38 protein-coding genes are annotated in these 42,373 nt (G+C 61.3%); 17 read left to right on the top strand and 21 right to left on the bottom strand.

Going from position 1 to position 42,373, the window contains the following annotated elements; genetic code table 11:
- Positions 1 to 832 precede the first annotated feature (832 nt).
- The gene (gene gcvA / locus HCZ87_RS06580) at positions 833 to 1,828 is read left to right on the top strand and encodes a transcriptional regulator GcvA (protein WP_254868545.1); all 996 of its coding nucleotides are present in this window, start codon (positions 833 to 835) and stop codon (positions 1,826 to 1,828) included.
- Here gcvA (HCZ87_RS06580) and gcvA (HCZ87_RS06585) read toward each other — a convergent pair.
- From gcvA (HCZ87_RS06585) to HCZ87_RS06625, 10 genes are all read right to left on the bottom strand, one after another.
- Entirely contained in the window at positions 1,786 to 2,703 is a 918-nt protein-coding gene (gcvA, locus tag HCZ87_RS06585; protein ID WP_167642973.1) for a transcriptional regulator GcvA, read from the bottom strand. The two genes, gcvA (HCZ87_RS06580) and gcvA (HCZ87_RS06585), sit on opposite strands and share 43 nt — an antisense overlap.
- Before the next feature lie 134 nt (positions 2,704 to 2,837).
- Complete coding sequence (pcaF, locus tag HCZ87_RS06590) at positions 2,838 to 4,037, bottom strand: 3-oxoadipyl-CoA thiolase (RefSeq protein WP_167642974.1); 1,200 nt, start codon at positions 4,035 to 4,037, stop codon at positions 2,838 to 2,840.
- Positions 4,038 to 4,110: 73 nt separating this feature from the next.
- A complete protein-coding gene (locus HCZ87_RS06595; RefSeq protein WP_167642975.1) occupies positions 4,111 to 6,177 on the bottom strand; it encodes an acetate--CoA ligase family protein in 2,067 nt (688 codons plus the stop codon).
- A gap of 11 nt (positions 6,178 to 6,188) precedes the next feature.
- Positions 6,189 to 6,989, bottom strand: a complete 801-nt coding sequence (locus tag HCZ87_RS06600; protein ID WP_167642976.1) for an enoyl-CoA hydratase/isomerase family protein — start codon at positions 6,987 to 6,989, stop codon at positions 6,189 to 6,191.
- Positions 6,990 to 7,039: 50 nt separating this feature from the next.
- Positions 7,040 to 8,383 carry an MmgE/PrpD family protein gene (locus tag HCZ87_RS06605; protein WP_167642977.1) on the bottom strand — a complete coding sequence of 448 codons (1,344 nt, stop codon included), beginning with the start codon at positions 8,381 to 8,383 and terminating at the stop codon, positions 7,040 to 7,042.
- Entirely contained in the window at positions 8,380 to 9,609 is a 1,230-nt protein-coding gene (locus tag HCZ87_RS06610; protein ID WP_167642978.1) for a CaiB/BaiF CoA-transferase family protein, read from the bottom strand. The genes HCZ87_RS06605 and HCZ87_RS06610 overlap by 4 nt, the downstream gene beginning before the upstream one ends.
- Positions 9,610 to 9,672: 63 nt before the next feature.
- Positions 9,673 to 9,798 (bottom strand): hypothetical protein, encoded by a 126-nt coding sequence (locus HCZ87_RS21195; RefSeq protein ID WP_303048835.1) that lies wholly within the window; start codon positions 9,796 to 9,798, stop codon positions 9,673 to 9,675.
- 114 nt (positions 9,799 to 9,912) lie between these two features.
- On the bottom strand, positions 9,913 to 11,409 hold the full coding sequence (locus HCZ87_RS06615; protein ID WP_167642979.1) for a tripartite tricarboxylate transporter permease: 1,497 nt from the start codon (positions 11,407 to 11,409) through the stop codon (positions 9,913 to 9,915).
- A gap of 9 nt (positions 11,410 to 11,418) precedes the next feature.
- Positions 11,419 to 11,919: a tripartite tricarboxylate transporter TctB family protein gene (locus tag HCZ87_RS06620; RefSeq protein ID WP_167642980.1), complete on the bottom strand. Its 501-nt coding sequence runs from the start codon at positions 11,917 to 11,919 to the stop codon at positions 11,419 to 11,421.
- Between the two features lie 210 nt (positions 11,920 to 12,129).
- Positions 12,130 to 14,082: a 3-hydroxyacyl-CoA dehydrogenase NAD-binding domain-containing protein gene (locus tag HCZ87_RS06625; RefSeq protein ID WP_167642981.1), complete on the bottom strand. Its 1,953-nt coding sequence runs from the start codon at positions 14,080 to 14,082 to the stop codon at positions 12,130 to 12,132.
- 187 nt (positions 14,083 to 14,269) lie between these two features.
- Between HCZ87_RS06625 and HCZ87_RS06630 the strand changes: the two genes are divergently transcribed.
- Together HCZ87_RS06630 and HCZ87_RS06635 are read left to right on the top strand one after the other, a co-directional pair.
- Positions 14,270 to 14,671: an acyl-CoA thioesterase gene (locus HCZ87_RS06630; protein ID WP_167642982.1), complete on the top strand. Its 402-nt coding sequence runs from the start codon at positions 14,270 to 14,272 to the stop codon at positions 14,669 to 14,671.
- A gap of 98 nt (positions 14,672 to 14,769) precedes the next feature.
- Positions 14,770 to 15,834 carry an AbrB family transcriptional regulator gene (locus tag HCZ87_RS06635; protein WP_167642983.1) on the top strand — a complete coding sequence of 355 codons (1,065 nt, stop codon included), beginning with the start codon at positions 14,770 to 14,772 and terminating at the stop codon, positions 15,832 to 15,834.
- A 115-nt stretch (positions 15,835 to 15,949) separates the two neighbouring features.
- Here the strand turns inward: HCZ87_RS06635 and HCZ87_RS06640 are convergent, their stop codons facing one another.
- The 5 genes from HCZ87_RS06640 to HCZ87_RS06660 all read right to left on the bottom strand — a co-directional run bounded on the left by HCZ87_RS06640 (position 15,950) and on the right by HCZ87_RS06660 (position 21,481).
- Positions 15,950 to 17,632 (bottom strand): amidohydrolase, encoded by a 1,683-nt coding sequence (locus HCZ87_RS06640; protein WP_167642984.1) that lies wholly within the window; start codon positions 17,630 to 17,632, stop codon positions 15,950 to 15,952.
- A gap of 61 nt (positions 17,633 to 17,693) precedes the next feature.
- Positions 17,694 to 18,716, bottom strand: a complete 1,023-nt coding sequence (locus HCZ87_RS06645) for an extracellular solute-binding protein (RefSeq protein ID WP_167642985.1) — start codon at positions 18,714 to 18,716, stop codon at positions 17,694 to 17,696.
- A 28-nt stretch (positions 18,717 to 18,744) separates the two neighbouring features.
- Positions 18,745 to 19,533 carry an ABC transporter permease gene (locus HCZ87_RS06650; RefSeq protein WP_167642986.1) on the bottom strand — a complete coding sequence of 263 codons (789 nt, stop codon included), beginning with the start codon at positions 19,531 to 19,533 and terminating at the stop codon, positions 18,745 to 18,747.
- Positions 19,530 to 20,423 (bottom strand): ABC transporter permease, encoded by an 894-nt coding sequence (locus tag HCZ87_RS06655; protein WP_167642987.1) that lies wholly within the window; start codon positions 20,421 to 20,423, stop codon positions 19,530 to 19,532. The genes HCZ87_RS06650 and HCZ87_RS06655 overlap by 4 nt, the downstream gene beginning before the upstream one ends.
- Positions 20,420 to 21,481, bottom strand: a complete 1,062-nt coding sequence (locus HCZ87_RS06660; RefSeq protein WP_167642988.1) for an ABC transporter ATP-binding protein — start codon at positions 21,479 to 21,481, stop codon at positions 20,420 to 20,422. Before HCZ87_RS06660 ends, HCZ87_RS06655 begins: the two co-directional genes overlap by 4 nt.
- Before the next feature lie 149 nt (positions 21,482 to 21,630).
- Here HCZ87_RS06660 and HCZ87_RS21275 point away from each other — a divergent pair, with 149 nt between their 5' ends.
- The 4 genes from HCZ87_RS21275 (at position 21,631) to HCZ87_RS21280 (ending at position 24,967) form a co-directional block, all read left to right on the top strand.
- Positions 21,631 to 22,407, top strand: a complete 777-nt coding sequence (locus HCZ87_RS21275) for a helix-turn-helix transcriptional regulator (protein ID WP_167642989.1) — start codon at positions 21,631 to 21,633, stop codon at positions 22,405 to 22,407.
- Positions 22,408 to 22,577: 170 nt separating this feature from the next.
- Positions 22,578 to 23,840, top strand: coding sequence for an NAD(P)/FAD-dependent oxidoreductase (locus HCZ87_RS06670; protein WP_167642990.1), 1,263 nt, complete (start codon positions 22,578 to 22,580; stop codon positions 23,838 to 23,840).
- Entirely contained in the window at positions 23,827 to 24,738 is a 912-nt protein-coding gene (argE, locus tag HCZ87_RS06675) for an acetylornithine deacetylase (RefSeq protein WP_368484088.1), read from the top strand. Before HCZ87_RS06670 ends, argE begins: the two co-directional genes overlap by 14 nt.
- Complete coding sequence (locus HCZ87_RS21280; RefSeq protein ID WP_368484089.1) at positions 24,716 to 24,967, top strand: hypothetical protein; 252 nt, start codon at positions 24,716 to 24,718, stop codon at positions 24,965 to 24,967. Before argE ends, HCZ87_RS21280 begins: the two co-directional genes overlap by 23 nt.
- 24 nt (positions 24,968 to 24,991) lie before the next feature.
- Here the strand turns inward: HCZ87_RS21280 and HCZ87_RS06680 are convergent, their stop codons facing one another.
- The 3 genes from HCZ87_RS06680 to HCZ87_RS06690 are packed head-to-tail and all read right to left on the bottom strand — an operon-like array spanning position 24,992 to position 27,073.
- Positions 24,992 to 25,945: a LysR family transcriptional regulator gene (locus tag HCZ87_RS06680; protein WP_167642991.1), complete on the bottom strand. Its 954-nt coding sequence runs from the start codon at positions 25,943 to 25,945 to the stop codon at positions 24,992 to 24,994.
- A 40-nt stretch (positions 25,946 to 25,985) separates the two neighbouring features.
- A complete protein-coding gene (locus HCZ87_RS06685; RefSeq protein WP_167642992.1) occupies positions 25,986 to 26,660 on the bottom strand; it encodes a DUF1028 domain-containing protein in 675 nt (224 codons plus the stop codon).
- A complete protein-coding gene (locus HCZ87_RS06690) occupies positions 26,657 to 27,073 on the bottom strand; it encodes a RidA family protein (protein WP_167642993.1) in 417 nt (138 codons plus the stop codon). Before HCZ87_RS06690 ends, HCZ87_RS06685 begins: the two co-directional genes overlap by 4 nt.
- 644 nt (positions 27,074 to 27,717) lie before the next feature.
- Between HCZ87_RS06690 and HCZ87_RS06695 the strand changes: the two genes are divergently transcribed.
- The 8 genes from HCZ87_RS06695 to HCZ87_RS06730 all read left to right on the top strand — a co-directional run bounded on the left by HCZ87_RS06695 (position 27,718) and on the right by HCZ87_RS06730 (position 38,823).
- On the top strand, positions 27,718 to 30,306 hold the full coding sequence (locus HCZ87_RS06695) for a methyl-accepting chemotaxis protein (protein WP_254868546.1): 2,589 nt from the start codon (positions 27,718 to 27,720) through the stop codon (positions 30,304 to 30,306).
- 432 nt (positions 30,307 to 30,738) lie between these two features.
- Positions 30,739 to 31,800, top strand: coding sequence for a LacI family DNA-binding transcriptional regulator (locus tag HCZ87_RS06700; RefSeq protein WP_167642994.1), 1,062 nt, complete (start codon positions 30,739 to 30,741; stop codon positions 31,798 to 31,800).
- Complete coding sequence (gene xylA, locus HCZ87_RS06705; protein WP_167642995.1) at positions 31,797 to 33,092, top strand: xylose isomerase; 1,296 nt, start codon at positions 31,797 to 31,799, stop codon at positions 33,090 to 33,092. Before HCZ87_RS06700 ends, xylA begins: the two co-directional genes overlap by 4 nt.
- Positions 33,093 to 33,111: 19 nt before the next feature.
- Positions 33,112 to 34,167, top strand: a complete 1,056-nt coding sequence (locus HCZ87_RS06710) for a sugar phosphate isomerase/epimerase (protein WP_167642996.1) — start codon at positions 33,112 to 33,114, stop codon at positions 34,165 to 34,167.
- Positions 34,167 to 35,318 (top strand): Gfo/Idh/MocA family protein, encoded by a 1,152-nt coding sequence (locus HCZ87_RS06715; RefSeq protein ID WP_254868547.1) that lies wholly within the window; start codon positions 34,167 to 34,169, stop codon positions 35,316 to 35,318. The genes HCZ87_RS06710 and HCZ87_RS06715 overlap by 1 nt, the downstream gene beginning before the upstream one ends.
- The gene (locus HCZ87_RS06720) at positions 35,315 to 36,832 is read left to right on the top strand and encodes a sugar ABC transporter ATP-binding protein (protein WP_167642997.1); all 1,518 of its coding nucleotides are present in this window, start codon (positions 35,315 to 35,317) and stop codon (positions 36,830 to 36,832) included. The genes HCZ87_RS06715 and HCZ87_RS06720 overlap by 4 nt, the downstream gene beginning before the upstream one ends.
- 10 nt (positions 36,833 to 36,842) lie before the next feature.
- Positions 36,843 to 37,841 carry an ABC transporter permease gene (locus tag HCZ87_RS06725; RefSeq protein WP_167642998.1) on the top strand — a complete coding sequence of 333 codons (999 nt, stop codon included), beginning with the start codon at positions 36,843 to 36,845 and terminating at the stop codon, positions 37,839 to 37,841.
- Positions 37,842 to 37,896: 55 nt separating this feature from the next.
- Positions 37,897 to 38,823, top strand: coding sequence for an ABC transporter substrate-binding protein (locus HCZ87_RS06730; RefSeq protein WP_368484090.1), 927 nt, complete (start codon positions 37,897 to 37,899; stop codon positions 38,821 to 38,823).
- A gap of 72 nt (positions 38,824 to 38,895) precedes the next feature.
- Here the strand turns inward: HCZ87_RS06730 and HCZ87_RS06735 are convergent, their stop codons facing one another.
- A complete protein-coding gene (locus tag HCZ87_RS06735) occupies positions 38,896 to 39,342 on the bottom strand; it encodes an Lrp/AsnC family transcriptional regulator (RefSeq protein WP_167643000.1) in 447 nt (148 codons plus the stop codon).
- A 170-nt stretch (positions 39,343 to 39,512) separates the two neighbouring features.
- Here HCZ87_RS06735 and HCZ87_RS06740 point away from each other — a divergent pair, with 170 nt between their 5' ends.
- Both HCZ87_RS06740 and HCZ87_RS06745 read left to right on the top strand, forming a co-directional pair.
- A complete protein-coding gene (locus HCZ87_RS06740; protein ID WP_167643001.1) occupies positions 39,513 to 39,950 on the top strand; it encodes a universal stress protein in 438 nt (145 codons plus the stop codon).
- A 10-nt stretch (positions 39,951 to 39,960) separates the two neighbouring features.
- A complete protein-coding gene (locus HCZ87_RS06745; protein ID WP_167643002.1) occupies positions 39,961 to 41,505 on the top strand; it encodes a sodium:alanine symporter family protein in 1,545 nt (514 codons plus the stop codon).
- A 219-nt stretch (positions 41,506 to 41,724) separates the two neighbouring features.
- On the opposite strand, the gene HCZ87_RS06750 is transcribed toward HCZ87_RS06745, so the two are convergent.
- Both HCZ87_RS06750 and HCZ87_RS06755 read right to left on the bottom strand, forming a co-directional pair.
- Entirely contained in the window at positions 41,725 to 41,862 is a 138-nt protein-coding gene (locus HCZ87_RS06750) for a hypothetical protein (protein WP_167643003.1), read from the bottom strand.
- Positions 41,863 to 42,051: 189 nt separating this feature from the next.
- The coding region (locus tag HCZ87_RS06755; RefSeq protein ID WP_217701945.1) for a hypothetical protein at positions 42,052 to 42,373 on the bottom strand (322 nt) is incomplete at its 5' end.

The raw sequence follows: 42,373 nt of genomic DNA on the forward strand, positions 1-42,373 counted from the left end.
ACGGAGCCTTCAAATGCAACTGTATGGAAGGTCACCAGCGCCTTCTCGCCTTCGTCGGCTTTTACGTCTTCAAAGACCTTTTCTTCGTAATCTACGAAGAAATCACCATCTTTATGCGCTTCTTTGGTAACTTTGGGCATCCTGTGTCTCCTGTTCCTTGGATGGACCCACTCTGTTCCCCGCGGCGATACCTGAGCAATACTGCAATCAGTTACGAATCAATTATACATACAATAATAAAGTCATTTGTCGCTTCTTTAAGCAATCATATACGAAGCTGACGTTTTCTGCGGCGCAATTCGAACCCCATGCCGCCAAGCGGACCGCGCACTCGGAGGGACGCGCGTTCAGATCCATACAATATCAATCAATCAAACGAATCGTTCATCCGAGAAACGGACGGCAACACGACGGGGCCCGATGGCCGACATCCCGGCTTCGCCTTGTGCGAGCGCGCAAATAGATAACGATACCCGGGCATCCTGGCGAGGCGACTTACTAAAGCGAAGGATTGTCGACGCCCTTCGCGGCTTCACATCTCGAGAAATTTACAGATGCGACGACCGGGCATGAAGACACATACAAATCAGACATTGTATTGAGGGTGAAACACCCACCGCCGCAGCGCCGGGATGCACGGTCAAACCGCCGGATCCTGCGTGCCATCTCATCAGATGCACCGTTTCTTTTGCGATTGCCCGACATTGACCGCACCTGCCGTCTCCGCCATAGTGGTCCATACATAAACTTGTTGCTTATGTATGGCGATTGTCTGCCTCAGTCTTGCAGGCAATAGCGCCGTTGCTTACCTCGCACCACATGGGATGCTGAAATGTCATCTATTCCCAACCGCACCCTTCCGCCCCTCAACCCGCTCAAGGCGTTCGAGGCCGCCGCGCGGCACAATAGTCTGACCCTCGCCGCGGAAGAGCTGAACGTCAGCCAGGTCGCGGTGAGCCGACAGGTGCGCGTGCTCGAAGATTACATGGGGGTGACCCTGTTCCGCCGCCTCAATCGGGGAATAGAGCTGACGCGGGAGGGGATCTTGTTGTTCAAAGGGGTCGGCAGCGCCTTTCAGGACATCGAGGACGCGACAAGAGCCGTGTCCCGCCGTGGCCAGCGCAACATTCTTGCGATCCAATCCTATGTCACCTTTTCACGCGGCTGGCTGATGCCAAGGCTCGGTGAATTTCACAAGGCACATCCCCGCATCGAGGTCCGCCTGTCCTCATCGCCCGAAGCGGCAGATTTTGATACCGACAATCTGGACGCGGCGATCCGTGGCGGCGATGGCAACTGGCCCGGCCTGCATGCCGAAAAACTCGCGGATATGGAGCTCATCCCGGTTTGCTCGCCCGCGTTCCTCTCTGAAAACCCGCTGGATCGCGTCGAAGATCTGGCGACGGTCAAACTGCTGCACTCGATGGCGCGGCCAAAGGACTGGTCGTCCTGGCTGGACGCGGTCGGTGCGCGGTTCACGCCAAAGAACCGGCTGCTGTTCGAAAACAGCTCGCTGGCCTATGAAGGCGCGCTGATGAATCTGGGCGTTGCGATCGCAAACCGCCAATTCGTCCAGACGCAGCTGCGCGCCGGAACATTGGTTGCCCCTTTTGCGCAGAGCTGCCGGACCGGCGAAAGCTATTACCTCACATGGCCGAAGGACGAACCGCCCTCCTCACCCTTGCTGAAATTCCTGGACTGGATTCGCATTCACTTTGCCCCTGACGACACAGCGACGCCTAGGCAAGAGCAGCCCCCCTGTGAGGAGGCCCCCTGTGAGGTGGATCAAGCCCCCTCCCCTCCGGCGCGCTCCGGGTTCTCGGCCTGAATGCGATCCCGCATCCAGTCGAGGAACTTGATCAGAGTGCGCGAGGGGGCGGTGCTCTTGGGCCAGGTCAGGAAATACCCCTCGCCGCTATAGCAGGTCAGATCGCCAAACGGCGCGACGAGATTGCCATTCTGGAGCTGACGCTTGACAAAAATCTTGACGGCCAGCGCCACCCCGCCGTCCAATGACGCCGCCTCATATGCCAGCGCGGAGCTTTCAAAACGGATGCCCGGCTCGGGATCGACATCCGCACCGACGCGCTTGATCCAGGCCGGCCAATCCGTTGGTCGCGCCATGGAATGCAGCAGACGCACCCTGGCCAGGTCGTTGGGCGCGTGCAGGGCATGCTGTTCCTGATAGTCTGGCGTGCAGATCGGGATCAACTCCACATCCACAAGTTTTTCCGAATGCAGATCGGGCCAATCCCCCTTCCCGGCGCGGATCGCGGCGTCGAGGTTCTGACTCTCGAAATCGACCGGCGCGGTCGAAGAGCTCAGCCGGACCTCGATCCGAGGATGGCGATCATGAAAATTCGTCAAACGCGGGATCAGCCAGCGCTGGGAAAAGGTGGTGTAGGATTGAATGGCCAGAATATCGCGCCGACCACGCCGCGAAACCCGTCGCGACGCGGTGGCGATATCCTGAAACGCATGAGCAATGCCATCGTGCAATTGCCGCCCCTCATCCGTCAGCTCGACACCGCGATGCAATCGGCGAAACAGCGTCACGCCGAGGTAATCCTCCAGGGTCTTGACCTGACGGCTGACGGCAACTTGGCTGACATTCAACTCTTCAGCCGCCAATGTCAGGCTGCACAGCCGCGCCGCGACCTCGAAGGTTCGCAGTGGATTGAGGGGTGGAATAGGGCTCGTCATGTTCCGTTTTGCCGATCCTGGTGCGGTGCACAGACATATGGCCGGATAGATGGGCAGAGCCCCAAATGGCCCTGCCACAGGCATCGCAGTCCGGTCTCCTGATCACATTTGTACACCGGAGTGCGGCTGAAAAGCTATAGCCGTTCCAGCGCGATGGCGATCCCCTGACCGACGCCGATACACATGGTCGACAGGGATTTCTCGCCCGGTTTCAGATCCAGCATCGCGGTGCCGGTGATCCGCGCGCCGGACATGCCGAGGGGATGACCAAGCGCGATCGCCCCGCCATTGCGATTCACGCGCGGGTCATCATCCGCAATGCCAAGATCGCGCAATGTCGCCAGCCCCTGCGAGGCAAAGGCCTCGTTCAGCTCGATCACGGCAAAGTCTTCTTGCCGAAGGCCAAGGCGCGCCATCAGTTTCTTCGACGCAGGCGCGGGCCCAAACCCCATGATGCGCGGCGCAACCCCGGCGGTGGCACCACCCAGAACGCGGGCAATCGGGGTCAGGCCATGGCGCTCTGCGGCCTCTTTCGTGGCAAGGATCAGCGCGGCCGCGCCATCATTGACACCCGATGCATTGCCCGCCGTGACACTGCCGTCGGCTTTGACAAAGGTCTTGAGCCGCTCAAGGTCCGCCAGCGTGGTTGCGGGCCTCGGGTGTTCGTCCCGATCGACAACGATCGGCTCGCCTTTGCGCTGCGGAAGGCTGACCGGGGTGATCTCCTGCGCCAGACGTCCGCTTCCCATGGCGGCACCCGCCTTGTGCTGCGAGCGCAGCGCAAAAGCATCCTGATCTTCGCGCGAGATACCGAAATCTTCGGCCACGTTTTCAGCCGTCTCCGGCATACTATCGACGCCATAGTGCGCCTTCATCAGCGTGTTGACAAAGCGCCAGCCGATGGTGGTGTCATGGACCTCGTTGGCGCGGGAAAAGGCGCCGGTTGCCTTGGGCATCACAAAGGGCGCGCGCGACATGCTCTCGACCCCGCCCGCAATGACCAGATCGGCCTCGCCGGCCTTTATCGCCCGCGCGGCGGTGATCACCGCATCCATACCAGACCCGCAAAGCCGGTTCATGGTTGTGCCCGGCACGCTGTCGGGAAAGCCCGCCAGCAGCAAGGACATGCGCGCCACGTTGCGGTTGTCTTCGCCCGCCTGGTTGGCGCAGCCAAAGATCACCTCGTCCACCGCCGCCAGATCCAGCCCCGGGTTGCGCTCTGCCAGCGCGCGCAGCGGGATCGCTCCCAGATCGTCGGCCCGTACCGACGACAGCGCGCCGCCGTAGCGGCCAATCGGAGTGCGGATGTAATCGCAGATGTAAACGTCGGTCATGTCTTTGGTCCTTGGCGCAACAAAGCTCGGGCGGCGGCAGACCGGCCGCCCGACCCTTTGGGGTTTCTTTCCTTCAATCGAGAACGATCAGGCTGTCGCCCGCCCGTGTCCCCTGCCCTTCGGGCAGCACGAAGACCGGATTGATCTCGGCCTCTTGCAGGCGATCTTCCAGCGTTTCCGCCATTGCCGAGAACGCGATCATCGTGTCGATCAATGCCTCAATATCCGCCTTGGGGCTGCCCCGGAACCCTTTCAGCAGCGCGCCGGCCTTGATTTCGTCGATCATGTCACGCGCGCTCGCCCGGTTCAGTGGCAACAGACGGATCGCCGCGTCTTTATAGAGCTCGGTCGTCACGCCTCCGGCGCCAAGCAGGGCATAGGCCCCAAGCTGCGGATCGCGGTTAAAGCCGAGGATCATCTCGACCCCGCCCTTGACCATCTCCTGCACCAGGAAACCATCGACCTTGGCCGATGTCGCCGCACGAACACGGGCCAGCATGGCCTCGCATTCCGCCCCGACATCGGCCGGGTCGATGTTCAGTGCGACGCCGCCGACCTCGGATTTGTGCAGGATCTCGTTCGACAGAATCTTGATCACCACCGGACCGTCGAACTCCCCCGCCTTCGCGGCGGCCTCCTCCGGGGTCTCTGCCGTGACTTCACGGGTGACGGAGACGCCGAAACGGGCAAAGAGCTTTTTCGCTTCGGCCTCGTTGAGGGAGCCGGCATTGATGTCGCTGCAATCAATGTCCGTGGCATTCGCGCCGCTGGCCTGCGCCGCACCGGTTGGTGTGGCCAGGGCTTGCAAGGCCGAGGCGCAGCTTTCGGGCGCAGCAAAGGCCGGAATGCCCTGAGAATTGAGCGTGCTCACGATATTGGGCGCATCGGGGCTGACATAGGCCAGGATCGGCTTGTCGGTCAGCGCCAGAGACTCCAGAACCGGCTGCGCCACCAGATCGGGCTGCGCAATCGAGGAGGAGCCAACCACCACGACAATCGCGTCGAAGCTTGGGCTTTCCACCAGGATCTGTAGGATCGCGCGGAACAGATCGGGGCGCAGCCCGGCCAGCGTCACGTCGATCGGGTTGCGGTCCAGCTCGGCCTCTTCCAGGTCCAGCGCTTGCAGCTTCTCGCCGGTCTCCTGATCCGGGGCGGGCATCTCCAGGCCAGACAGGCCGACGTTGTCCGCAACCACCGTGGCCGCGCCGCCGGTGGAGGTCACAATGGCCACGCGGTTTCCCTTCATCAGGCGGCCCTGCGCCAGCGCTGCGGGAATATCCAAGAGGTCGGCAAAGGTCTGGGCGCGGATGATGCCGAGCTGTTTGAACAGCGCGTCATAGACCTCGTCGGCCCCAGCCAGCGCGCCGGTATGCGACACGGCAGAGCGCGCACCGGATTCAGAGCGGCCCACCTTATAGGCGACGATGGACTTGCCCGCCGCAACCACCTTGGCCGCCGCTGCGCGAAACTTGGCGACGTTGCGGATGGTTTCGAGATAGAGCGCGACCACTTGCGTTGCGTCATCCTCCGCCAGCACCTCAAGGAAATCGGAGACTTCGAGATCGGCCTCGTTCCCCGTTGCGACCAGCTTGGAAAATCCGATGCCGCGCGCCACGGCCCGCGACAAAAGCGAGCCGAGAATGCCGCCCGATTGCGACAGAAGGGCAATCTTGCCCGCCGGGATGTCATCGACCTCCATCGCGCCCGAGGCGGTCAGCGGAATGCCGTCGGTCAGGTTCACAAGGCCGATGGTGTTCGGCCCCAGAATACGCATGTCGCCCGCCGCTTCGCGCAGCTGGTCTTGACGCTTGCGGCCCTCTTCGCCCGCCTCGCCAAAGCCCGAGGCCAGCACAACCGCCGCCTTGGTGCCGCGCGCGGCCAGATCGCGCACCGCGTCGATCACCCGGTGGGCGCCGACCAGCACAAGGCCCAGATCGGGCGCTTCGGGCAGGTCGGCAATATTGGCATAGCTTTTCAGCCCGGCAATCTCGTCATAGCGCGGGTTGATCGGGTAAATCGCACCGGCGAATCCCTGCTTTTGCAGGAAGGCAATCGGGCGCCCGGTCAGTTTGGCCGGATCGTTGGAGGCCCCCACAACCGCAACGCTGGTCGGGTTCAGAATGGCTTTCATGTTCGACATTTTGGCAGCCCTTACTTCGACAATTTGTTGAGGAAATCTTCGACCGATTTGCGGTGCTCTGCGGTGGTGTAGCAGACCGCCTGCGCCTCGCGACCAAGGGCAAAGATCTCGTCGTCCGAACGCTCAAAGGTCTTGTCCATGATTTCCTTGGTCAGCGCGATGGCGGTGGCCGACCCAACGGTCAGCTCCTTGGCCCAGGCATGCGCCTCGTCCAGCAGCGCCTCGGGGGCGGCGACCCGGTCGATCATGCCGAGCGTCAGCGCCTCGTCGGTTTCCACCACTTTGCAGGAGAAGATCAGTTCCTTGGCTTTGGACAGCCCGACACGGCGCGGCAGGAAGTACATGCCGCCGCCATCGGACACCAGGCCGCGCTTGATGAAGCTCATCGACATTTTCGCGCCCTCGGCGGCGATGATGAAATCGCAGGCCAGCGCCATGTCGAGGCCGAGCCCATAGGCACCCCCATTCATCGCCGCGATCACCGGCTTGGTCACACCGTGAATGGCAGCCACGCCGCGATGCGTGCTTTTCTGCCGCTTCCAGCCGTTGAAGGCCACTTCGCCATTCGGCGCATCGAGCCGCGCCCGCATGCCCGCGATATCGCCGCCCGAGCAAAACCCCTTGCCCGCGCCGGTCAGGATAATCGCGCGCACCTCCTTGTCGGCGTCCGCCTCGGCAAAGGCCGCAATCAGTTCAGCGCGCATCTGGTCGTTGATCGCATTGCGTTTTTCCGGGCGGTTCAGCGTGATCGTTGCGATTCCGGCATTGTGGGAAACGGTGATGAACTTTGGCAGGTAAGCTGCGGTGTCCATGGGTCTTCCTTCTCGTCTCTGCGCGGCAACTGGCGGCGCTTTCGTTGGTATCAGGTGGGTTTCTTGGTCACGGCATCGGGGAGATCGCTGCCGTCAAAAATGGTCTTTCTCAGCCGCTCCAGCTCTGGCTGCGGCAGAACCGGGCCTGCCAGCTCCTGGTATTTCGCCAGCAAATCCGCCCGCGAGATCGGGGTATCCGGGTCGCCGCGCCGTGAGGGCTGGAACTGCGTCCACACCCGCCCGTCAGTCAGCGTCACATGCAGGCGGGCCATGCGTTTGCGGGGGTATTCAGCGGCCAGATCCTCGGCCCGCTCAACAGTGACAAGCGGCAGGATCGCGCGGATGTCCGGGTTGCTCAGCGCCTCGGGGGTGAAGGCAGCCAGCCGCACGCCGCCCAGCACCAGTTGCGCCGCGAGGCAATATTGCGCGCTGAACCGGGCGTCCTGTGCGCTCTGCGGATCCGGGCGGTCGCACATGGTCTTGGTGGCGTCATAGCCTTCGATGCGGATTGCCGCGATATCTGCGGGGCCAAAGCCATGTTCGGCGCGCAGCACCGCCAGCGCATCAAGCGCGGCAAAGACGTGCCCGCAGCAGCCGTGAATTTTGACCGTCATACGGGTGATCGGTGTCCACGCCCCTGCCCCGTCAAAGGCCGCATCCCAGTTGCCAGTGCCCGCGCTGGTCGCGGCGGCAAAGCCCTTAGGGCCATCAAGGCTGCTCCATGTGCCCGTCGCGCCAGAGGCGGCGGCATAGGCCGCGAGGATGCCGGCATCGGCGGCATGGCCGGGATGCATCGCCTTGGCCATGCTTTCGCCTTGCAGGTTCTGCTGCACACCACCGGCAAAGCTGGCGGCGATGGCGATGGCATTGGCGATCCCGTCGCGGTCGCAGCCCAGCAGCATTGCCACCGCAGCAGCAGCGCCAAAAGTGCCGACCGTGCTGGTCGTGTGCCAGAATTCATAGTGGCTCGGTTGCAGCGCCAGGGCGATGCGGCAGCCGACCTCATAGCCGCCGATCACCGCCCGATCAAAGGCATCGCGGGAGGCGCCGCGATCCTGCGCCACGGCGAGCGCGGCGGCAAAAGTGGGCGAGCCGGGGTGATAGCCGCCATCGCGGAAAATATCGTCAAACTCGACCGTGTGGCTGGCCGCGGCGTTGATAAACGCGGCGCTGCGCGGGTCAATCCATCGCTCGCTGGTGTAGCACCACGCCTTGCCGTCGCGCGCAAGACCGCCCGCCGCGAGCAAAGTGGCCGGGGCCTGCAAGGTGCCCGGAAGGGTCGTGGCGAACCAGTCCAGCGTCGAGCGATGCACCGCGTCGCGCAGCTCATCGCCGATGGCCGCATCCAGCCATCCTGCGGCAAGATCAGCCAGTTTTTCGATAGCGGTTGTCATTGCGTCCCCGTTTCTGCGGTTGTCGGCGCGGGTGCCTGAAGCGCCAGCCCCGCGAGGCACAGCGCCTCGATTTCGTCATCGCCAAGCCCGATGGAGCGCAGGATCTCCGAGGTCTGCGCCCCCACCGGTTGCGGCGGCAGACTGACGCCCGTCTCGGACTGCGACATGCGGAACGCCACCGACGGCACCCGCAGCCCCGACAGCGTCCCGCTGGGGTCCGCGAGTTTCAGGAATTGCGCGCGCGCCTCCGCCTGCGGGTCTTCCAGCGCCTCCTGAAGACGGCGGATGCGCGATGCAGGCACGCGCCGGTCATTAAAGAACTCTTCCCAATAGGCGGCGGGCATGGTCTCGATAATGGAGGCCAGCACCGTGTGCTCGGTCTTGTAATCGTCGATCCGGGCCAGGTTGTCGGACTTGACCAGATCCTCGCGGCCCAGCCCGATCCACAGCCGTCGTTGCTGGCGCAGGTTCGACGCCGCGATCATCACCGGCCCGTCAGCGGCCTGATACATGCCCAATGTGGCAAAGGCGTAGGAGTTTCCCTTTGCCTTGGGGTGTTTGCCAGTCAACAGGAAATCCGTCGCCGGAGCGGTCATCAGCGTCATCGCGACCTCCAGCATCGACACCTCAATATGCTGGCCCTTGCCGGTGCGCTCGCGCTGGAACAGGGCGGCGGAAATCGCAAAGGCGGCGGTGAGGCCGGTCGCATAATCGACAACCGGCGCGCCGCATTTCAACGGGCGGTCGTCGCCGTGGCCGGTCATGTCCATGATGCCGGAAAACGCCTGAATTACGTTGTCATAGCCGGTCTGATGCTGGCGCGGTCCGGTGGCGCCAAAGGCGGAAACCGAGCAATAGATCAGCCGCGGATTGACGGCGGCAAGGTCGTCATAGCCAAGGCCAAGGTCGTTGAACGCGCCAGGGCGATAGTTTTCGACAAAGACATCCGCCGTCTCGGCCAGCTTCAGCACGGCATCGCGCCCGGCCCCAGATTTCAGATCCAGCGCCAGCGCCTTCTTACCCGCCCCCTGCGCCAGGAACGCGGTACCCATTGCTGCGCGCACGAGATCGCGGTCGGTGCCGTTGAAACGGGCCTGGTCCGGGTCCTTTGGCGCCTCAAGCTTGATCACCTCTGCCCCCAGCAGGGCCATTTGGTAGCTTGCATAGGGGCCAGCCAGAACATGTGTCGTGTCGATAACCTTAAGGCCGGAGAATGCGCCAGACATGTCGTCGTCCTGTATCATGCAAAGAGGCCCCGCCCGGCCGATCCGGGCGAGGATATGGCTGTGTCAGTTCGAAATCAGACCCGCGGCGGCGCGTTCTTTTTCGGCAGATGCGCCCTGGGTCAGCCCGCTGCCAAACGTGGCAGTGCAGGCAAGACCCAGCATCATTTTCCTGAGGTTCGAGATGGCCATTTTTCCTCCCCTGGCAGTCTTGTGAGTGTGTCGGTGATGCGTCACGTCAGTCTCCTGTGTTCCGTCGCCCGCGTGAACTGAGGGTTAGTCAGGCAATGCAGACGCGAAACTTGGTCAAAGCGTCTTTGCCTTGGCGCGACGGGCGCGCAGCTGCGACAGCCCCGGCAGGACAAAGGCAAGAACGGCGATCAGGATCAGGATCACGGTCATCGGCGAGGTGTAGAAGATATCCCACTCGCCCTTGTTCGAGATCAGCGCACGGCGGAAATTGGTCTCCATCATCTCGCCCAGAACCAGCGCGAGGATGATCGGGGCGAGCGGGATTTCCAGCTTGCGCAGGATGTAGCCCAGCACACCAAAGGCGGTCATGATATGGACGGGAAACATCGTGGTATGCGACGCGTAAGCCCCAACATAGCAGATGCCCGCCACGATAGCGGCAATCGCCGGACGCGGGATATTTGCGACCTTGGCCCAGATCCTGGCCCCGGCAAGACCGATCAACACCATCACCGGCACACCGACCCAGAGCGAGGCGAAGACGGTATAGGGGATCTCTGGCGATTTGGTGAAGAGAAGCGGCCCGGGCTGGATGCCCTGCACCATCAGCGCGCCGATCATGATCGCAGTGGTCGGCGAGCCGGGAATGCCCAGCGCCAAGAGCGGCGCAAGTGCACCTGCCACAGCCGAGTTGTTCGCCGCCTCGGAGGAAGCCACGCCTTCCAGCGCGCCCTTGCCGAATTCCTCAGGCGTTTTCGACAGACGCTTGGACACCGCGTAAGACACGAAAGAGGCAATAGAGGCCCCCGCGCCGGGGATCACACCGATGGCATAGCCCAGCACCGAACTGCGCACGATCGCGCTTTTCAAGCCCAGAATGGCTTTGACCGGCAGCGCCAGTAGACCACCGATGGGCGAGCTTTTCACCTTTTCCGACGGGCCATCCTCGATCATGAACAGCACTTCGGACAGCGCATAAAGACCAAGAAGAACCGGCACCAGCGGCAGACCTTCGAAGAATTCCGGGTTGCCCATGGTGAAACGCGGCACGCCGGTCTGCACGTCCAGCCCGATGGTGGCCAGCGCAAGGCCGATCCCCATGGCGACTGTGCCTTTCAGGGGCGAGCCTTCAGACAGGCCCGCAACAAGGCTCAGCCCGACCAGCGCCAGCGCGAAATACTCGCCAGGCCCAAAGCGCAGCGCGAATTCCGACAACGGCACCGCCGTGATGATCAGGAACAGCGTCGAGATGAAGATGCCCGCGCCGGAGGACAGGATCGAGACGGTCAGCGCCTCGCCCGTGCGCCCCTGTTGCGTCAGCGGATAGCCGTCCCAGGATGTCGCCACCGCCGCCGCCGTCCCGGGCGAGTTGATCAGGATCGCGGTGATCGCGCCGCCATATTCCGCCGCCGCATAAAGCGCGACCAGGCCAACGATGGAAACCACCGGGTCCATGCCATAGGTGAAGGGGATCAGCAGCGCCACGCCGAGGCTCGGCCCAAGACCGGGAATGGCCCCGATCAGATAGCCCGCCAGGGCACCGAACACCAACGCGAACCAGACCATGGGATCGCCGAACGCGGAAAAGCCGACTGCAAGACTCTCAAGCATGTTTGTTCCTCAGGGCAGGTTGACGTCAAGCGCCAGATTGAAAACGACATAGATGAAGCCCGCGAGCACGAGCGGCACCCCAATCACATGAAGCGGGCGGCGTTCACCGCAGGCCAGCATGGTCAGAAATGCAAAGATCAACACACTCGGCAGCGTGCCCAGGCGCTCGAAGTAGAGAGATTGCAGGATCAGCAGCCCCACGGTGCCCAGCACATAAAGAGGCCGCCGGATCGACACCCAGGTGACCGGCACCGGATCAACGATGCGCACGATGGCAGAGACGGCGACGGCGGCGGTTGCAAGAAGGGCCGCCAGGGCCAGCAGGGTCGGAAAACCGCCCGCGCCGATATCAATCTTGTTGAGCGGCGCCGGCAAGGCGGCGGCCTGCGCGAAATAGCGCCAGAACACAACCAGCAAGGCCGCGCATCCTACCAGGTCCAACACCGGCAAGGCACCGCGGATCACATCCCAACGCAGCCGCCAGCCAAGGGCTTTCTTGTAGTCTTCCATGTCATCCTCCCTCGCCAACGCCTGATCGGGCCTTGGCAGATCTCCTGGTGCCAGTGTCCCAAATCAGCCCGCCCTGCGTGAACTGAGTATTTGTTTGCCAGACCGGCACTTGGGATTGGTCTTGTTGGTCTTGGCGGTCGATCCGTGCCAGAGGCCGTCGCGGCGCCAGCCACGGAGGCAAACGCGGGCACCTGCGGCGGATTGCGCGCCTCAGTCGGTGATCCCGGCCATGTACATCGGCCCGCCCTTGTGGCGCGGAAACCCGTAGCCGGTGATCAGCACCACATCGATGTCGCCGGGTCGCTCGGCAATGCCTTCCTCCAGCACGGCCTGCCCCTCGCGTTGCATGGTCGTCAGAATGCGCTCCATGATCTCTGCCTCGGTAAAGACCTTGCGGCTTCGCCCTGCCCTGGCGCTTTCCTCTTCGATGATGCGGGTCACCTCCGGGTCCACCTCTGCCTTGCCAGTGGCATAATCATACCAGCCTTTGCCCGCCTTGCGGCCAAGCCGCCCTGCCTCGCACAGACGGTCGGCGATATGGGCATAGCGCTCCTCCGGAGCACGATGCGGCGCCCGCGCCTTGCGCTGCGCCCAGGCGATGTCGAGCCCGCTCATGTCCTGCACCGCATAGATCCCCATGGCAAAACCAAAGCCCTGCATCGCGGCGTCGATCTGCTGTGGCAAAGCGCCCTCTTCGAGCATGAATTCGCAGTCCCGCCGATAGGCCGCCATGATACGGTTGCCGATGAAGCCGTCGCAGACCCCGGCCACCACCGGGATCTTGCGCAGTCGCTTGGCCAGCGCCCCGCCCGTTGCCAGCGCCCGTGCGCCGGTCGCCTCGCCCCGCACCACTTCAAGCAGCTTCATCACATGGGCGGGCGAGAAGAAATGCAGCCCGAGGATGCGCGACGGGTCTTTCGTCGTCCGCGCCAGGACATTCACATCCAGATAGGAGGTATTGGTGGCAAGGATCGCGTCGTCGGGCATGACCGCGCCCAGTGTCTCGAACACCTGCCGCTTGACGTCCAGATCCTCGAACACTGCTTCGATCACCAGCGGGCAGTCGGCCAGCGCCGCGTAGTCCGCGCCGGTGCTCAATGCGGCCAGCGCTGCCTCGCCCTTGGCCGCCGTCACCGCACCGCGTTTGACGCTGGCGGCGATGGTGTCGGCCACGCGGCTCCGCGCGATCTCTGCCGCAGCGGTGTCGCGCTCGATCAGGTGCACCTGTGAGCCCGCAAGCAGCAGCGCCGTGGCGATCCCTGCTCCCATGGTGCCGCCGCCGATCACGCCGACGCGCGACAGATCCGCAGGGGCTGCCTCGGCCTGTTTCAGCGCCTGGCCCGCGCCGCGTTCCGCAAAGAACACATGCCGCAACGCCGCGGCCTCTGCTGAGGCCGCCAACCGCAGGAAACGCTCCCGCTCGCCGGCCAGTGTTTCCTCGACAGGTGCGCTGGCGGCGCATTTCAGCGATGCCAGCGCTTCGAGCGGGGCCGCGGCGCCCCGGCTGCGCTTGCGCAGCTGCGCCTCTTGCGCGTCCCAATCAACGCAATCCCCCGCCACCAGATCACGATCAAGCGCGGGCTTCGGGCGGCCCGCTGCCGCCAGGTCCGATGCCAGCGCGGCGGCCTCGGCCAGCAGGTCCTCTGTGCTGAGCCGATCCAGCAACCCGTTCTCCAACGCCTCCTGTGCGCTGATCGGCTTGCCGCTGGTTGCCAGCTTGATCGCCGTTGCCATCGGCACCAGACGCGGCAGGCGCACCGTACCGCCAGAGCCGGGAATGATGCCGATATTGACCTCCGGCAGGCCCAGCTTGGCCGAAGGTACGGCGATGCGGGCATGACAGGCCATCGCCAGCTCCAGCCCACCGCCCAGCGCCAGCCCCCCGATGGCGGCGACCCAGGGCAGTTTTGATGCGGCGATTGCCGCCAGCACGTCAGGCAGCATCGGCGGCACGGGCGGCTGTCCCAGCTCGCGGATATCCGCCCCGGCCACAAAGGTTGCGCCCGCCCCGGTCACCACCGCCGCCCGGATATCGGCGGCTTCCAGCTGTGTCACCGCCTCCATCAAGCCCTCGCGAACGGCACGCCCCAGGGCATTCACGGGCGTGTTGTCGATGGTGACCCAGCCGAGCCCATTCTCTATCTCGATCCTCACGTCGGCCATGCGCATCCCCTCTTTCGCGGCTACCATCAGCTTGCGGTTTGTGCCTGTATACTGTGCAGGCGGTTTGCCGTGACCAAACCATTGGTTGGGTTCAGGCCAGCCCCGGATTAAGTATGTTGGCACTATGCAAAGCACTGTCGGGACGACCCGCGCGTTGATGCCCGAATATGCGAGAGGACAAAGCACCATGAGTGGCTCGGACCAACCGCCAAGCGGCAACCCGACAATTCGCACAATCGCCATGCCGAGCGATACCAATCCCGCAGGTGACATTTTTGGCGGCTGGTTGATGAGCCAGATGGACCTGGCCGCTGGAACCGTTGCGGCCTATACCTCCGCCGGACGTAGCGCCACGATCGCGGTGGACGGCATGATCTTTCACCGGCCGGTCAAGGTCGGCGATGAGGTGTCGCTCTATGCGTCGCTGACCAAGGTCGGAAAGACCTCCATGACCATCCATGTGGATGCCTGGCGCCGCCCCCGCGAAGCGCGTTTCAGCGAAAAGGTCACCGAGGCCAATTTCGTCTTCGTCGCCCTTGATCCTGATGGCAAACCCATCCCAGTGCAAAGCCTGGCGGAGCCCTCCTAAGGCGCGCTTCTGAATTGTTCCTGTTGGCGCCACGCGTCCCGCGCAGCCCGACATCGCTCCCTGCTGCGCCCATCCCGTGACCATCCAAGGACGTTTCCGTGTCGCCACACATCAAGACTTTGCTTGCTCTTTTAGCACTTTACCTCGCGGCCTCTGGTGCCGGTTGGGCCTTTCACTCGATTGGTATTCCGTTGCCCTGGATGATTGGCCCCCTTGTGCTGTCTGCGGCGGTGTCCATCTCGGGGTTGCTGCGGGTGGCAGTTCCGGTCAAGACCCGGCCCTTTGGCCAGATGACCATCGCCGCCCAAGTCGGCCTTGCCTTCACACCGGCAGCGCTGGCGGCCTTGTTGACCCTGGCCCCGGTGATGATCGGAACCGCGCTGGCCTCGGCCACCGGTGCCGGACTGATCGCCCTTGTGCTGGCGCGCGCCACCGGAATTCGCATGTCACAAGCGTTCCTCTCGACCTTTCCGACCAGCCCGGTGGAGGCGGCGATCATGGCCGAGCGGCACGGTTGCGACCCGGCCCCGGTCATTCTGGCGCAAACCACGCGCATCGCCGCGGTTGTGATCCTTGTGCCGATCGCCGTTTTTGCACTGGATGGCTGGCCGGACCGCACCGGCATGCTGCGCGGCGGCGGCTTCGATCTGATCGGCAACGGGTTTCTGGCGTTGCTGGCGATCACCGGCGCGCTGCTTTTTAAGCGAGTCGGGCTGTCCAATCCCTATTTCCTGGGGCCGCTGACATTTTCCGCCGCGGCCAGTGCCTTGGGCCTGCATCCTGCCGCCTTTCCGGCGGAAGTGCTTTCACTGGCGCAAATCGTGCTGGGAACATGGCTTGGCGGCACCTTTCGCCACGATCTGTTCGTCAACCAAAAACGTCAGCTCGCGGCGATCATGACCAGCACGCTGGTATTGCTGAGCCTGATCTCTGGCATTGCCCTTGCAATTGCCTGGATGGCCGGGCAGCCTTGGGAGGTGCTGGTTCTGGGGGCCGCGCCGGGCGGGGTCACCGAAATGGCGCTGACGGCCAAATTCCTCGGCATCGACCTGGCGCTGGTGACCGCGTTTCAGCTGACCAGGATCTTTCTGTTCATGCCGAACATTCCCTGGATCATCCGTATGATCGACCGATATGAAAGACGAAAACGCTCGCAGGATTAGGCTCAAATCCCTTGCGCGTGCCTGGCCCAGCGCAGCGCGGATCTGCGCGGGGCGCCTTTTGGATGCAGACAGCGCTTCCCCGTCCTGAACGGACAGAGAAGCGCAAATTTTGTCGTCACAGGCCGTCGCTTGGCATGTTGTCTTGATAGGTGATGCGCCCGTCACAGACCGTCAGCGAAATGGGCAAATCGCGCAGGCGCTCCGGTGCATGCGCCTCGATGTCGCCACCCAGCATGACCAGATCCGCTGCCAGCCCAGGCTTCAGGCTGCCGTGGTGATCCTCGCGGAATGCAAGCCAGGCATTCACCGCCGTGTAGCTCTCCAGCGTGTCCATCAGCGATTGGCTTTGGTCCGGCCAGTGCGGCCCAAGGTCCAGCGGCGAGACGGCGCATTGGATATTGGTCATCACATCCACCGGCACGACGGGCCAGTCGGTTGAAAACGCCAACGGGATGCCTTTGTCCCGCAGAGTTTGCCAGGCATAGGCCCGTTCGTATTCGTCATCATAGAGAACCGTATTGGGCAAAGGCGGCTCGAAGAAGCCGGCAAAGGCGGCGTGGCGGGGCTGCATCGAGGCAACAACATTCAGCCGTTTCATCCGGTCGATATCGGCCTCGGTTATCACCTCGATATGCTCGACCCGATGGCGCGCATCGCGCGCGCCATTGTGCTTGAGGGCGTATTCATACCCATCCAGCACGCGAGAAACCGCGAGATCCCCCACCGCGTGCACGCTGATTTGCAGCCCCATCGCATCCGCGATACGGCAGGCTTCGTTAAAGTGATCGGGCTCGAAGACAGCCTCGCCCTGGGTATCTGGCCGATCAGGATAAGGGCGCGTTTTCAAACCTGTGCGGCTCTCCATCACCCCGTCCATGAACATTTTCACCCGACCGGACCAGACCTTTTCACCGCTGTATTTGGCGTGCATTTCCGCCGCTTCTTGCAGCCGGTCCAGCGAGTCATAGTTTTTCAGATGCATGGGCACCTGAACCCGGACCTTCAGCCGGCCTTCGGCCTCCAGCTCGCTGAGAAGTTCAAGCTGGTAGAAGTTGCCGTCCATATTGTGCAGCGTGGTGATGCCATGTGCGGCCACATGGTCGATCCCTTTCAGAAGCAGCTCCTTGTCCGCCTCGCGCTCTGCCTTGGTTTCCGCCGGGTCGGGGTTGTCGCCGGTGACATATCCCAACATGTCCCGCCCCCCCGTGCGTGACAGGGCCAGCACCGGGCCAAAGGCACCGGTTTCCAGCAAGACGCCATTGGCCAGCCCGTCCTCGCCCATCACGACACTGCTGCCTTCTGGCATCTCGGCGCCGTGCAAAAGCCCAGCCTTTTCAAGCGCTTTCGTGTTCGCCCAAACCGTATGAAGATCAGCGCCAAGCAGCGCAAATGGGCGATCTGGCAGGATCGCGTCCAGCAGCAGACGGGGCGCGGTTTCTTGACCCGTAAACAGCCCGTAAAAGGCCCCGACCCCCAGCACCAGCGGCTCTTCCGGACGCGCGGCGGCGTAGGACTGGACCGCCAGGCCGACCTCTTCCAGGTCGGTCAGGGTGCCCACCGGCAGGAAATCCAGCTCGGCCGAGCCCTGAAACAGATGCACATGGCTGTCGATAAAGCCCGGCAACACAGTGCGCCCCTTTGCGTCGATCATCCGGGTCTGCGCATCGGCCAGCGCTTTTATCTCCTCCGTGCGACCGATGGCACGAATTCGGTTTCCTTGAATCGCAATCGCCTCGGCGCGCGGCTGGTCCGGCACCATCGTGAGAATGCGCGCGTTGAAAATGATCAGGTCGCTCATTTACCGTCAACTTTCTGAGAATAAAGATGGCGGGGCCGCTGCCCCGCCAGTTGGAGTGGCGTTACTGCAAGAGTGCCGTCCAGACACGGTTTTGCAGCTCTACCGCCTCGGGGGAACAGGTTTTCGAGAAGACAAGCGGGGTGCCCTCCGGCGGCGAGAGTTCATGCGCCGTTTTGAGCTTCTCGCTCATAAAGGCTTCGCTGCCCGAAATACCGTTGGAGTAGCCGGCAAAGTTCGATTGGATCGCAATGTTTTCCGGCTCCATCAGGAATTCGATGAACTTGATGGCGTTGTCATAGTTGGGCGCCCCCTTGGGCACGGCGATATTGTCGGCCCATGCGATGACCCCCTCTTTGGGGAAGGCGTAGTGCATCGCCGGGTTTTCGTCCCGTGCCCGGATCGAATAGCCGTTCCAGTTCTGATGCACGGCGACATCGCCCGAAATCAGACGCTCCAGAATGCCATCGGAGTTATAGGTTTTGACATAGGGTTTCTGGGCCTTCAGAAGATCCAGAACCTTTTGCATATCCGCGGGGTTTTCGTTGCACAGCGGCAACCCGAGCGAGATCTGCGCGATCGAGATCACCTCATCGGCGGATTTGAACATGCCGATCTTGCCCTGTACTGCCTCGGAGGGGTGGAACAGGACATCATAGGTATTGATATCACCGTCAAAGACATCGGTGTTCACGGTGAACGACGTCGTGCCCCATTGCCAGGGAATGGTATAGGTGTTGTCCTTGTCCCAGCTCGGGTTGGCGAAATCCGGTTTCAGGTTTTCCGCGCCGTGCAGGGTCGAGGCGTTGATCGGTTGCAGCAGCCCTTCCGAAATGAAGATCTCGACAAAGTTGTGGCTGGGCACAACGATGTCATATCCGGTGGCGCCAGATTGCAGTTTGGCCAGCAACGTCTCGTTGGAATCATAGGTGTCGAGCGTGACCGAAATGCCCGTCTCTTCCTCGAACTTGGTGATCAGTTCGGGGGCGGTGTAATCCGTCCAATTGTAGACGAACAGCTCTTCATTGGCGAAGGCGGCGCTGGTGCCAAGCAAGAGACCCAGCACTGATGTTGTAATCTTTTTCATAGTTTCCTCACTGTTGTGAACCGCGGCCTTATTTCTTTTTTTCGACCAGGTAAGCCGCGGTGACGATGAGGACCGAAACCCCCAACAGAACGGTCGAGATGGCGTTGACCTCGGGCGTAATACCGACGCGCACAAGGCTGTAGATGTAGATGGGCAAGGTGGTGGACCCCGCTTCGGCCACCATCAATGTGATGATGAAATCATCCAGCGAGATGATGAAGGCCAGCATGGCCCCGGACAGGATCCCCGGCATCAACAGCGGCAGCGTGATCAGCCGCAGCGTGTCCCATTTGTTGGAGTAAAGATCGCGCGCCGCCGCCTCCAGGCTCTCGTCCATGCCGTCCAGCCGGGCGCGGATGGGCAGATAGGCAAAGGGGATGCAGAAGACCGAATGCGCAATGATGATATTGCCAAGGCCCAGTGACAAACCGATCGCCGAAAAGAAGGTGAGCGTGGCCACGGCGGTGACGATCTCCGGCACCATCAGGGGCAGGATCAACACTCCGCCAAACAGGCTCTTGTTTTTCACAGCCCGGTTTCTTGACAGCGCAAGCGCAGCCATCGTCGCCATGGTGGTGGCAAACACGGTCGCAAACACCGCGATGATCAGGCTGTTTTTCGTGGCGCGCTGGATGTCGTCATTGGCAAAGGCTTTGACATACCATTCCAGCGAGAACCCGCTCCAGACCGTGGCAGAGCGCGAGGCATTGAAGGAAAACACCACGAGGATGATCAGTGGCAGATACAGGAAAAGGAAGAAGAACAGCGTGACCCAGTTGAAACCGGGAAGCCAGCGAATGTCGTTTTTCTGGGTCAATGCTTGATCCCCCCACCGTTTTTCTTGGCGCTGCGGGCGTAGAAGAACAGGCACATCAGAACCATCGCCATGATGACCATCGCCAGAGCGGATCCAAAGGGCCAGTTCCGTGCAGAGGAGAATTGCAGCTGCACCAGCGATCCGAGCATCAAATTCTTGCCGCCCCCCAGAAGGTCCGGCGCGATGAAGGCGCCAAGAGCCGGAATAAACACCAGGATCGCCCCCGCGATGATCCCCGGCATCGCCAGCGGGATCACCACATAGCGCAGCGCCACCCAGCGGTTGGAATAGAGATCGCGCGCGGCCTCGATCAGGCGTCGGTCCATCCGTTCAAGCGAGGCGTAAATCGGCAGAACCATGAAGGGCACATAGGTGTAGATCAGCCCCAGGGCGACCGCCCCTTCGGTGTATAGCAGGGTCAGCGGCTCGTCGATCAGCCCCATCCGCATCAGCCCCACATTCACCAATCCGGTGTCGCGCAGGACCAGGATCCAGCAATAGGTGCGCACCAGGAGATTGGTCCAAAAAGGGATCGTGATAAGCAGCAGAAAGATATTGCGGCGCTCTTCCGGCTGGCACGCGATGTAATAGGCCACCGGGAAGCCAAGCAGCAGACAGCCCACGACCGACACCACGGCAATCCAGACAGAGCGAAAGGCGATCTTGAGATAGGCCGGATCAAAGACCATCTGATCAAACAGATCGCGCTGGAACAGAAGGCGCTGATAGGCATTGGTCGAGAATTCAGGCTTCCCCCCGCCATAATCACCCGGCGCCAGGAAGGAATAGACCAGGATAATCAGGATCGGCAGGACCATGAAGATCGTGATCGTCGCCGTGGCCGGGATCAACGCCAGATGTGATCGAAGCGTTTCGCGCAGGGATGTCATGTCGTCACCACGCGCACGGCGGCCGGATCAATCTCGACCACCACATCGGCCCCTACATCCGCAAGGGCAGTCCCGTCTTTGTGGTTTTCAGAGCGAACGGTCAGCGCCCCGCCCTGCGCCAAATCCACAACATAATCTGTGCTATTGCCCAGATATAGGATCTCTGACACCTGCCCGGGCAGGCCAGATCCGCTCTGTTTCAGTTCGGCTTTTTCGGGGCGGAAAAACAGGGTGACCTGACTGCCGATGGCCGCCTCGGTCCTGGGTCCGGTCAGGAGCGCCCCGTTGGAGAGCTTGTATTCGGTGCCGCCGAGGACTTCGGCCTCGAAAAAATCCGCATCACCGATAAATTCGGCGACAAAACGGTTTTCGGGGAATTCATAGATGGTGGCGGGATCGCCGACCTGCTGGATTTCGCCCTGCGACATCACCGCGATCCGGTCGCTCATCGCCAGCGCCTCTTCCTGGTCGTGGGTGACGAAGACAAAGGTGATCCCGGTTTCGCGCTGCAAGCGTTTCAACTCCGCCCGCATGGATTGTCGCAGCTTGAGGTCGAGCGCGGAGAGCGGCTCATCCAGCAGCAACACCCGGGGCTGCGGTGCCAGCGCGCGGGCGAGTGCAACCCGCTGTTGTTGCCCGCCTGAAAGTTGGCCGGGCTTGCGGTCGCCAAAGTCGGCAAGATGCACCAGATCCAACATCTGCTGCGCAACCTGCTTTGCCTCGGCATCTGATTTGTGCAACCGCTTCAGTCCAAAGGCGACATTTTCCAGAACGGTCATATGCGGAAACAGCGAATAGTGCTGAAACACCGTATTGATCGGCCGTTTTTCGGGGGGCAGATGGGCGATATCCTCCCCAAAGAGGGTCAGCTTCCCGCCGGTGGGCACTTCAAACCCCGCCATGAGGCGCAAGAGCGTGGTCTTGCCACAGCCCGAGGGCCCCAGAAGCGTAAAGAACTCATTGTCATTGATGGCAAGATCGGCGTTTCGCAACGCCCGCACCGGCGGCGCGCCTGGATATGTTTTTTGCAGCCCGCTCAGGCCAATCGCGGATGTCATACCATCTCTCCCAAAATCATGCGCCTTTGTTCGCGCTCTTGATTTCGAGGGTAGTTGACGCTGCGGCGCCCGACCAATACCACCAGAGTGGTAAAAATTGCGGGAAATGCACAACTTTGGTGGTGCCATCCCAATAGGGAGAGCGCTCTGTGGATGAATACAGTTTTCTGGGCAACGTCGCGGTTGCGGACAGTGTGGACAGCTATGATCGCGCGGTGACCCCGTTCCTGGCTCCGACCTTTCATTCGGAAAGCGTCCTGGCGATCCACTTTCATCGCACGCGGCGACCCAGAGTTCTGTTTCGCTGGGTGCCTGATGAAACGTTGCGCAGAATGTTTGATGAACGCTACGAAAAACTGGGTTTTATGGTCGATCCCTTTTTTCGTCGCGCATTTCTTATACAACATTGGGAGGCTGACCTCCTGAGAAACATCGCGCCGGACCGGTTTGAATCGAGCGAGTATTTCACCAGCTACTTCGGCGATACAAAAATGGTGGACGAGCTTGGCTTTGTGTCTCGCATCGATACCGATACGGCTGTTCATCTGTCGATCGGGCGCAACGAGGGGCGGCGACGGTTTCGCAGCGGCGAGGTCACCAAATTTCGGCAGCTCTCGCAAGTGCTGGCCCCCAAGCTCACGCAAATCCTGCGCAACCAGCCCGAATTGGACGTGGTCGAAGCGCAGCCGCTCGACCGCAGGTTTCACGCCATGGCCCATGCCCGGCGCACAGATATTTCCATGCGCGAGGCAGAGGTTGCGGCCTTGATCGTCCAGGGCCATTCCAGCCGCGCCATCGGACTGAAGCTCGGGATTTCCGTGCAAACCGTAAAAGTCCATCGTCGGACGCTCTACAAGAAACTGAGCATCTCGTCGCAGAACGAATTGTTTGGCTTGTTGGTCAGCTATGTCGGCACAGACCGGTAGCCCTGCCGGTTCTGGCGCAGGTCTTGCGGCGGGGGCGCGCGTTGGCGGCACCGCATAAGCCAAAGCGCAATCATTGATTAGGGGAAAGGTATTTTTGCGAGACCATTGCTTTGACTAAGCTGATGCCACCAGAGCCCGATGGCGCTCCCCTCCCGCAAAAAAGGCGCAGCATGTTACCTGAAAAAACAAACACGGTCGTTGTCGGCGGCGGTCAGGCCGGACTGGCGATGAGCGAACACCTGAGCAATTGCGGCATCGCCCATGTCGTGCTGGAACGCGCCCGCATCGCGGAGCGTTGGAGAACGGAGCGTTGGGATTCCCTGGTGGCCAATGGCCCCGCCTGGCACGACCGTTTCCCAAGCATGGAATTCAGCGACACCGCCCCCGACGCCTTTGCCACCAAAGAGAGCGTTGCATCCTATATGGAAGACTTCGCCGCCAAGATCGCCGCTCCGGTTCACTGCGGCGTGGACGTGAAGCGCGCCCGGCCGGCACAGAATGGCACCGGTTTCGTGATCGAGACATCACAAGGCACCCTCACGGCGCAGAACATCGTAGCCGCCACCGGACCGTTTCAAACCCCCGTCATCCCGCCCGTCCTGCCCAAGCTGACAGCGCTCAGCCAGATGCATTCGTCAAGCTACCGCAATCCAGGCCAGCTCGCCCAGGGTGCGGTACTCGTCGTCGGTGCCGGATCATCCGGCACGCAGATCGCAAGCGAGCTGCGGCAAGCCGGTCGCGAGGTCTACCTGTCTGTCGGGCCGCACGACCGCCCTCCCCGCAGCTACCGGGGGCGGGATTTCTGCTGGTGGCTCAGCGTTCTGGGCAAGTGGGAGGCAACAACGCCGCCGGCTGGAAAGGAGCATGTTACCATCGCCGTCAGTGGCGCGAATGGTGGCGAGACGGTAGATTTCCGCAAGCTGGCAGCAACCGGTATCACGCTCGTGGGCCGCACGGAGGGCTATGACGACGGCATATTGCGGTTTGATGCGGATCTGGCCAAGAATATTGCCGCCGGGGATGCCAATTACCTGTCTCTGCTGAAAGAGGCCGACGACTACGTCACGCGCGAGGGGCTCGACCTGCCACAAGAGCCGGAAGCCTATCATATTCCGCCCGATCCTGCCTGTCTCACCGATCCGATCCGCGCGTTGGATCTGGCGCAGGCGGGGATCACCACGGTGATCTGGGCCACCGGTTTCAAGCAGGATTTCAGCTGGCTGGAGGTCGATAGCTTTGACGCCACCGGTAAACCGCAACATGACCGTGGTATCGCAAATGTACCCGGGGTCTATTTTGTCGGCCTGCCCTGGTTGTCGATGCGTGGTTCTGCCTTCATTTGGGGCGTTTGGGTCGATGCCAAACATCTGGCATCCCATATCGCCGCACGGAATTCCGCAAAAACAGGGCAGATTGCACATGCAGACGGTTGAGATTCTGAGAACCCTTGTCGGATTTCCGACCATCAGCGCCCAGCCCAATACCGATCTGATCACCTATTGCGCCGATCTGTTGCGTGACGCCGGCGCCGAGGTCGTGATCATCCGCGACCCGGATCAAGCAAAGGCCAATCTTTACGCGACCATTGGACCAAAGGACCGCGCCGGCGTGCTGCTGTCTGGCCATACCGATGTGGTGCCTGTTGACGGCCAGAACTGGACCAAGCCGCCCTTCACGCTGACCGAGGAGGATGGCAAACTCTTTGGGCGCGGCACAACCGACATGAAGGGCTTTGTTGCAAGCGCGCTGTCCGCCGCCCTGCGGGCCTCCAAGCTGGAGCTGGAGACCCCCCTGCATCTTGCGCTTTCCTACGACGAGGAGGTCGGTTGCCTTGGGGTGCGCTCCCTCATCGACATGCTGGCGGCGGCGCCATTTCGCCCCCGGTTCTGTATCGTCGGCGAACCGACGCAAATGATGGTGGGCACCGGTCACAAGGGAAAAACCGCATGCCGTCTGCGCTGCACCGGGCGCGAGGGGCATTCGGCGCTGGCCCCCATGGCGTTGAATGCGATCCACCTGGCCTGCGACATGATTAGCGCGCTCCGTGACATCCAATCCGACATTTCCCGCACGACCTTGCCAGATGACGCCTACGACATTGCCTATTCCACGCTCCACGTCGGGCGGATCAATGGCGGCGGTGCCTTGAACATCGTCCCCAATTCCGCGGAATTCCTGTTTGAGATCCGCAACCTGCCCGCCGATGATCCGCAATTCATCCTGGACCGGCTGCACCGCGCTTGCGCCCCTGCGTCAGGATTTCCCGGAGGCCAATATCGAAATCGAGACCACCGGCAGCTACCCTCCACTGGCAACGGCGCCCGATGCTGAGGTCGTTCATTTCGTGAAATCCCTGACCGGGGCGAATGCGACGATCAAGCTCGCCTTTGGCACCGAAGGGGGATTGTTCTCCTCGCAGCTGGGTATTCCGACGGTGGTCTGCGGGCCGGGATCCATGGCGCAGGGGCATCGGCCGGACGAATTCATCAGCCGCGAACAACTTGGCAAATGCGACCATATGCTGGACATGCTGCTGGATCGACTGGTCGCCGGTCTCTAGGCGCAGCAGCCATGGGGCCTGATCCTAATCCGGGCGCCGGTCGCGCTGCGGGGCCGGCCCCAGGCGCATCAGCCCGATGTCATGCAGATGCGCCTTGGCGTGGTCAAAGAAGGCGGCGACCACACCAGAGCGACGCACCGTTCCCTTTGTCGCCAGCCCGAGATCCAGCGGCCGCAACGCCCCTGTCAGGGGCCGCGTGACAAGCGTTTCCCCATCGGGTGCCCGTTCCGAGGCGATGCGCAGGTTCACCAGGCCAAAGCCGTAGCCATTGGCCACAAGACTGCGCACCATCGACATGTCGGATGTGCGCTCGGTGATATTCGGCCGCAAGCCGCACTCCCGAAAGAGCGACAGGAAATACTCCCGACTCAACGGCAGATCGAGGAGGATCATGTTCTCGTCTTCCAGCTCGGCCAAGCTCAACGCGGTCTGTTGCGCCTTTGGATGATCTGACGCCAACATGACCTGGGGCGGCAAGGAGGCCAGAGCCTCGAACTGAATGTCCTTCGGGATTTCAAGGTCATAGGTGATGGCGAGGTCGATTTCAGCCTGTCCCAGCATCCGCAGCAGATCGGCTTGGCTGCCCTCTTTCATGGTCACCGACGCCTCTGGGTATGCGGCTTCAAACGCGCGGCGCAAGCGGGCGCTGACAATTGGGGCGATGGTGGACAAGGTTCCGATCGTGATCGGCCCCCGTGCTTTTTCGACGATATCATTGGCAAGATTGTTCAACCCATTGGCGCTGAACAGGATCTTCTTTGCCTCGTTGAACACCTGCCTGCCTCCCGGGGTCAGCGACAGACCCTGCGCATGGTGGCGCACGAACAATTGCAGGCCCAGGTCCGCCTCAAGCTGGCTGATCGCCGAGGAGATCGACGGCGAGGAGACATTGACGCGCTGCGCGGCCAGCGCAATGGTCCCGGCCTCGCCGACGGCGACCAGATATTCCAGCTGTCTGAATGAGAAACGCAAGGGCATGGGGCAGATTGACTGTGCGCGCGTGCAAAATCAAGCTGCGCTATTCATCGCCCGCGACCCCGTAAGAAGGGGCCTCACGCGGGTCGAGCGCCCGTTGCACGTAGTCCGCCAGCTGCGGCTGATAGACCGCCCAGGCCTCGGCGACCGCAGCAATCGGACAGTCCTCGCTCCAGTCGCAGCGCAAATCGGCCACCGGCCAGGGCACACTGTCACAGAGCTGAAGCCCCGCCGAGTGGATCGGCCCCGCCTCGCCGCCTGCCTTCAGCCCGGCGCGCATCGCCGCAATCAGGCGATCTCCCAGATGGCCTGTCGCGGCTTCAAACCCGGCAACCATCGCCTGCGGCACCTGCTCATTCGCCAGAAGATTGCCCGCCGCGATGACGTCTTTTCTCTGCGCATGGGTCCAGATCCCAAGCGAACGCGGCCCGGAATGGATCGCCACGCCCCCGTTTCCGTCGATCAGCAGCACCTGCCGGTACTCCATGAACCGCCCCTGCTCCTGAACGCCCACAAGCGCATCCTCTGCCGATAGTCCGCCCTGCATCAGGTCCAGTGCCAAAGGCCCCAGTATCGGATCTGTGACATTCTGGCTCGACGCGGCGCCGACGCCCGCCCTTGTGTAGGAACACCTCGCCGCAACCGCGGGCGAGGACGAGGCAATGGCGGTTCCAAACATGCCGGTTTCAGCGCAGCGCGCGACTAATGAAAACGTCATGCCGGGATCACCGCCGTGCCGTCGATTTCAACCAACCACTCCGGCCGCGCCAAGGCTTGGACAACCAGCCCGGTAGATACCGGGTGCACCCCTTGGATATATTCCCCCATGGTCCGATAGACCGCCTCGCGGTGGCGCACATCGGTGATATAGACCACGACCTTGACCAGATCCGCCATCTCGCCACCCGCTTCTTCGAGCAGCTGCTTGATGTTCTGCATCACCTTGTGGGTTTGCTCCACCGGGTCATGGCTGTCGATGTTCCGGAAATCATCAAGATCCTGCGGACACTGCCCGCGTAAATACACCGTCTTGCCACCCTGCGTCACAACCGCCTGGCACAGATCATTGTCCAACGCCTGCTCAGGATAGGTGTCCTTGGTATTAAATCTGCGAATGCGCGTATGTTTCATAGCTGCCCCTGCTCATGGCCCACGGCCCTTGCCCCCCTCTATCGACACAGACTGACCACATATAAAGCAAGCATTTTCGCAGCCTTGATTTGATAAAAACTAATCAAGTGCGGCATGACGGACCTTGGCTCAAAACTCCCAATCCCCACTTATGCGCAAACTCACGGGACTTTTTGCAGGCGATGTCGGTCACGCATCGCCATTGGATACAATTTTAGCGACTAACCTATGAGGTAATCGACAGTTACTTAAGATTTTTGCCGCACACCTATACTCAATTCCATTTGCCAGGAGAACAGAGTTGAATGGCTGCGTGACGGTGAAAATGTCCCCTGCGGCGCCTTTTTCATTCGAAACCGGTATGGCCTGTGCTGTATCGAGATTGCGCATGCCGGAGCACGGGCCAGCCATGCCACCGCCAGCCAGGGATGGGATGAACGACAGGCCCCTGCCGCAGCTGGCATCGCATGGTTCGTCCCGATCCGCACCATGGTTCTGTTCGCAATCGACACAACCGAAACCGACCTACGGTGGCAAGGCAGCAGTTGCGGCCACACGAAATTGCGGGTGATCCCATGACAGCAAAGTCCCCTTCCCTGACACCGAAATTCCGACCCTTTTCGAGCATCGGTTCGAAGATAACCATGGTTCTCGTTGTTATGGGCGGCGCATCGGCGCTGGTCGGCGTGTTGGTCTCTCTGGTCTTTGAAAAGGTCGCGACCGACATGGGGCGGCTGACCCAGGACATGCTGCCGCAACTGGAGGTCAGCGCGACCCTGACCGATGCCGCGGGCCTGACCCGCGATTCAATGGCAAACATTCTGCTGGCCGCAAACGGAACCGAACTGGACGCGGCGCAAGCGCAGACCGATCAAGCCATCCGTCAATTGAAAGCCGGCATCGAACGCCTGCCCCAAGACCTGCGTACCGATTTCGAAACGGCGGCTGCAAATGCATCGGGATCGCTGACCAACCTGCTGGACGCGCGCGAAGCCTCCTTTGACAACGCAAAGCGCATCGAAGAAGAGATCGACGCCTTGCAAAGCCACAGCCGCGCCATTCAGACCCATCTGTTCGAATCCGCGCGCGAAGCATCCGAAGAGCTTTCAGCCGGCGGTGAAAATACGATCGCACTGATCGGCAGCACCCTGGCGACTTTGGTCGACGAACAATTCGGCGCGCTTCAGTCTCTCTTGGAGGCACAGGCAGACATCAATCTCCTGGCGGGCATGTCCGTTGGTTTGGGACTGGTGCGCGAAGTGCCGATGAAGAAGAGCATGAAGCAAACCGCCGAGGACGCCAACAACCGCCTGACAGAGTTCCTGGCAAACCTCGATACGATGGGCATGAGCGCCGAAGACGGCGAGACCATCCGCAATGCCGTTGCGGTGTTCGAAAACATGCTGTCGGCCAGCCGGTCGGAGCAAAAAGCCCTGCGCAAAGAGGTGCTGGCCGCGCGGGAAGCCAGCGCACTGGCGCTGACCGGCGCGATCAAGAAGCGTATCGATGATCTGGGCACGGCCGCGGATGAGAGCGGCGCCACCAACCGGGACGCCGTTCAAAGCCTCCTGGACAATGAGGTGGGCATGCTCAATAAGCTCTTGGAAATCAACACATTGATCAACTCGCTACAATTGGCCGCCCTGCGTGTGGTGTCTGCTGACGATCTTGGTCAGGTGAATGCCGCTGTCGCGCCTCTGCAAGCCGCGGCCAAGGAATTGCAGAGCTTTGCTGGCCTACAGGGGGGCGTTCTGGATGACGACATCCAGAACATCGCCTCCCACGCGGTTCCCGAGCAGGGCCTCGTTGCCGCGCGCAAAGCTGTGATCTCAGCGCGCAACGAAACGGTAAAAGCATCCCAGGACGCGGCCGAGGCGGTTGGCGGCATTGCCCATCAGGCGGCCGCGCTCAGCGGGCAGAGCCAGGGCGCAATTGCGGGCACGGCAACCGCTGTCACAGAGGAATTGCTTGCAGCGGAACAAAAAATGTTTGCCCTGCTTGGCGCCTCCGCGGTGGTGCTGGTGCTGTCCATCTTGCTGACGCGTATTCTGGTCACACGACCGCTGGCAAAAATCAGCGGCGCAACAGAGCGGCTCGCCGCAGGGGATCTCAGCCAAATCAAGGGGTTTGACCGCGCCGGGGATGAGATCCGGCGCATCGCAGGCGCCCTCTCGGTCTTCCGCGACAGTATTGTTGAAAGAGACCGGATGACCAAGGCAAACGAGAGTGAACGGCAGAAACGACAGGCCGCGCAAACGCAAGCCGTCACCGCCATTGGCGAGGGGCTGGAGCGCCTGTCGCAAGGCGATCTGTCCGCGCGCATTGAAACACCCATGAGCGAGGGCTACGAAAAGCTGCGCCAGGATTTCAACGCGACCCTGGACACGCTGAGCGCGACTGTGCGTGAGGTGGTGGGCGCTGCCGGCAGCATCCGCAATGGTGCTGCGGAAATCACCCAGGCCTCGGATGATCTGTCGCGACGCACCGAAAGCCAGGCTGCAACGCTTGAGCAAACCGCAGCCGCTCTTGAGGCACTGACTGACAGCGTCAAATCTGCGGCGGATGGGGCAAAAAGCGTCGAGGTCATTGTAAACGAGGCGCAAAACGAAGCCGAAGTCAGCGGCCAGGTGGTTCAGAACGCCGTATCCGCAATGACCGAAATCGAGGACTCCGCCCGAAAAATCTCGCAGATCATCGGGGTCATTGACGATATTTCCTTCCAGACCAATCTGCTGGCCCTGAATGCCGGTGTCGAAGCCGCGCGCGCGGGCGAAGCAGGCCGGGGATTTGCGGTTGTCGCCTCCGAGGTTCGCGCCCTGGCGCAGCGATCTTCCGCCGCAGCCGACGAAATCAAGGTGCTGATCGGGGACAGCTCCAAACAGGTGGAAAACGGGGTGGAACTCGTCGGCAAAGCGGGCGGCGCCTTGACCAGTATCGTCAACCGGGTGAGCCATATTTCGCAGCTGGTCTCTGAAATCGCGGCGGGCGCCGGCGAACAATCCACCGGCTTGGGAGAAATCAACAGTGGCATGTCACAGCTGGATCAGGTGACGCAACAAAACGCGGCAATGGTCGAGGAAGCCACCGCAGCAAGCCATTTGCTGAACAGCGATGCGGATACCTTGTCCCGCCTGGTTGCCAATTTCACGGTGGAAAGCAGCAATCATTACGTCAGCAGCCCCTCGGATCCCTTCGATGAAGAAGACAGTGAAAGTGTTTTAAAGAGCGCTTGATCCCTGCCGGGTCAATGGAACCGGGCATCGACCACCACCGAAGCGCCGCGTTCGGGATATTGCCCGCCCGACCTCTGGACGTCACATTGCACGCCAACTAGGCACGCCGCAAAGGCCGCCACGAAGGTGGCCGCCATCTCCGGCGGAGCAGCTCCACTGCGCCGCAGCGGCCCTATTCCTATGAGATTTCAGTCGCGAGCGGCACCACCTTCGTCTGCAAGGTGGTGGTCCGCACTGCCAAGAGGAGGCGCGCGCCGATCCATACCCACATGGACCATGCGGCAGGGGACGGACCTCTATTCAGCAAGGGGCCCTCGCGCCGAAAAGCAAAATGATCGACGTATATCATAAAATGATTGACGTCCATCAAAATGACCCGATAAGGTGAGCCCATGGCAGCGAAGAGGAGGTTCGCAGCCAAAGGGGGAGACTATGGTAAGTCCGACGTTGAGCGATGTCGCGCAAGCGGCAGGCGTGAGCTACGCGACTGCTGATCGCGTCATCAACAACCGCGGCAATGTCGCGCAGAAGTCGATCGACAAGGTGCGCGAAGCTGTCGCCGCACTAGGATATGTGCGCAATGTTGCCGCCGCAAACCTGTCGCGAAACCGGGTCTATCGCCTCGCCTTCCTGATCCCGACCGGCACCAACGCGTTCTTCAACCGGATCCGCAACCATATCCGACATGCCGCCGAGCACCTGAGCGTTGACCGGATCACTGTCGAAATTATCGACGTCTCCGCCTTCTCGGTCGATGCGCTGGAAGAGAGCATAGCCGATCTGGCACAGCGCGATGTCGATGGCGTTGCCATTGTCGGGCTGCAAAACCCGCTGCTGGAAGGGCCACTGGCCAAGCTGCGCGAAAGTGGTGTCGCCGTCATCGGCCTTGTTTCTGACCTGCCGCAAAAGTTTCGCTCGGCCTATATCGGCATTGACAATATGGTCGCCGGGCGCACCGCAGCGCGGATGACGGGCATGGCCCATGCAGGCGGCCTGGGGGCAATCCAGACCTTTGTCGGGTCGATGGAGGCGCGCGACCACGCCGAGCGGTTGCAGGGGTTTTGCGATGTGATCGCGGCGGATTATCCGCATTTGACGGTGCTGGATCCGATCCTGACGAAGGATGACCCCGCTGTGCTGAAGGAAGCCGCCGGCGCCGTGCTGAGCGCACGCTCAAACGTCACCGCATTCTATAACGTCGGGGCGGGCAATAGCGGGCTGGTGGCGGCCATTGGTGCTGCCCCCGAGAACCGCCCCTTCTGCGTGGTTCATGAGCTTGTGGCCCATTCAAAGCAGGCACTGATCGACAAACACATTGATCTGGTGATCGACCAGCGCCCCGACATCGAGGTCAACCGTGCCTTTGCGATGTTGCGCGCGTTGCTTGACGAGCGCGATCTGCCGCCCATGCCCGATCTGATGCCCACAATCTACGTGCAGGACAATCTTCCTGCGGATCCTTTAATCGACATAGCGGAGGCCCAAAGCAGGTGACCGAGTTTTTCAAAGATATTTCGCCCCTGACGTTCAACCCGGATGCCAGCGAGCTGGCCTTTCGCCACTACAACCCGGATGAGGTGATCGCCGGCAAACGGATGGAGGAGCATCTGCGCTTTGCCGTGGCCTATTGGCATTCCTTTGCCTGGCCCGGCGGCGATCCCTTTGGCGGCCAGACCTTTGAGCGCCCCTGGTTCGGCGATACGATGGATTTGGCCAAGCTCAAGGCCGATGTGGCATTCGAGATGTTCGAGCTGCTGAATGTGCCCTTCTTTTGCTGGCATGACGCCGACATCCGCCCGGAAGGCGACACATTCGCCGAAAGCCTGCGCAACTTTCAGGAGATGATCGACTATCTTGGCAGCAAGATGGAAACCTCTCGGACCAAGCTGCTTTGGGGCACCGCCAATCTGTTCAGCCATCGCCGCTTCATGTCTGGCGCCGCCACCAACCCCGACCCGGAAATTTTCGCCTGGTCTGCCGCCACCGTGAAAAACTGCATGGATGCCACCCACAAGCTGGGCGGCGAGAACTATGTGCTCTGGGGCGGGCGCGAGGGCTATGAGACCCTTTTGAACACCGACCTCAAGCGCGAACGCCAGCAGGCGGGGCGCTTCCTTCAGATGGCCGTGGATTACAAACACAAGATCGGCTTCAAGGGCGCGATCCTGGTGGAGCCGAAACCCCAGGAACCGTCAAAGCACCAATATGATTTTGATGTCGCGACGGTCTACGGCTTCCTCAAGGAGTTCGGGCTGGAGAATGAAGTCCAGATGAACATCGAACAGGGCCACGCGATCCTTGCGGGCCATTCGTTTGAGCATGAACTGGCGCTTGCGGCCTCGCTGGGGATCTTTGGCTCCATCGACATGAACCGCAATGATTATCAATCGGGTTGGGACACCGATCAGTTCCCCAACAATGTGCCCGAGGTCGCGTTGGCCTATTACGAAGTCCTGAAGGCGGGCGGCTTCACCACCGGCGGCACCAATTTCGATGCCAAGCTGCGCCGCCAGTCGCTCGATCCCGTCGATCTGATTGCGGCCCATGCGGGCGCGATGGATGTCTGTGCACGCGGCTTCAAGGCCGCAGCACTGATGCTGGAGGACGGCACGCTGGAGGCAAAGCGCGCGGAGCGCTACGCCGGTTGGGACCGCCCGGAGGGCAAAGCCCTTCTGGACAGCGATTTCGCCAGCATCGCCGCCCAGGTCGAAGCAGACGGTATCAACCCGCAGCCGCGCTCCGGCCGTCAGGAAATTCTGGAAAATATTGTTAATCGATTCGTGTAAGCGAACAGGGAGGACAGCGATGAAAACCATCAAAGGACCGGCGCTTTTTCTGGCGCAATTCGCAGGCGATGAAGCCCCGTTCAATTCGTGGGACAGCATCACCAAATGGGCAGCCGATTGCGGCTACAAAGGGGTACAGGTGCCCAGTTGGGACGGCCGGCTGATCGACCTGGCCAAGGCCGCCGAAAGCAAGGACTATTGTGACGAGTTCAAAGGCCAAGCCGCCGCAAACGGCGTCGAGGTGACAGAGCTGTCGACACACCTGCAAGGTCAGCTGGTTGCGGTGCACCCGGCCTATGATACCGCCTTTGACGGCTTTGCCGCGCCCCAGGTGCAGGGCAATCCCAAGGCCCGGCAGGAATGGGCGGTGGAACAGGTCAAAATGGCGCTGACCGCCTCCAGAAACATGGGGATCAATGCCCATGCGACGTTTTCCGGCGCGCTGGCCTGGCCCTATATCTACCCCTGGCCACAACGCCCCGCGGGCTTGGTGGAAACGGCATTTGACGAACTCGCCAAACGCTGGCTGCCGATCCTGAACCATGCCGAAGACTGCGGCGTGGATGTCTGCTACGAGATCCACCCGGGCGAGGATCTGCACGACGGCATCACCTACGAGATGTTCCTGGAGCGCACAGGCAACCACGCGCGGGCGAATATGCTCTATGATCCCAGCCACTATGTGCTGCAATGCCTGGATTATCTCGACAATCTCGACATCTACAAAGACCGGATCAAGATGTTCCACGTCAAGGATGCGGAGTTCAATCCGACCGGGCGCCAGGGGGTCTATTCCGGCTTCCAATCCTGGGTGGATCGCGCCGGACGCTTCCGCTCGCTGGGCGATGGTCAGGTTGATTTCAAGGCGATCTTTGCCAAATTCGCAGCGATGGATTTCGACGGCTGGGCCGTGGTCGAATGGGAGTGCGCGCTCAAACACCCCGAGGACGGGGCCCGCGAAGGCGCGCAATTTGTCAAGGATCACATCATCCGCGTGACCGAACGGGCCTTCGACGATTTTGCCGACGGCGGCACAGATGAGGCGGCAAACCGTAAAATGCTGGGGATCGACTGATGGCCAATCCGCAAAATAAACGTATTCGATTGGGAATGGTCGGCGGTGGCAATGATGCCTTTATCGGCGGGGTGCATCGCATCGCGGCCCGCATCGACGACCGGTTTGAGCTTGTCGCAGGGGCCCTGTCCTCCACGCCGGAGAAATCCGCCGCCAGCGCCGAGGCGCTGGGCATTCCGCGCTCCTACGGCAGCTTTGCCGAGATGGCCAAAGCCGAAGCCGCCCGCGAGGATGGCATTGAGGCGGTGTCGATCGTGACGCCCAACCACGTTCACGCCGCTGCCGCAAAGGCATTTCTGGCAGAGGGCATCCACGTCATTTGCGACAAGCCGCTCACCTCCACCATGAAGGATGCAGCCGATCTGGAACAGGCCGTGGCCGACAGCAAGGCGCTGTTCATCTTGACCCACAATTACACCGGCTATCCAATGATCCGTCAGGCCCGCGATATGGTGGCCTCCGGCGCATTGGGTACGATCCGCATCGTGCAGGCGGAATATCCGCAGGACTGGCTGACCTCGCCGCTGGAAACCGAGGGGCTGAAACAGGCCGAATGGCGCACCGACCCAAGCCGCTCCGGCGCGGGGGGATCAATCGGCGACATTGGCACCCATGCGCATAACCTTGCCTGTTTTGTCTCTGGCTTGCGGGTCGAAAGCCTTGCGGCTGATTTGCAGTGTTTTGTCGCCGGCCGCACCCTGGATGACAACGCCCACATGATGCTGCGCTTTGAAGGCGGCGCGCGCGGGATGTTGTGGTCAAGCCAGGTGGCCCCCGGCAACGAGAACGCCCTAAAGCTGCGGATCTATGGCGAAAAAGGCGGGCTGGAATGGTCGCAGGAGGATCCGAACTACCTCTGGTTCACGCCGCATGGCGCGCCCAAACAGCTGCTGACGCGCAACGGCGCAGGTGCCACGGCGGTCTCGCAAGCCGTCAGCCGCATACCCGGTGGTCATCCCGAAGGTTATCTTGAGGGCTTCGCCACCATCTACAATGAGGCCGCCGATGCCATTCGCGCGGTTCAGGATGGAGCGGATCGGGCTGCGGCCATGGGGGTTCTCCCCGGGATTGCAGAGGGCATGGAGGGCATGCGCTTCATCAATGCCTGCGTCACATCCTCCGCGAATAACGCCGGGTGGACGACCCTATGACGTCCAGCCCCGTTCTCGCCCTTCGCACTGTCAGTAAAAGCTTTGGCCCGGTTGAGGTGCTGCACAATGTCAACCTCGCGCTGAGCGCTGGCAGTGTTCACGCGCTGATCGGTGAGAACGGGGCCGGGAAATCCACGACGATGAAGATCCTGGCGGGCTATCAGCCGCCAACCAAGGGCAGTGTCGTGCTCGACGGTCAGCCCGTTCAATTCGCCAATCTGCAAGAGGGCGAGGCGGCGGGGATCGTCATGATCCATCAGGAATTCAACCTCGCCGAACAGCTGACGGTGGAGCAGAACATCTTTCTGGGCCGCGAGCTGAAACGCGGCTTGCTGCTGGACAAGGCAGAGATGCGGCGCCGCACTCGCGATTATCTGGCGCGGGTGGCCTGCGAGGTCTCGCCCGATGCGCTGGTCTCTTCCTTGTCGAACTCCGAAAAACAGATGGTCGAGATCGCCAAGGCCCTGTCCCGCGATGCGCGGGTCCTGATCATGGACGAACCGACGGCGGTGCTGACCAATCGCGAAACCGAGGTTCTGTTCGAACAGGTTCAGACCCTGCGCGATGCGGGCACGGCCATTCTGTTCACCTCGCACAAGCTCGATGAAGTGGCGCAGATTTCGGATCAGGTGACGATCATGCGCGATGGCGATGTGGTCTACGCCGGCGAAACCGCCGAAATGAGCGAAGATGCCATGGCCACCGCGATGGTGGGGCGCGATGTTTCTGACCTCTACCCCAGCAAACCCGGCGTGCCCGAGGATGCGCCGGTGGTGCTTGAGGTGGAAAACCTCAGCGTGCCGGGATTTGCCAGCAATGTGTCCTTTACCCTAAATAAGGGAGAGATCTTGGGCATCGGCGGGCTGATCGGGTCGGGACGAACCGAGCTGATGGAAGGGCTGGCGGCGCTGCGCCCGGCATCTGCGGCCAGGATCACCCTGTTTGACCAGACCAAGCAATTCAAGCGGCCGGGTGATGCGCAGCAGGCCGGGCTGTGCTATCTGACCGAAGATCGCAAGATGCGTGGGTTGCTGCTGGAACGCGGCATGCGCGAAAATCTGACGCTTCAGAATTTGCACAAGTTCGGCGGCTTTCTGATTGATCGCAACGCCGAAGAGGCCGCGCTGACAGAGGCGATCCGCGAATTCGATATCCGCTCCGGCACCCGCGACGTGCGCGTCGGCAATATGTCCGGCGGCAATCAGCAAAAGCTGTTGCTGGCCAAGGTGATGCTGTCAGAGCCGCGCATCCTGATCGTCGATGAACCCACCCGGGGGATTGATATCGGCACCAAGCAGCAGATCTACGCCTTCTTGCGCAAGCTGGCCGATGCCGGGCATGCGATCATCGTGATCACCTCTGAAATGCCCGAGCTGATTGGCCTCGCGGATCGGATCATGGTGATGCGCCTCGGCGAGGTGAGCGGAACGCTGACCCAGAACGCAATCACCGAAGACGCAATCGTGCGCCTGTCCATGGGGCTGCGCGGTGAACAGACGCCGAATGTGGCGTGAGGACCTCAAGATGACTGATACAACCACCCCCCAAACCCGCGGATTTCAGATGCCGTCGATGTCCGTGCTCGGACCGATCATCGCATTGATCGTCCTGCTGGTCATCGGGACGATGCTGAACTCCAACTTCCTGAGTGCGGCCAATATTACCAATGTGGTGGCGCGCTCTGCCTTTATCGGCATCATCGCTGTCGGCATGACCTTTGTGATCACCGCAGGGGGGCTCGACCTTTCCGTGGGGTCCATGGCCGCATTCATCGCGGGGCTGATGATCCTGGTGATGAACGCCGCCCTGCCCAGCATGGGCGTCGGCATCCCCATTATTCTGCTCGGAATGGTCACCGCGATTGTCGCCGGCCTGCTGGCCGGGCTGCTGAACGGGTTTTTGATCACCACATTGGGGATCGAAGCCTTCATCGTGACGCTGGGCTCCATGGGCGTCTACCGGTCGCTGGTCACATGGCTGGCAGATGGGGGCACGCTGTCGCTCGATTTCGGGCTGCGCACCTTTTATCGGCCGGTGTATTTCGACGGCATTCTGGGCATCAGCTGGCCGATCATCGTCTTTGCGATCATCGTGATCATCGGCGAAGTCATCATGTCGCGCAGCGCCTATGGCCGCCATTGCGCCGCCACCGGATCCAACGAGCATGTCGCGCATTATTCCAACGTCAATGTCCGCCGCACACGGCTGATTTCCTATGCGGCCCTGGGCATTCTGGTTGGCATTGCCACCATCATGTATGTGCCGCGCCTTGGCTCTGCCTCTGCCTCCACCGGCGTGCTGTGGGAGCTGGAGGCGATCGCCGCCGTGATAATCGGGGGCACCGTGCTGAAAGGCGGGTTTGGCCGGGTCTGGGGCACCGTCATCGGTGTTCTGATCCTCAGCCTGATCGGCAACATTCTCAATCTGACCGACTTTGTATCGCCCTATCTGAATGGCGCGATCCAGGGGGTCATCATCATTCTCGCTGTGATCCTGCAGCGTGAACGCAAGGCTGCAAGTTAAGCCAAAAGCTATTGTTTCAAGGGAGGAGAATACAGTGAAATATACCAAAACAGTCATCGCCGCCGCTCTGGCGACAGCCGTCAGCGGGGCCGCACTCGCAGAGGACGTCAAGGTGATCGGCGTGTCCATTCCGGCCGCGACGCACGGCTGGGCCGGAGGCATGAACTTCCACGCCAAAGAAACGGTCGAGCGCCTGGAGGAGGTCTATCCCGGGCTCGATTTCGTGCTGGCCACCGCCTCTGATCCAGGCAAGCAGGTCAACGACATCGAAGACATGGTCGCCACCCGCAATATCGACGCCCTGGTGGTGCTGCCCTTTGAATCCGATCCGCTGACGCCGCCGGTGCAGGCCGTGGCCGCCAGCGGCGCATGGGTGACCGTGGTGGACCGCGGCCTGTCCGTTCCGGGCATCGAGGATCTCTATGTTGCGGGGGACAACTCCGGCTTTGGCAAAGTGTCCGGCGATTTCATGGTGTCCCAGATGCCCGAGGGCGGCGACATCGTGGTCTTCCGCGGCATCCCGACAACCATCGACAACGAGCGCGTGGATGCTTTCACCGCCGCCATTGAAGGCTCCGGCATCAATGTGCTGGACATGGAGCACGGCAACTGGAACCGCGACGACAGCTTTACCGTGATGCAGGATTTCCTGTCGAAATACCCCAAGATTGATGCTGTCTGGGCCTCCGACGACGATATGGCAATCGGTGTTCTGGCCGCAATCGAGGCCGCTGGCCGTGACGACATCCAGTTTGTCCTGGGCGGCGCCGGCATGAAGGAAATGATCAAACGCACCGCGGATGGAGATGCCATGATCCCGGCGAACGTCACCTATCCGCCGGCGATGATCGCCACCGCGATCGAACTGACCGCCGTGGGGATGACATCAAATGCACCGGTGTCCGGCACCTTCGTGATCGGCTCTGTGCTTGTAACCCAAGACAATGCGATGGACTTCTACTATCCCGACAGCCCCTTCTGATCCCATCAGGCGTGTCTGACAGAGCAAGGCCATCGGCGTTCCGCGCCGGTGGCCCTTTCTATTGCTGCGCGGCTATTTGACGACCTCCATGATCGCGAAGGAATGTGTCTGCAAGATACCAGGCAGCTTGTTGATCTGCTCGCCCAACACATCGCGAAAATGCCGCATATCGCGGGTCCGGACCGTCAAGAGATAGTCAAAGGACCCCGCCGTCATCAGACAGCTTTCGATCTCTGGAATGGTGATGACGGCCCTGTTGAACGCGTCCAGCGCATTGTCGCCAGCGGTCGCCGACAGCGACACCTGCACCAGGGTCAGATGGCCCAAACCCAGCTTTTCCATGTCCAGACACGCCCGATAGCCGGTGATATAGCCGGTTTTCTCCAGGCGTTTGACCCGCTCGGAACAGGGGGTATTTGTCAAATTCACCCTCTGCGCGAGTTCCACGATGGAAAGTCGCCCACTCGATTCGAGCGCCTCCAGGATCTTTTTGTCGATACTGTCGATTTCCTTAGTCATTAGTGATTTTACCTAGCTGAACCCTATATCGCAGGGATATTTCCAGATTATATCGGGCATTTATCGCCAATCTCTAGTGAAAATCACTTATCCTTTTTGCTATTGCTCTCGCTTTTCTCAACACCAAAGCGTCGGCAATCAAAAAAATAAACCAACAAGGAGCCCGACCAATGACCGTGAGGATTACTGTTGGACTAGATGGCACCGAGACGGGGGAACGCGCGCTCTCCTTCGCCCGAGACCTGGCGTCTCGGATCGAGGCGTGCGAGCTGATCGTCGCCTATGTCATCGAATGGTCCCCCTTTACTTTTCAGACCGCAGAAGAGAACGACAAACGCCACAAGCGGCGGGAGGAAGAGATCCAGATTGCGACCTCGCGGGTCGTGTCTCCCGCCGTCAAAGCGCTGACGGACGCTGGCTTCAACGCCAAGGGCGTCGTGCAGCATGGCGATGTCGCAGAGACGCTGAACCGGATCACGACCGAACATGGCGCCAGCCAGATCATCGTGGGGCGCGTGTCAAATGACGGGTTTACCAAACGGATCTTCGGCAGCTCGACACAAAACCTGGTGATGCACGCGGATGTGCCGGTCACGGTCGTTGGATAAGGGGATGACGATGAAAACCTTGAAAACACTCACTGCGGCGACGCTCGCAAGCCTTGTCGCCCCCGCCGCCTATGCTGAAGGCATCGACGCGAAGGTCAATGAGGCCTTTGCCGCCGCAACCGGGCCTTTCGTCAGCTTTATTTTCGCGCCGCTTCCGGGCACCACCAGCTTTCCCTGGATCGTGCTGTGGCTGGTCGTTGCTGCCAGCGTGTTCACGGTCTATTTCGGCGCGGTGCAGTTTCGTTTCTTTAGCCATGCGATCCGGCTGGTGAAAGGCGACTACTCCGACCCCAATGACGCTGGCGAGGTCAGCCATTTCCAGGCCCTCACCACGGCGCTGTCCGGCACGGTCGGTCTGGGCAATATCGCGGGTGTTGCCGTGGCCGTGGGCATCGGTGGTCCCGGCGCGACCTTCTGGATGATCCTTGCGGGGCTTCTGGGGATGGCTTCGAAATTCACCGAATGTACGCTGGGTGTGAAATACCGCAACGAATATGAAGACGGCACCGTATCCGGTGGACCGATGTATTACATCTCGAAAGGGTTCAGGGAGCTCGGCCTGCCCGGTGGCAAGGCGCTGGCGGTGCTGTTCTCGATCTTCTGCATATTGGGCGCCTTTGGCGGCGGCAACATGTTCCAGGCCAACCAGGCGCACGCGCAGATCACCGGTATCGTGGGCGATTATCCGGGCTGGATCACCGGTGTGATCTTTGCCGGCATCGTCTTTGCGGTGATCGTCGGCGGCATCAAATCCATCGCCAATGTGACCGAAAAAATCGTACCCCTGATGGGCATCCTCTATGTCGGCGCGGCCCTCATCATCCTGATTGTGAATTACGACAAGATCGGCTGGGCCTTTGGCCAGATCTTCGCCGGCGCCTTTACCGGGCTTGGCGTGGCAGGCGGCATGGTCGGAGCGCTGATCCAGGGCTTCAAACGGGCCGCATTTTCCAATGAAGCCGGTGTTGGCTCTGCGGCGATCGCGCATTCGGCGGTGAAAACCAAGGAACCGATCACCGAGGGGTTCGTCTCTCTGCTGGAGCCGCTGATTGACACTGTCGTGATCTGCACCATGACCGCGCTGGTGATCGTGATCTCGCAGCAATTGATGATAGATGAAGCAACCGGCCAATACATGCTGAACGAGGCAGGATCGGCCATTGCGACCATCGACGGCAACACCGGTGTTGCGCTGACCTCCGCCGCCTTCGGGTCGAGCATCAGCTGGTTCCCCTATGTGTTGGCCATTGCGGTGATCCTCTTTGCCTTCTCGACGATGATCTCCTGGAGCTATTACGGCCTCAAGGCCTGGACCTACCTCTTTGGCGAGGGCAAGCTCCCCGAGCTGGTCTTCAAGCTCCTGTTCTGCGTCTTCATCGTGATTGGCGCGGCCGCCTCGCTGGGGCCGGTCATCGACTTCTCGGATGCGGCGATCTTTGCCATGGCCGTGGTGAACATCTTTGCGCTCTACTTCCTCATGAAGCTGGTACGCAAGGAGCTGAACAGCTACGCCACACGGCTGGAAAGCGGCGAAATCAAGAGCTTTGCCCACTAACCCCCCGGCCCTGACGCCGCAGCGCGGTATCGGGGCCACATCTTGGGGACAGGAGCCAATCCTGCCGCGCAATACCCAAGGGGCGAGGTCGCAAAGACCTCGCCCCTTTTGCCGTCCCTCAGTGGCCTCGGATACGACAGCGCCCCAGGGCCCGACATATCGACGTTGAGCGAGGCAACTCGCGGGCGATCCGATTGCTCCGCCAATTGGTCTTTCAACCTAGATCATGCGCAGAATGGGTGTGATCGACTGGCGGATGACGGGCGGCAGCCCGGTGGTGCCGAGCGCATCGTTCACACCGCCGTTCGTGGCGGCCTTGATCTGCTCCACCACATCGTCTGCGCAGGCGTTGATCACATGAGTGGCCCACTGGACCTTGCCGCCATCAAGGCCGAAAGCCTCACCGACCCTGCACCAAAGACGACAAAGCTCTTGCCCGGCTGGGCCTGACCCGCGCCAAGCTGGACTATCGGGTGAAGAAATTCTCCCTGTCGCCGGAGCGTTGAGCGGCAGAGATGCCACGCCATAGCCAGCGGCGACCGGAGCCTAGCCCAGCCGTGCAGCTCGCGTGCGGCTCCGGTCAAACGCCTGCGTAAACTTGCGCGCACAGAACCCATAGAGACGCGTAATCATGACACCAACAATGATAGAGGTCGTCAGCGCGATCCAGGGCCTTGGCTCCCCGAACAGCTTGGTGACGATGGATATCATCTGATAGTGGCTGAGATAGATGAACATCGAGGCATTCGCGACCTCGCCAACCACCACTTTGACCGGCGCCGGCACCGCAAGGGCGCGCAGGAACAGCAGGATCAAACATCCACCGATCACGTAGAATGAGGCAGAGGTCAGCCCCCATTTGAACAGG

The organism is Phaeobacter sp. HF9A (genome assembly GCF_011806385.1).
Lineage (GTDB): Bacteria > Pseudomonadota > Alphaproteobacteria > Rhodobacterales > Rhodobacteraceae > Epibacterium.

Coding starts and splice junctions, on each gene's coding strand:
- HCZ87_RS06685 (WP_167642992.1), bottom strand. CDS start 26,660: ATGACGTTTTCATTAGTCGCGCGCTGCGCTGAAACCGGCATGTTTGGA.
- HCZ87_RS06695 (WP_254868546.1), top strand. CDS start 27,718: ATGGTTCTCGTTGTTATGGGCGGCGCATCGGCGCTGGTCGGCGTGTTG.
- HCZ87_RS06745 (WP_167643002.1), top strand. CDS start 39,961: ATGAAAACCTTGAAAACACTCACTGCGGCGACGCTCGCAAGCCTTGTC.
- gcvA (WP_254868545.1), top strand. CDS start 833: ATGTCATCTATTCCCAACCGCACCCTTCCGCCCCTCAACCCGCTCAAG.
- HCZ87_RS06660 (WP_167642988.1), bottom strand. CDS start 21,481: ATGACATCCGCGATTGGCCTGAGCGGGCTGCAAAAAACATATCCAGGC.
- HCZ87_RS06595 (WP_167642975.1), bottom strand. CDS start 6,177: ATGTCGAACATGAAAGCCATTCTGAACCCGACCAGCGTTGCGGTTGTG.
- HCZ87_RS21195 (WP_303048835.1), bottom strand. CDS start 9,798: ATGGCCATCTCGAACCTCAGGAAAATGATGCTGGGTCTTGCCTGCACT.
- HCZ87_RS06620 (WP_167642980.1), bottom strand. CDS start 11,919: ATGGAAGACTACAAGAAAGCCCTTGGCTGGCGGCTGCGTTGGGATGTG.
- argE (WP_368484088.1), top strand. CDS start 23,827: ATGCAGACGGTTGAGATTCTGAGAACCCTTGTCGGATTTCCGACCATC.
- HCZ87_RS06740 (WP_167643001.1), top strand. CDS start 39,513: ATGACCGTGAGGATTACTGTTGGACTAGATGGCACCGAGACGGGGGAA.
- HCZ87_RS06615 (WP_167642979.1), bottom strand. CDS start 11,409: ATGCTTGAGAGTCTTGCAGTCGGCTTTTCCGCGTTCGGCGATCCCATG.
- HCZ87_RS06605 (WP_167642977.1), bottom strand. CDS start 8,383: ATGACAACCGCTATCGAAAAACTGGCTGATCTTGCCGCAGGATGGCTG.
- HCZ87_RS06725 (WP_167642998.1), top strand. CDS start 36,843: ATGACTGATACAACCACCCCCCAAACCCGCGGATTTCAGATGCCGTCG.
- HCZ87_RS06700 (WP_167642994.1), top strand. CDS start 30,739: ATGGTAAGTCCGACGTTGAGCGATGTCGCGCAAGCGGCAGGCGTGAGC.
- HCZ87_RS06720 (WP_167642997.1), top strand. CDS start 35,315: ATGACGTCCAGCCCCGTTCTCGCCCTTCGCACTGTCAGTAAAAGCTTT.
- HCZ87_RS06640 (WP_167642984.1), bottom strand. CDS start 17,632: ATGAGCGACCTGATCATTTTCAACGCGCGCATTCTCACGATGGTGCCG.
- gcvA (WP_167642973.1), bottom strand. CDS start 2,703: ATGACGAGCCCTATTCCACCCCTCAATCCACTGCGAACCTTCGAGGTC.
- HCZ87_RS06655 (WP_167642987.1), bottom strand. CDS start 20,423: ATGACATCCCTGCGCGAAACGCTTCGATCACATCTGGCGTTGATCCCG.
- HCZ87_RS06680 (WP_167642991.1), bottom strand. CDS start 25,945: ATGCCCTTGCGTTTCTCATTCAGACAGCTGGAATATCTGGTCGCCGTC.
- HCZ87_RS06710 (WP_167642996.1), top strand. CDS start 33,112: ATGAAAACCATCAAAGGACCGGCGCTTTTTCTGGCGCAATTCGCAGGC.
- HCZ87_RS06690 (WP_167642993.1), bottom strand. CDS start 27,073: ATGAAACATACGCGCATTCGCAGATTTAATACCAAGGACACCTATCCT.
- HCZ87_RS06735 (WP_167643000.1), bottom strand. CDS start 39,342: ATGACTAAGGAAATCGACAGTATCGACAAAAAGATCCTGGAGGCGCTC.
- HCZ87_RS06670 (WP_167642990.1), top strand. CDS start 22,578: ATGTTACCTGAAAAAACAAACACGGTCGTTGTCGGCGGCGGTCAGGCC.
- HCZ87_RS06610 (WP_167642978.1), bottom strand. CDS start 9,609: ATGTCTGGCGCATTCTCCGGCCTTAAGGTTATCGACACGACACATGTT.
- HCZ87_RS06630 (WP_167642982.1), top strand. CDS start 14,270: ATGAGTGGCTCGGACCAACCGCCAAGCGGCAACCCGACAATTCGCACA.
- HCZ87_RS06600 (WP_167642976.1), bottom strand. CDS start 6,989: ATGGACACCGCAGCTTACCTGCCAAAGTTCATCACCGTTTCCCACAAT.
- pcaF (WP_167642974.1), bottom strand. CDS start 4,037: ATGACCGACGTTTACATCTGCGATTACATCCGCACTCCGATTGGCCGC.
- HCZ87_RS06645 (WP_167642985.1), bottom strand. CDS start 18,716: ATGAAAAAGATTACAACATCAGTGCTGGGTCTCTTGCTTGGCACCAGC.
- HCZ87_RS06625 (WP_167642981.1), bottom strand. CDS start 14,082: ATGGCCGACGTGAGGATCGAGATAGAGAATGGGCTCGGCTGGGTCACC.
- HCZ87_RS06715 (WP_254868547.1), top strand. CDS start 34,167: ATGGCCAATCCGCAAAATAAACGTATTCGATTGGGAATGGTCGGCGGT.